This is a genomic window from Mycolicibacterium thermoresistibile, from assembly GCF_900187065.1.
Classification (GTDB): domain Bacteria; phylum Actinomycetota; class Actinomycetes; order Mycobacteriales; family Mycobacteriaceae; genus Mycobacterium; species Mycobacterium thermoresistibile.
Genome location: NZ_LT906483.1, coordinates 3,780,891 through 3,836,234 on the forward strand (window position 1 = coordinate 3,780,891; position 55,344 = coordinate 3,836,234).

Below are 55,344 nucleotides of genomic sequence, written 5' to 3' on the forward strand. Positions count from 1 at the left end.
TCGCGCCCGGACCGGTCGGTGGCGCGGATGATCCGGCCGCGGTCGAGATACAGCCGCAGACCCCAGCGGTCGAGCACCCACCGCCAGGGCTGGCTGTTGTGCAGTGACGGCGCCCGGCAGGCCAGTTGCACCGCCCCACGGATGACGTCGAGCTCCACCAGATGATCGTGCATGGCTGGAACCTACCGGGATTTCGGCGTGGTCAATGCCGCTGAGCGAGCGTCAGCACGCCGAAATCGCTCAGGGCAACGGGGCGCCCGGGCTGAACTCCTCGAGCATCTCGGTGACGAGCGCCGCGATCGGGGAGCGTTCGCTGCGCGACAGGGTGATGTGTGCGAACAACGGGTGACCCTTGAGTTTCTCGATCACCGCGGCGACGCCGTCGTGGCGGCCCACCCGCAGGTTGTCACGCTGGGCGACGTCGTGGGTCAGCACCACCCGGCTGCCGGCGCCCAGTCGCGACAGCACGGTCAGCAGCACATTGCGCTCCAACGACTGCGCCTCGTCGACGATCACGAACGAGTCGTGCAGGGACCTGCCGCGGATGTGCGTCAGCGGCAGCACCTCGAGCATGCCGCGGGACAGCACCTCCTCGAGCACCGCCGGGCTGGCCAGCCCCTCAAGGGTGTCGAACACCGCCTGCGCCCAGGGGCCCATCTTCTCGGCCTCGGTGCCGGGCAGATAACCCAGCTCCTGCCCGCCGACGGCGTACAGCGGCCGAAACACCACCACCTTGCGGTGGGTGCGCCGTTCCAGCACCGCCTCCAGCCCGGCGCACAGCGCCAGCGCGGATTTGCCGGTGCCGGCCTTGCCGCCCAGCGAGACGATGCCGACCGATTCGTCGAGCAGCAGATCGAGTGCGACGCGTTGTTCGGCGGAGCGGCCGCGCAGACCGAACACCTCGCGGTCACCACGGACCAGTTGCACCCGCTTGTCGGGGTTCACCCGGCCCAGGGCGTGCGAGGTGCCGCCCAGCAGCCGGATCCCGGTGTGGCACGGCAGGCCGCGGGCCTCCGCGAGGTCGAGCTCACCGTCGGCGAACAGGGTCGCGATGTCGTCGGGCGCCACATCCAGCTCGGTCATCCCGGTCCAGCCCGAGGTGACGACGTCCTGCGCGTGGTACTCGTCGGCCGACAACCCCACCGCGGCCGCTTTCACCCGGAGCGGGATGTCCTTGCTCACCAGCGTCACCCGCCGGCCCTCGGCGGCCAGATTGGCCGCACACGTGAGGATCCGCGAGTCGTTGCTGTCGCCGCGGAATCCGGGCGGCAGCACCGACGGGTCGCTGTGGTTCAACTCGACGTGCAGCGAACCACCTTGCGTGCCAACGGGAACCGGCCGATCCAGGCGTCCGTGCTCGAGCCGCAGATCGTCGAACATGCGCAGCGCCTGGCGCGCGAACCAGCCCAGCTCGTGATGGTGGCGTTTCGCCTCCAGCTCGCTGATGACCACCAACGGGACCACGACCTCGTGCTCGGCGAACCGCAGGAACGCCCAAGGATCGGACAGCAGCACAGAGGTGTCGAGCACATAGGTCCGAACAGGAGAATCGGTCACGAATCGCTCCTCGAGCACGTGCGGCTCCCGCACGTAGGACTTGATGGACGACACGGCACCAGGACCGGGGCCGGTCCTTTCGTGTTCCCACCGATCGGTACCGCCCGGATAGCAGAGCATGTCGCCAGCCATCAAGTCCCGACGCTACTCCCGTTCGCGCGTTCTCGCCGGGCAGGCGCGCCGCGACCGGTCGTTACGAGGACGTGACGAACTGGCTGAGCCGGGGTTCTGCGGCCAGATCCCAGGCGGTGATCCGGTCCGAGATCACCGTCCGCAGGGCCGCCTCATCGAAGATGCCGGTCTTTGCCACGTTGGCGACCTTGTCCTGATACGGCTCGATGTCGCCGCCGACCACACCGAGCTCGGCAGCCCGCCGGGCGATCGCCTCGACGGTCTCGTCGCGGTGGGTCTGCAGGCAGTGCGCCACCAGGTTGGACCAGAACTGTTCGTGCCGTTCCTCGTCCTTGGCGATCCGGTCGAGCAGGCTCTTGAGCACCGGTTCGGTGATCTGGTCCTGCAGATTGCGGCAGTACACCGCGTGCGCCCGCTCGAAGAACGACATGAACGCCAACCGCTCGATCTGGGTGTAGTGGTCGGCGCGGTACCCCTTCATCACGTGCTCGACGCGCACGGCCTCATTGGCGGCCGGGTCGATCTCCCGGGTCACCACCAGGTAGTTGCGCAACGCGACGGCGTGCAGATGCTCCTCGGCGGTCCACCGGCCGATCCAGCGGCCCCACTTGTTCTCCAGGATGAAGCTGAACACGATCTCGCGGTGGTAGCCGGCGAGGTTGTCCTTGGTGATCAGCAGTATCTCCAACGCATCGGTGATGTGCCGGGGCAGCGTCACCTGCGACGGATCCCAGTCCCGCCCGCCGAGGAAGGCGAAGTTCTCCCCCTGGTCGAATGGCACGTACTCGTGGGCGTACCACAACTCCTCGGTGTCGATGTGGCGACGCAACTCCTGCTGAACGACGGGCTCCAGCTCGAGCGTCAGCGCGTTGGGGACCGGTTTCTGTGCCATGAAAGTAAATGTAACCCGAATTCACACGTTCTTAAAAACCGGGCCGGCGAGTGTCACATCCGGGTGCCGTCCGGGCGCCACCGGGAGTTCGGGCCCCGGCCCGGCCGGGCCGCTTCCGCTACGGCCCGGCCGGGCCGCTTCCGCTACAGGGTCAGCCCCGGATAGAGCGGGTTGGCGGTGAGCAGCTCGTCCGCGGCGGCCTGCACCCGGGCGGCGGTGCCCTCGGCCAGCGTGTACCTGGCCTTGGAGGTGGCGTCCGGCTGGGTGTTCTCGAGCACTTCGACCACCAGTTCGGCGACCCGGTCGAAGTCGGCGGCATCGAAACCCCGGCTGGTCAGCGCGGGGGTGCCGAACCGGATACCGCTGGTGTACCAGGCCCCGTTCGGGTCGGCCGGGATCGCGTTGCGGTTGGTGACGACCCCGGATTCCAGCAGCGCGGCCTCGGCCTGCCGGCCGGTCAGCCCGAAACTGGTCACATCGAGCAGCACGATGTGGTTGTCGGTGCCGCCGGTGACCAGCCGGGCGCCGCGCTTGAGCAGCCCGTCGGCGAACGCCTTGGCGTTGTCGGCGACCCGCTGCGCATAGGCCCGGAACGACGGCTGGCGGGCCTCGGCCAGCGCCACCGCCTTGGCCGCCATCACGTGCGACAGCGGACCGCCCAGCACCATCGGGCAGCCCTTGTCGACGGCGGGCGCGTACTCCTCGGTGGCCAGCACCATGCCGCCGCGCGGCCCGCGCAGCGACTTGTGCGTCGTCGTGGTGGTGACGTGGGCGTGCGGCACCGGATCCTCGTCGCCGGTGAACACCTTGCCGGCGACCAGGCCGGCGAAGTGGGCCATGTCGACCATCAGCGTCGCGCCGACCTCATCGGCGATCTCGCGCATCTTGGCGAAGTTGATCCGCCGCGGATAGGCCGAATAGCCGGCGACGATGATCAGCGGTTTGAACTCGCGGGCGGCCGCGGCGACCGCGTCGTAGTCCAGCAGCCCGGTCTGCGGATCGGTGCCGTAGCTGCGCTGGTGGAACATCTTGCCGGAGATGTTGGGGCGGAACCCGTGGGTGAGGTGCCCGCCGGCGTCCAGCGACATGCCCAGCAGCCGCTGATTGCCCAGCTTGTTGCGCAGCTTCTCCCAGTCCGCCTCGGACAGGTCGTTGATGTGCTTGACCCCGTGTTCGGCCAGGGCCGGCGCTTCCACCCGGGTGGCCAGGATGGCCCAGAACGCCACCAGGTTCGCATCGATGCCGGAGTGCGGCTGCACATAGGCGTAGGGCGCGCCGAACAGTTCGCGGGCGTGCTCGGCGGCGACGCTCTCCACGGTGTCGACGTTCTGGCAGCCGGCGTAGAACCGGTGGCCGACCGTGCCCTCGGCGTACTTGTCCGACAGCCAGGTGCCCATGGTCAGCAACGTCGCCGGCGACGCGTAGTTCTCGCTGGCGATGAGCTTGAGCGACTCCCGCTGATCGGCCAGTTCCTTGCGGGTGGCCTCGGCGATCCGGGGTTCCACCGACTCGATGACCTGCAGCGCGGCGCGGTAGGCGGCGCTCGCGGTGTCGGCGTATTCGGCGCCGGGCGTGGCGGCCGAGGCAGTGGTGGTCGAATCTGAGGTCATGCGACGAGCGTAGTCCGCGCCCGAAACCGCGCTCAGCGCAGGTTGGAGGGAATGAGCGGCTCGTCGAGCAGGCGGCGGAACCGCTCGGTGCGGCTGACTCCGGCCGGCCGGTCATCCAGCCACCGGCGCAGCAGCCGGTAGCCCTCGACATAGGTGCTCGTGTAGGCCCGCCACAGCGGTGAGGACAGAAACCGCAGCATCTGCCGGGCGCGGGCGTCCTCGACCAGCAGCCAGCGCTGCAGGAACGCCACCACCTCGTCGACGTCACGGTGCTCGTCGTGCAGCATCAGCGCCGCGTCCTGCCGCACATCGGCCAGGGCGGCGGTGGCCGCGGACACCGCCTCGGCGCGCTCGCCGTCGAACCGCAGCCCCAGGTCGGCGTAGATCTCGGCGGCCCAGCCGCCCCAGTGTTCGCCGAGCACCGCGTACAGCGCCAGATCGGCCAGCCCCTCGGCCATCAGGCACTGCGGGGTGTTGACCAGGAAGATGGTGTGCTCGAGTCGGCCGAGCTCCGCCACCAGGCCGGCCTCCTTGCGGCAGTGCTCGGTGTGATGGCCCGGGTAGGACTCGTGGGCGACCAGCCGCGGCAGATTCGACATCTGCTGTTTGAGGTCGGCGTTGACGGCGACGGTGGAGCGGTAGTCACCGTGGTAATAGTTGAAACCGGACCACGGTTTGTCCGTGACCACTTCATAGGTGATGGTCTCGCGCTCCGGCAGACCGAACTCGGCGCGCACCCGGTCGCGCAGGGCGCTGGAGAAGGCGTGGATGCAGTCCTCGAGCCGCTCCGGCGGGATCTGCTCGGCGGCCCGGTAGGCCTGCATGCGTTCGGCCAGCGGGCCGGTGCCGCCCAGCGCCTCGTCGAGCCGGCGGTGCGCCTGCCGGTACACCTCGGGATCACCCTTGGTGATGTGGACGTCGAAGTAGGCCTCGACCTCCTCGACGAACCCGACGGGTTCGCCGGCGAATTTGCGGCCGGCGCAGGCCAGCGCCCGCAGGTGGGCGGCCAGATAGTCGGCCCGGGCCTGTTCCAGACCGTCGACCCGGGGCAGTTCGGCCAGCAGCCGTTCGGCCTGGCGGGTCAGACCGGCCGGATCCGGGGCCGGCTCGTCGGCCACCTCGGCGCGCAGCTGCGGATCGCCGGTGAAGGAGTCGACGTAACCGTCCTCCACCCGGTCGAACCGCAGCCCGAGCAGCAGATATTCACGGATGAAGCTGGTCGCGGCGGTGCCGTGGTCGATACCCGAATCCATGTCCACAACCGTAGGTGCAAGACTGAGGTCATGGCGCGGCTGAACGAACCCAGCCCCTATGTGGAGTTCGATCGCACCCAATGGCGTGCACTGCGGAAGTCGACGCCGCTGAAACTCACCGAGGAAGAAGTCGTCAAACTCCGCGGCCTCGGCGAGAAACTGGATTTGCTCGAAGTCGAAGAGGTGTACCTGCCGCTGGCGCGGCTGATCCATCTGCAGGTGGCCGCCCGGCAACGGCTGTTCGCCGCGACCGCGGAGTTCCTCGGCGAGCCGGTGGACAGTCAGGACCGCCCGGTGCCGTTCATCATCGGGGTGGCCGGCAGTGTGGCGGTGGGTAAGTCCACCACCGCCCGTGTGCTGCAGGCGCTGCTGGCCCGTTGGGAGCACCACCCCCGGGTCGACCTGGTGACCACCGACGGCTTCCTGTACCCCAACGCCGAGCTGGCCCGGCGAAACATCATGCACCGCAAGGGCTTTCCGGAGAGTTACGATCGCCGGGCGTTGATGCGGTTCGTCACCGCGGTGAAGTCGGGCGCCGAAGAGGCCTGTGTGCCGGTGTATTCGCACCTGCTGTACGACATCGTGCCGGGTGAGAAGCAGATCATCCGCCGGCCCGACATCCTGATCCTGGAGGGTCTGAACGTGCTGCAGACCGGGCCGGCGTTGATGGTGTCGGATCTGTTCGACTTCTCGGTGTACGTCGACGCACGCATCGACGACATCGAACAGTGGTATATCTCAAGGTTTTTGACGATGCGCTCCACCGCATTCGCCAATCCGGCGTCGCACTTCCACCACTACGCCACCCTCACCGACGAGCAGGCCATCTTCGCCGCTCGCGACATCTGGCATTCGATCAACCGGCCCAACCTGATCGAGAACATCCTGCCCACCCGACCGCGGGCGACCCTGGTGTTGCGCAAGGACTCCGACCACTCCATCAACCGGATCCGGCTGCGCAAGCTGTGACGCCCCGCGGTCGGTCCCGCGAACAGGCGCGGCCCCGCACCGCGGGTGGGTCCCGGGTGCGAGGCCGCGTCTGCTCGGCGGATAAGGGTCGGGGTTCGATCTCGGGGGCTCAACCTCAGGGGGTTCGATCTCGGGGGTTCAGCCGGCGCCACCCGATGTACTGCAGATCGGCGAACACCAGGGTGTAGACGCCGGTGGCCAGTGCCAGCAGCACACCGGTCGTGGTCATCGACCACACATCGGTGAGCACCACCGCCACCGCGGCGACGGTGTAGGAGATGTTGGCGGCGATCACCGCCAGACCCGGCCGGCGCAGCGACGGCAGCGCGGCCAGTCCGAGCACCACCGCCCCGTAGATCACGAAGAACGCCGCGATCGTGTACTCGATCGCCGGGGTGGTGCCGGAGATCTCCGCGATCCAGCCGGCCAGCGGCAGCATCGCCAGCCCGGCCAGGCCGGTCAGCACGCCGTCAGCCCGCATCGCCAGGCGCAGGAAGCTGTCGCGGGTCCCGGTGGCGGACAGCGCGGTTGCGGTCATTGTCTCTTCCTTTCGGTGGTGGGTTGGTTGACAGGGGTTCGAAGGGCGTCAGGCCAGCCGGCGCACCCCGAGGTACTGCAGGTAACCCAGGGCCAGGGTCAGCGCGGTGAACGCCAGCGCGGCGGTGTTGCCGATCGCCGTCAGGTGCAGCCAACCGGCGGCCAGCACGGTCAGCGCGGTGGCGACGAACGCCGTGTTGGCGGCGACCACCCCGATGCCGATGCGGCGCAGCGCGCCGGCGGCGGCCAGCACGTACAGCAAAAAGCCGTAGCCGGCCAGTGCGGCGCCGGCCAGGAACTGGCCGGCCGTGGTCAGGCCGGTGAGCCCGGACAACGGGTCGGCGGCGAACGCGATGAACAGTCCGAGGCCGCCGCACACCGTGGCGTCGGCGCGCATGGCGAACCGCAGCAGGGAGTCGGTGCTGTCGGACAGCGGACGGGTGGTGATGGCGGTCATCACAGCCTCCTCGGCGGTGTGGGTGTCGAACACCACCGATGCTGCGCAGCGACCGCTGCCAGATCGACACGTCTTGCTGCCAGTTGTTGCCAACCGCAGGTCAGCGGCGTGAAATCAGTTCGCGGAGACGGGTTGCGCAACGGCCGTGCGCCCGCGCAGATCGGCGGCGATCAACCGCGCCGCCGCGTTCTGCCAGTTGTGCAGGGACCGTTGCGGCACCTCGGTGACCAACCACTGCCAGGCCTGCCGGGCGACCGGATCGAGCCCGGCCGGGGTGGCGTTCTGCGCGTACGCCCGCACCCCCGCCACATACGGGAAGTACAGCGAGTTGTAGTACCGCCACTCCTCGGTGGTGCCGAAGTCACCGCCCCCGCGTGGTTTCAGCGCCGCGATGCGCTCGGCCAGCAAAGCCTTGAGTTCATTGGCCCGTTCCAGCGGTTGATCGGGCGCGCCGCGCGCGGCCAGCCGTTCGTCGATCTCCGGGAGCGCCGTCAGCGGGCTGGCCATCAGCTTGGACAGATCCTTGTAATGGCCCAGCGCGCGGCGGGTGAGCCGTGCGAACATCTCGTCGTCGAGGCTGTCGAGCGGATGGTCGGACCGTCGCGGCAGCGCCGCCTCGGTCTGGCGCAACGCGGCCCGGTCGGCGCGCAGCGCGGGTTTCCCGGAGAACGCCAGCCGGTCCAGCAGTCCGGCCAGCGGATCGGCCAGCACTTGGATGGTGACCGCGACCGCCAGGCTGGTGAACAACAGTACGGTCAGCGCGGTGCGGCCGGTGCTGCCCGGTTCGGTCACCGCCAACCCGATCAGCGCCTGCCCGCCGAACAGCACCGCGACCACGGCCGTCGCGGTGACCGACCGCAACATGTCGGCCCGCAGCGCCTGCCCCTCGTCGAAGGCGTCCCACAGCGCGACCGCGATCCCGAGCAGCGCCACATCGACCCCGGTGGCGGCCAGCGCCGCCCAACTGGGCACCACGCCGAGCGGGATGATCACGATCGCGTTGCCGAGCGCGAAGAACAGGGTGGCCACCACGAGGAACCCGATCACCGGGCCGGGGTGGGACCGGCGCACCACGGCGGTGAGCATCGCTCCCAGCGAGGACACCGAGATCGCCGTGAACATCAGCCAGTGCCCGGCCCGCAGCGGACCGTCGACGTCTCCGGCCCAGGCGGCCCCGGTGAACGCCAGCGCCGCGACGATCCCGACCGCCACCAGTTCGCGGGTGCGGGTCCGCCAACTCCAGCTGTCACCGGGATGCAGCAGTTCGACCAGCACCGCGAACCACGCGATACCGGGGACGGCGACCAGGTAGATCTCGACCCTGCTGAGCACCTCGGCGGAGGCGGTGGTGGTCAGCCGCACCGCGTCCAGCGCCACCACGGTGGCGAAGCTGGTCAGCCCGGCCGCCGCCAGCACCAGCACCGGTTTGCGGGGATTGCGGGCCACCAGGTACAGCCCGAGCCACCAGCTCAGCGTGAACACCGCCGCGGACAGCGCCGCCATGCACCAAGTGTGGCACGCGTCGCGGCGCCGTCACATGCCGAACCGGCGGTGCCGTCTGGTGTAGTCGCGCAGCGCGCGCAGGAAATCGACCCGCCGGAACGCCGGCCAGTGCGCCTCGGTGAACCACATCTCCGAATAAGCGCTCTGCCACAACAGGAATCCCGACAGCCGCTGCTCCCCGGAGGTGCGGATGACCAGGTCCGGATCCGGTTGGCCGGAGGTGTAGAGGTTCTCCGAGATGGCGTCGATGGTGACCGATTGGATGAGCTGCTCCGGGCTGGCGCCGTTGGCCAGCTCCTTGCTCAGCAGCGCGCGGACGGCGTCGACGATCTCCTGCCGCCCGCCGTAGCCGACGGCGACGTTGACGTGGAACGCCGCCGCGTCCGCCACCGTCTCGGTCCGGTCCACGGCCTCGCGCAGCCGGCGGGCCGGCTCCTCGCCGAGCAGGGCGAGATCCCCGACGGTGCGCACACTCCACTTGTTGGCCGGCGCGCAGATCTCCTCGACCACCTCGGTGATGATCTCGATCAGCGCGGTGAGTTCGTCGGGGTCGCGCTGCAGGTTCTCAGTGGACAGCAGGTAGATCGTCGCCAGCTCGATACCGGTGTCCTGGCACCAGCGCAGCATCTCGGCGATCTTGGCCGCACCCTTGCGGTAGCCGTAGCTGACGTCGTCGTGGCCGGCGTCGCGGGCCCACCGCCGGTTGCCGTCGCACAGCACCGCGATGTGGCGGGGCAGCTGTGACTTGGATCGCGCCAGCTCCTGACGCAGCCGCATCTCATAGAGCCGGTATGCCGGTTCCTTGAGCCGCGGGGGAATGATGTCCACGGGAAATCAGACTACTGTGAGCCCCTGGCAGGTCCGTGTCCGTTGACGGAGGTGAGATGACCACCCGACTCGACAACACATCCGATTTCGAAGATCCGTCGGCTCGGGAGCACGCCGAGGACTTCCCCGAGGCTGTTGTCGATCGGGTCGCCCATGCCATCGGCAAACCCCGGGCCAGGGGGTGGATTCACGTCTACGCGGCCGTCATCTCGGCCATCGCCGGCGCCACGCTGGTGTCGGTGTCCTGGGCGGTGGACTCCACCCGGGCCGGCATCGCCACCCTGATCTACACCATCACGAGCGTGGCGATGTTCACAGTCAGCGGCGTCTACCACCGCTATTCGTGGCGCTCGGAGACCGCCCGCACGTGGATGATGCGGGCCGACCATTCGATGATCTTCATCTTCATCGCCGGCAGCTACACCCCGTTCGGGATGCTGGCGCTTCCCGAGGGCAGCGGCAATGTGCTGCTGGCGATCGTCTGGGGCGGCGCGCTGGCCGGGGTGTTGCTGAAGATGTTCTGGCCGTCCGCACCGCGGTGGGTGGGGGTGCCGCTGTATCTGCTGCTGGGGTGGGTGGCGGCCTGGTTCATCGGGCCGATCGCCAACGGCGCCGGGTTGCCGGCGGTGGTGTTGCTGATCGTCGGCGGCGTGCTGTACAGCGTCGGCGGCGTGCTCTACGCGTTGAAGTGGCCGGACCCGTGGCCCGAGACGTTCGGGTATCACGAGTTCTTCCACGCCTGCACCGCGGTGGCGGCGCTGTGCCACTACATCGCGATGTGGTTCGCCGTCTTCTAGTGATTTCGGCGTGCGCACGGTCGCTGAGCGACCGTCAGCACGCCGAAATCGCTAATTCCAGTAGGCCTTCATCGAGGCGATCCGGCCGTCGGCGTCGAACACCATCACGTCGATCGGTTCGATGGTCATGGTGTTGTCACCGAGGTCCATCTCCAGCCGGAACAGGAACGCGGCCTCGTTGCCGCACACCCGCAGCGTCAGCAGTTCGGTGCGGGCCTTGATGTTCTCGATGTTGCCGTAGAACTTCCGGATCGACTGCCGGCCGACGTGCACGTCGGAGCCGACCGGATCCTCGACCGTCGCGTCGTCGGCGTACAACTCGGTGATCTCGTCCGCGCGGCCCTGCGCGACCAACTCCAGGTAACGGTGGACGGTGTCGGTGATGGCGGCTGTCTTGTCCGGGACTGTCGTCATGGTGCCGCAGGTTACACCGCCGCCCTCGACGGTGCGGCCCGATCCCGCCCGATGCCGCGGGTGATCAGCCGCCGGGTTTGCGACGGGTGTCGTCGTCCGGGCTGCCGGGTTCCGCCGCGGGCGGCCCGCCCTCGGCCGGGGCACCGGGGCGGGTGTCGGCCCCGAAGTCGCCGGTGTCGTCGGCGTCGGCGGAGGTGTCGAACGACTCGGGCACCTTCTTCAGCTGCCGATTCATCGACCACACCAGCGCGAAAGTGGCCAACAGCAACAGGATCACGATGATCAACCCGACCGGGCTGGCCTTGCCGAATTCCGGGCCGGTGTTGCGTGGCGCCTCTTCCTGCGCCAGCAACAGGGTGAACGCCAATGCGTCAGTCAAGCTTGTCAACGTGATCCTCGATTCCGGCGAACAGGTCGGTCTCCGGCAGCCGTACCGGAACCCGTGACCGCGCCAACTCGAACTCCTCGGTGGGCCACAGCCTTTCCTGCCATTCGATGGGCGCGGCGAAGAAGAAGCTGTTCGGGTCGATCTGGGTGGCGTGGGCCCGCAACGCGTCGTCGCGGCGGCCGAAGTACTTGGCGCACTCCACCCGGGTGGTCACCCGCTTCTCGAACACGTCGTTCTCCGGGTCCCACCGCTCCAGCCATTTGGCGAACGGGCCTTCCATCCCGTTCTTCTCGAACTCATCCTGCAGCAGCTTCATTCGCTGCCGGATGAACCCGTGGTTGTAGTACAGCTTGAGCACCGCCCACGGCGGCCCCGCGTCGGGGAACAGCCGGTAGTCGGCCGCGGCCTCGTAGGCGGCCACCGACACCTGATGGCAGCGGATGTGGTCGGGATGCGGATAGCCGCCGTTCTCGTCGTAGGTGGTCATCACGTGCGGCCGGAACTCCCGGATCAGCCGGACCAGCCGTTCGGTGGCCTGCTCGAGCGGCACGGTCGCGAAGCAGCCTTCCGGCAGCGGGGGCGGCGGGTCGCCCTCGGGCAACCCGGAGTCGACGAAACCGAGCCAACGATGTTCGACACCGAGGATCTCGGCGGCCTTCGCCATCTCGTCCCGGCGGACCTCGGCGATCCGGCCGCGCACCTCGGGCAGGTCCATCGCCGGGTTGAGGATGTCGCCGCGCTCGCCCCCGGTCAGGGTCACGACCATGACACGCGCACCCTCGTCGGCGTACTTGGCCGTGGTGGCGGCACCCTTGCTGGACTCATCGTCCGGGTGCGCGTGCACCGCCATCAATCGCAGTTCAGTCATCTCGTCTCAATCCAACTCCGGCACCGCGCCCGATATGCCCCGGGGGTACGCCCAGCCGCTCTGCTGCGGGGCCGGCTGGTCAGGTGCTCGGTTCAGCTCTCGATTCGTCCAGCCCTATAGTTCCAGTCTTGATAGTCCTCTTCGAATCGACGGGCAGCCAAACTGATGATCGAGCGTCCCACCGCGCGCTACGGCCGGCAACCGACGTCGGCGCGACCCCGCCGCTGGGCGGTCATCGGTGTGACGGTGCTCGCGGTGATCGTCGGTCTGGCGGTGGCGGTCATCGGCTACCGCCAGCTGGGCAGCCCCGACGTGGAAGGCGAGCTCAGCGGCTACCGGGTGCTCGACGACCGGACGGTGGAGGTGACCATCGCGGTCACCCGCAAGGATCCGGCCCGACCGGTAGTCTGCATTGTGCGGGCCCGCTCACTGGACGGCAGCGAGACCGGCCGCCGGGAGGTGTTGGTGGAGCCGTCGGTGGAGCCGATCGTGCAGGTGACGACCCTGGTCGAGACCAGCCAGCCGCCGCTGGTGGGCGATATCTACGGTTGCGGGGCCGAGGTGCCGGAATACCTGATCGCACCGGATCGTTAACCGCTAGCTGCGCAGATGTGAACACGGGTCGCCGGCCGGGTGTACCATTGGCTCAATACACGGTTCCGCGCTGGAGCCGTGTATTGCTGCATTTGTGGGGGGCGAACCTTGAGCGTGCAGCGCAGCAATACACGCAGTGAACTCCGGCGAGACCGGCCCTTGTGGGCCCCAGACGACCCGAACCACAGCGCGAGAGACAACGACGACAGGAGCGCGACGACATGACCGACACGCAGACCACCTGGCTGACCCAGGAGGCGTACGACCGGCTGAAGGCGGAGCTCGACCAGCTGATCGCCAATCGGCCGATCATCGCCGCCGAGATCAACGATCGCCGGGAAGAGGGCGACCTGCGGGAGAACGGCGGTTATCACGCCGCGCGGGAGGAGCAGGGACAGCAGGAGGCGCGGATCCGGCAGTTGCAGGAGCTGCTCAACAACGCCAAGGTCGGTGAAGCGCCCACGGTCTCCGGCGTCGCCCTGCCCGGGTCGGTGGTCACGGTCTACTACGACGACGACGAGAGCGACACCGAGACGTTCCTGATCGGCACCCGGCAGGAGGGCATCACCGACGGGGAGGTCGAGGTGTACTCGCCGAACTCCCCGCTGGGTGCGGCGCTGCTCGACGCGAAGGTGGGCGAATCGCGCACTTACACCGTGCCGAGCGGCGCGACCGTGAAGGTGACGCTGGTCAGCGCCGAGCCGTACCAGGGCTGACGCCCCCGGCCCGCGGGCCGCTGTCGCGCATGAACTGATTGAGCCGGTTTACAGTTCGAGCATGGCGAAAATCGCCGAGGAGCTGTTTCTGCTGCTGCTCGACAATGGATCGGCTCAGCCGGCGCTGGACCGGCCTCGTCGTACCCGGGTGCTGACGGCGGCGGCGCTGCTGGATCTGGCGTATGCCTGCCGGATCCGGCCCGCCGTCCCCGGTGAGCCGGTGGAAGCCGGGAGGTTGCTGGCGTTGAGCGAGCCGGCACCGAACGCCGCGCCGCTGGACCCGGTGACCGAACCGGTGTTGCGGGCGTTGCGGAGACAGCCGCTGCGCCCGGCCACCGTGTTGACCAAACTGGGCAAGCGCACCGAGCGCAACCTGCGGACCCATCTGGAGCAGACCGGGGAGATCCGGCGGATCCGGGTGCCGGGCAGACGGTTTCGCCGCGAATACGCGTGGCCGCTGACGAACCGGGACCGGGTCGGCCGGGCCCGCTCCGATGTGCTGGCGGCGCTGTTCGAGGGGCAGGTGCCCGCACCGTCCACCGCGGCGATCATCACCCTGCTGCACGCGGTGGACGGGCTGGGCGCACTGCTGAGCCTCAACGACCGCGGCTGGCGGTGGGTGCACGCCCGGGCCACCGAAATCGCCACCGGCGCATGGGTGGACGAGGCGCCGTCGGCGCTGCCGGAGATGAACCTGGTGGTCACCACCGCCAGTGTGCGCCCCGCGCTGATGTAGCCGGTGCCCCGGCGTCCGGGATCCGGCCGGGCGATCAGATGTCGGCCAGCGCCTGGTCCAGATCGGCCAGCAGGTCCGCGGAATCCTCGATACCCACCGACAACCGCACCAGATCGTCGGGAACCTCCAGTTGCGAACCCGCCGTGGAGGCGTGGGTCATCGCGCCCGGATGCTCGATCAGTGATTCCACTCCGCCCAGCGACTCGGCAAGGATGAAAAGCTCGGTGCGGGCGCAGAACTTGCGTGCCGCCTCGGCCCCGCCGCGCATCCGGACCGACACCATCCCGCCGAAACCGCTCATCTGCCGGGCGGCGATGTCGTGGCCCGGATGTTCGGCCAGACCCGGGTAGAGCACGGTTTCGATCGCCGGGTGCCCGTCGAGGAATTCGGCGACCAGGGCGGCGTTGGCGCAGTGTTTCTGCATGCGCAGGTCCAGCGTCTTGAGCCCGCGCATGGTCAGATACGCGTCGAACGGCCCGGGCACCGCCCCGGCACCGTTCTGCAGGAAACCGAATGCGGCGTCGAGCTCCTCGTCGTTGGTGAGCAGCGCACCGCCGACCACGTCGGAGTGCCCGCCGATGTACTTGGTGGTCGAATGCAGCACGATGTCGGCGCCCAGCAGCAGCGGCTGCTGCAGTGCCGGTGAGGCAAAGGTGTTGTCCACCAGCACCTTCACGCCCGAGGTGCCGGCGATCTGCGCGATCGCGGCGATGTCGGCGATCGACAGCAGCGGGTTGGTCGGGGTCTCCACCACGATCAGCCGGGTGCGGGAGGTGATGGCGACCCGCAGCGCGTCGAGGTCGGACAGATCCACCGGGGTGTAGTGGATACCCCAGTTGGTGAGCACCTTGTCGATGAGCCGGAAGGTGCCGCCGTAGGCGTCGTTGGGGATGACGATGTGATCGCCGGGACGCAGCACCGCACGCAGCGCACAGTCGGTGGCGGCCATGCCGGAGCTGAAGGCCCGACCGTATCCGGCCTCCTCCACAGCGGCCAGCGACGCCTCCAGCGCCGATCGGGTCGGGTTGCCGGTGCGGCCGTACTCGAAGCCGCCGCGCAGTCCGCCCACCCCGTCCTGGGCGAACGTCGAACTGGCATAGATGGGGGCGTTGACCGCCCCGGTGGCCGGATCGGGTCGGTATCCGGCATGGATGGCTTTCGTGGCCAGACCTTGCCACCTGCGGTGTTCACTCATAGCACCGACGAGCCTATCCGGTGTAGACATGCACCATGACTGCGCGCGTGGATGACCTGCTCGACCTGGACGCCCTACTGACCCCCGAGGACATCGAACTGCGCGACACCGTGCGCCGATTCGGCGAACAGCGGCTGCGCCCGCATGTCGCCGACTGGTTCGAGTCGGGTCAGATCCCGGTCCGCGAGCTCGCCGCCGACCTGGGCAAGCTCGGGCTGCTCGGCATGCACCTGCAGGGTTACGGCTGCAGCGGCTCCACCGCCACCGCCTACGGGCTGGTGTGTCAGGAGCTGGAGGCCGTCGACAGCGGGCTGCGCAGCCTGGTGTCGGTGCAGGGCAGCCTGGCGATGTTCGCGATCTACCGGCACGGCAGCGAGGAGCAGCGCCGGCACTGGCTGCCGCCGATGGCCACCGGTGAGGTGATCGGCTGCTTCGGCCTGACCGAACCGGACTTCGGTTCCAATCCGGCCGGCATGCGCACCACCGCTCGGCGGGACGGGTCGGACTGGATCCTCAACGGGTCGAAGATGTGGATCACCAACGGCTCGGTGGCCGACGTGGCGATCGTGTGGGCCCGCAGCGCCGACGACGGCATCCTCGGGTTCGTCGTGCCCACCGACACGCCCGGCTTCACCGCCCGCGAGATGACCCGCAAACTGTCGCTGCGGGCGTCGGTCACCTCCGAGTTGCACCTCGACGACGTGCGGTTGCCCGCCGACGCCCGGCTCCCCGGCGCGCGCGGGTTGTCCGGACCGTTGGCGTGTCTGTCCGAGGCACGGTTCGGCATCGTGTTCGGCAGCGTCGGCGCCGCCCGCGACTGTCTGGAGACCACGCTGGACTACGTCGCCACCCGCGAGGTGTTCGACAAGCCGCTGGCCGGTTATCAGATCACCCAGACCAAGCTCGCGGACATGGCCGTCGAGCTGGGCAAGGCACAGCTGCTGGCGTTGCACCTGGGCCGGCTGAAGGACGGCGGGACGATCCGGCCGGAACAGATCAGCGTCGGCAAGCTCAACAACGTCCGGGAGGCGCTGCGGATCGCCCGCGAATGCCGGACCCTGCTGGGCGCCAACGGGGTGACGCTGGAGTACCCGGTGCTGCGGCACGCCAACAACCTGGAATCGGTGCTGACCTACGAGGGCACGTCCGAGGTGCACCAGCTGGTCATCGGTCAGACCATGACCGGGCTGAGCGCGTTCCGGTGAGCCCGGCGGCTACACCGCCTGCGGCGCCACCGGGGCGCCGGTCAGCCGCCGGAAGGTGCACACCACCAGCAGTCCGGCCAGCGGGCCGGTGATCAGCAGACCCACACCGCACAACAGCGAACCCAGGAAAATCAGCACACCCGACGCCAGCCACACCAGGATGGCCGGGCCGAAGTTCTTCTTCACCACGTCGACGCTGGCCAGGATGCCGTCGATCGGGGACAGATTCCGGTCGACGACCGCCACCGTGGTGAACATCGCGAACAGCGACACGATCAGGCCGGGAACGACGCACAGCGCAGTGCCGATGTAGCTGAGCACCCCGACGATCACCGTCGCGATCACCACCGAACCGACGTTGCGGGGCCGGAAGAACGACGCGAGCTCGATTTGCTGACCGTCGGCGATGGCCAGCAGACCGTTGAGGAAGGCCGAGGTGATCACGCCGGACACGAACAGCAGCAGGATCACGCCGACCACCATCGTCAGCGTGCCGCCGACACCGAACATGTCGAAGAACGAGTCGGGGTCCACGGTGGTGGCGCCGCCGGGGGTGAACGCCGTCAGCACGAGGCTGAACAGGAAGCTGAGCGCGAAGATGATGGCGACGTACGCCAGGGCGGCCAGCATCAGCGGCGCCGCGTGGCGGGTGAACGCGCTCCACGCCCAGTTGAACGCGTCGCCGAAGCGGTACGACGCGCCGAACCCACCCGGCGGCGGGAAGCCGGCCGGCGGGTAGCCCCCGGTGGGCGGGGGCGGGTAGCCGCCCTGCGGTGGGGGCGGGTAGTTCCCGGCCGGTGGCGGTGGATAGCTACCAGGCGGCGGAGGCGGATAGCTTCCCGGCGGGGGCGGCGGGTAGCCGCCTGCGGGCGGGGGCGGATAGCCACCCTGCGGCGGGGGCGGATAGCCGCCCGCCGGCTGTCCGGGCTGGCCGCCCTGCGGCGGTGGCGGATAACCGCCCGGAGGTGGCGGCGGAGTATTCGCTGGCGGCTGATCGCTCATTTCGCCTCCCAGGTCGCATCGCCGGACTGAGCGCACTCACACTACCGGAGTGGACGGCCGCGGATCGGCTGCCGACACCACCGGCGAGTCGCCCCGAGACCGCCTCGGATCAGTGCGCTGCGGTGCTCTCCGAGAGGAAGCCCAGCAGATCGTGGCGGGTCAGCACACCGGCCGGCTTGCCCTCCTCCACCACCATCACCGCATCGCATTCGCGCAGCATCTTGGCGGCGGCCTGGACCGGCTCGCCCGCGCCGATCAACGGCAGCGGCGCGCCCATGTGCTCGGCGACCGCGTCGGTGAGCTTGGCGCGGCCCTCGTACACCGCCGACAGCAGCTCCCGCTCGGTCACGCTGCCGGCGACCTCGCCGGCCATCACCGGCGGTTCGGCACCGACGACGGGCATCTGCGACACCCCGTACTCGCGCAGGATGTTGATCGCGTCGCGGATCGTCTCCGAGGGGTGGGTGTGCACCAGGTCGGGCAGCTCCCCGGACTTGCCGCGCAACACGTCCCCGACGGTGGGTTGGTGAACCTTGCCGTCGAGCGGGGTCCGCAGGAAGCCGTAGGACGACATCCACTCGTCGTTGAAGATCTTGGACAGATAACCCCGGCCGCCGTCGGGCAGCAGCACCACGACCACCGCGTCCGGCCCGGCCTCCAGGGCCACCTTGTTGGCCGCGACCACCGCCATCCCGCACGACCCGCCGACCAGCAACCCCTCCTCGCGGGCCAGCCGCCGGGTCATCTCGAACGAGTCCGCATCGGACACCGCGATGATCTCGTCGGGCACCGACGGGTCGTAGACCGACGGCCAGAAGTCCTCGCCGACGCCCTCGACCAGATACGGCCGGCCGGTGCCGCCGGAGTACACCGAACCCTCCGGATCGGCGCCGACGACCCGCACGGGACCTTCTGGGCGACGTCCGGACACCTCCTTGAGGTAGCGGCCGGCGCCGGTGATGGTGCCGCCGGTGCCCACGCCGGCGACGAAGTGCGTGACCTTGCCGTCGGTGTCGTTCCAGATCTCCGGCCCGGTGGTCTCGTAGTGGCTCTGCGGACCCATCTGGTTGGAGTACTGGTCCGGCTTCCACGCGCCGTCGATCTCGCGGGTGAGCCGATCCGACACGCTGTAGTAGCTGTCCGGATGCTCCGGCGGCACCGCCGTCGGGCACACCACGACCTCCGCGCCGTACGCCCGCAGCACGTTCTGCTTGTCCTCGCTGACCTTGTCCGGGCAGACGAAGATGCACTTGTATCCACGCTGCTGGGCCACGATCGCCAGCCCCACCCCGGTGTTGCCGGACGTCGGCTCGACGATGGTGCCGCCCGGCTTGAGCAGGCCGCGCTTCTCGGCGTCCTCGATCATCTTGACCGCGATGCGGTCCTTGGAGCTGCCGCCCGGGTTCAGGTACTCGATCTTGGCCAGCACCATGCCGGCGCCCTCCGGGACCACAGAATTCAGCTGGACCAGGGGCGTATTGCCGATGAGCTCACTGACGTGCCGGGCGTATCGCATGCCTCCATGGTCCCAGACATCGACCGGGGGGCGAACAGCGCTACCAGGTGGCCTCGCGGATGTACTCGCCGATCTGCCGCAACGACCGTTTGGCCTCCGGCACGAACGGCGCCGCGATCTGGAAGACATGCATCTGACCAGGCCACACCCGGATCTCCACCGGGACCCCGGCGGCGGCCAGCCGGCGCGCCGCCTTGCGGGCGTCACTGATCAGCGCCTCGGAGCCGGACACGTGGATCAGGGTGCGCGGCAGCCCCGGCTCGATGTTGTCCAGCGGCTCGTACACCTCCTCCGGGCGCCCGTTGGTGGTGCGCCGCTCCGCGGCCTCCTCGACGAGCTCGATCAACGCCGAGAACGCCCGCGGCGGGAACATCGCGTCGGTGCGGATGTTCGGATGCTGTGCCCGCGACTCGTTGTCGATCTCGAACAGCGGCGACAACGCGACCAAGGCGGCCGGCTCCTCCCCCTCGTCGAGCAGCCGTTGCGCCAGGCTCAGCGCCAGATAGCCGCCGGCGGAGTCCCCGGCCAGCACGATCTGATCCGGCTCGTAGCCCTTGGCCCGCAGCCACTGATACCCGTCGTAGCAGTCGTCGATGGCAGTGCCGACGGAATGTTTGGGGATCATCCGGTAGTTGACCACCAGCACCGGGCTGTCGGCGAACTCCGACAACGCGGTGACGAGCCGCCCGTGCGTATGCGCACCGCAGGTCAGAAACGCCCCGCCGTGCAGGTAGAGCACCACGCTGCGGCGCCCGTCGGCGGGCAGCACCCCGGGGGCGCGGACCAGCTGGGCGGTGCAGTGCGGCAGCCGGATGGTGGCGCGCACCGTACCCGGCACCGGGCGGACGGCGCGGGCGGCGAAGTCGAGCAGGCCCCACGGCCACGGCAGACGCGGAGCGAAGCTCCCGATCGCCAGGGTGGGCCGGACCGTCAGGTACGCGGCGAGGGCGGTGAGCCGGCCGGCCAGGCTGGGCCCGTCCTCGACGTACTCGGACGGTGTCCCATCGCTGACCGGGAATGTGCGCGAATAGTGACCGCGGGCCGCCCGCGTCGCGAGCGGCGAGGTCCGCGGAACTTTGCTTGGTGCAGTCATCCCACCACTCCCTACGCCGTTGTAGTGACCGTGGCCAACTCGAACCTCGGTATCAAGCTTGACATCCAGTAACCAGTTCAACGCCTGGGTGTCCCGATTTGATACCCGAGTTGATACCGCACCGTGATTGCTGAACCGGACTGCCACGCGGAATAACCAGAAATTCGAGGACTAAACTTGGTCTCGTGGGCATTCGATCACCACGACGGTCGACTCTTGCCCTGGCGACCGCGGCGACAATGGTTTCAACGGGCACTGCCTACCTCGGCGCGCGACACCTGCTGACCGGCCAGGCCGATCAGGCCCGTCGGACGATCCCGAGGGCGGCGGACATTCCTCCCCGCGCCGACGGGGTGTACTCCCCCGACGGCGGCCCGGTGCAGCCGTGGAACCGTGACGTGCCCTTTGACCTGCACCTGATGGTGTTCGGCGACTCCACCGCGACCGGCTACGGCTGCCGGGAGGCCGACGAGGTGCCCGGGGTGCTGCTCGCCCGCGCGCTGGCCTCGGCGTCCGGCAAGCGGGTGCGGCTGAGTACCAAGGCCATCGTCGGCGCGACGTCGAAGGGGCTGCAGGGCCAGATCGATGCGATGTTCGTGGCGGATCAGCCGCCGGACGCGGCGGTGATCATGATCGGCGCCAACGACGTGACCCGGCTCAACGGCATCCGGCCGTCCGCGCAGCGGTTGGGCGCCGGGGTGCGCCGACTGCGGGAGGCCGGCGCGGTCGTCGTCGTCGGCACCTGCCCGGACTTCGGCGTGGTCACCGCCATTCCGCAGCCGCTGCGCTCGGTGGCCCGCAGCAAGGGGCTGCGGCTGGCCCGGGCGCAGGCCGCCGCCGTGCGGGCCGCGGGTGGGGTGCCGGTGCCGCTCGCGGACCTGGTGACCCCGAACTTCATGCAGGAACCGGAACGGTTCTTCTCCGACGACATGTATCACCCGTCGGCGGCCGGATATGCGCTGGCGGCCAACCAGCTGCTGCCGGCGCTGCGGCGCGAGCTGGGCATCGACGATCCGGACGAGCCGTTGCCGTGGGAGCGCAAGGACAACCGCCCGCTACTGGCCCGCGTCGGCCATCTGAGCCGGCTGTGGCGGCGCTCCACCGGTGTCCCGGCCCCGGTGCTGGCCCGGGTTCCCGCGCCGGTGCTGGAGAAGGTGTCCGCGCCGGTGCTGGGTGGTCTGCGCGCGCTCGGCCCGCGGAGGGCCGACGCGCGGGCGGCCGGCGCCGCAGGCTAGGTTGAACCCATGCCAGAAGCCGTCATCGTCTCGACTGCCCGTTCGCCGATCGGCCGCGCCAACAAGGGTTCGCTGGTCGACATGCGACCCGACGATCTGGCCGCCCAGATGGTGCGGGCGGCGTTGGACAAGGTGCCGCAGCTCGATCCGCGTGACATCGACGACCTGATCATGGGCTGCGGTCAGCCCGCGGGCGAGGCCGGCAACAACATCGCCCGAGTGGTGGCCGTGCAGCTGGGTTACGACTTCCTGCCCGGCACCACGGTCAACCGGTACTGCTCGTCGTCGCTGCAGACCAGCCGGATGGCGTTCCACGCGATCAAGGCGGGCGAGGGCCACGCCTTCATCTCGGCGGGAGTGGAGACCGTGTCGCGGTTCGGCAAGGGCACCGCCGACGGCTGGCCGGACACCAAGAACCCGAAGTTCGCCGAGGCGATGAAGCGCACCGAGCAGGCCGCGGCGGGCGGCGAGGAGTGGCACGATCCTCGCGAGGACGGCAACCTGCCCGACATCTACATCGCGATGGGGCAGACCGCGGAGAACGTCGCGCTGTACACCGGCATCAGCCGCGAGGACCAGGACCACTGGGGTGTGCGGTCGCAGAACCGGGCCGAGGAGGCCATCAAGAACGGCTTCTTCGAACGGGAGATCACCCCGGTCACGTTGCCGGACGGCACGGTGGTCAGCACCGATGACGGACCGCGGCCCGGCACCACCTACGAGAAGGTCAGCCAGCTCAAGCCGGTGTTCCGGCCCAACGGCACCGTCACCGCCGGCAACGCGTGCCCGCTCAACGACGGGGCCGCCGCGCTGGTGATCATGTCCGACGTGAAGGCCCGCGAGTTGGGGTTGACGCCGCTGGCGCGAATCGTCTCGACCGGGGTGAGCGGCCTGTCGCCCGAGATCATGGGTCTCGGCCCGATCGAAGCGACCAAGAAGGCGCTCGCCAACGCCGGCATGACGATCAACGACGTCGACCTCTACGAGATCAACGAGGCGTTCGCGGTACAGGTGCTGGGCTCGGCGCGCGAACTCGGCATGGATCTGGACCGGCTGAACGTCTCGGGCGGCGCCATCGCCCTCGGTCACCCGTTCGGGATGACCGGTGCCCGCATCACCGCGACGCTGATCAACAACCTGCAGACCCACGACAAGCAGTTCGGGTTGGAGACCATGTGCGTCGGTGGTGGCCAGGGCATGGCGATGATCATCGAGCGGTTGTCCTGACCTGACCCGCTTCGTGCGCTGGTTGCCCCGGCGCTGCCCTACTGACGTTCAGCTGGTGAACTTGAGCGTGTAGTCGGTGTATTGGGTGTGCGGTCGCCGTCTTGAGTGTGCGGTCCGTGCTTCGATAGTGCACCGGTGGCCGGTTTTCCGCCGATTCCCCACAGCGGCCGCACGATGAACGCCCACATCGCACACTCACCACGGCACACGCACAACGATCGCCATGGACGCACGCAGCACACGACAGCGGGCACACGAAAAGAGGCGCCCACCGCTCGGCCGACCGTCTCGGGTGGCCGCCTCGGCCGACCGTCCTGGGTGGCCGCCTCGGCCGACCGTCTCGGGTGGCCGTCTCGGCCGACCGTCTCGACCATGCACGCGGCCGTCTCGACCGTGCACCCCGGCCGTCTCGAGCGTATAGTGGCTGTCTCGAGCGTGTAGTGGCCACCTCGAGCGTGCGCCGGCCGTCCCGAGCGTGCGCTCAGTGCTTCGAAAGTGCACCAGCGGCCGGTTTTCCGCCAATTCCCCACAGCCGCCGCACGATGAACGCACACATCGCACACTCACCACGGCACACGCACAACGACCGCCATGGACGCACGCTGACCTCGCACGCTGACCACGCAAACAGCACACGAAAAAGGCGCCCACCGCTCGGTGGACGCCTCTCTTCGTGAGCTGACTGCCAGAACTGACTGCTAATCGCTGTTGAAGTAGCTGAGCAGACGCAGGATCTCGATGTACAGCCACACCAGGGTGACCGTGAGGCCCAGCGCCACGCCCCAGGCCGCCTTCTCCGGAGCGCCGGCCCGGATCATCTGATCGGCGGCGTCGAAGTCGATGAGGAAGCTGAACGCCGCGATCCCGATGCACAGCAGCGAGAACCCGATGGCGAGCATGCCGCCGCTGCGCAGGCCGAGGCCGTCGCCGCCGCCGATCCAGGCCGCCAGGAGGTTGACGATCATCAGCGCCAGCACGCCGAACAGGCCGGCGACGATCATCCGGGTGAACTTCGGGGTGACGCGGATGGCGCCGGTCTTGTAGACGACCAGCATGCCGAAGAAGACACCGAGGGTGCCGACGATCGCCTGCGCGACCATCGAATAGCCACCGTTGGAGATGACGTTGGCGAACAGGAATGTGATCGCACCCAGGAACAGGCCCTCGAGCCCGGCATAGGTCAACACGATGGCCGGGTTGTCCTGTTTGCGGCCGAAGGTGGCCACCAGGACGAGCACCAGCCCGCCGATGGCGCCGATCATGGCCAGCGGCATCGCCAGACCCAGGTTCACCGAGGCGATGAAGTAGGAGATGACGCCGACGGCAGTCAGCACGGCGAGGGTGACGCCGGTCTTGGTCACGACGTCATCGATGGTCATCGGGCGGGCGACGCCAGCCTGGGTCTGCTCGGCGTACTGAGGCGCGTAGGGCTCTGCGTGCACTTGTTGGGCACCGAGGCCGGCGGCTCCGGTACCGAATGTCGCGTATCCGCCCTGCGTCTTCGGCAGGGATCGGAATACCGGGTTGCTGGTTTCGCGCACCGTCGGGGATCCTCTCCTTGTGGTTCGAAGCTACGAACACACCATCAACGAACTTGCGCGTCGGACGGTTCCCCGCCGACGCAATTCACCTGAAACCTTACCCGTCGTGCATTCGCCCGGCGCGACGTTCTACATTGCTTAACCGTGACCGCCAAAAACGAGGATGTCCTAGTAAATGTTGAGGGCGGTGTCGGGCTGCTGACCCTCAACCGGCCGAAAGCCATCAACTCGCTCACCCACGGCATGGTGACGACGATGGCCGAGCGCCTGGCCGCGTGGGAGAACGACGACTCGGTGCGCGCCGTGCTGCTCACCGGGGCCGGGGAACGCGGGTTGTGCGCCGGCGGTGACGTGGTGGCGATCTACCACAGCGCCAAGGCCGACGGCGCCGAGGCCCGCCGGTTCTGGTTCGACGAGTACCGGCTCAACGCGCACATCGGCCGCTACCCGAAGCCGTACGTCTCGATCATGGACGGCATCGTGATGGGCGGCGGCGTCGGAGTGGGCGCGCACGGCAATGTCCGGGTCGTCACCGACACCACCAAGATGGCGATGCCCGAGGTCGGTATCGGCTTCATTCCCGACGTCGGCGGCACCTACCTGCTGTCCCGGGCGCCCGGCAAGCTCGGCCTGCACGCGGCGCTGACCGGTGCGCCGTTCTCCGGGGCGGACGCGATCGTGATGGGCTTCGCCGACCACTATGTGCCGCACGACAAGATCGACGAGTTCACCCGCGCGGTGATCGCCGACGGTGTGGACGCCGCGCTCGCCGCGCACGCCCAGGAGCCGCCGGCCAGCCCGCTGGCCGAGCAGCGGTCCTGGATCGACGAGTGCTACACGGGTGACACCGTCGCCGACATCATCGCGGCGCTGCGTGCGCACGACGCCCCGGCGGCCGGGGAGGCGGCGGATCTGATCGCCACCCGCTCCCCGATCGCGCTGTCGGTGACGCTGGAGTCGGTGCGACGGGCCGCGAAGCTCCAGAGCCTCGAAGACACGTTGCGCCAGGAGTACCGGGTCTCGTGTGCGTCGCTGAAGTCGCACGACCTGGTCGAGGGCATCCGGGCGCAGCTCGTCGACAAGGACCGCAACCCCAAGTGGCGGCCGGCCACCCTGGCCGAGGTCACCGAAGCCGACGTCGAGGCCTATTTCGCCCCGGTCGACCCCGAGCTGACTTTCGAAGGAGAAACACAATGAGCGCCAAGAACTACGAGACGATCCTGGTGACCCGGGAGGACCGGGTCGGCATCATCACCCTGAACCGGCCCAAGGCGCTCAACGCGCTCAACAGCCAGGTGATGACCGAAGTCACCGATGCGGCAGCCGAATTCGACAGCGATCCGGGCATCGGCGCGATCATCGTGACCGGTAACGAGAAGGCGTTCGCGGCCGGCGCGGACATCAAGGAGATGGCCGACCTGGAGTTCGCCGACGTGTTCGCCGCGGATTTCTTCGCGCCGTGGTCGAAGTTCGCCGCCACCCGCACCCCGACCATCGCCGCGGTGGCCGGGTATGCGCTCGGCGGCGGCTGCGAACTGGCGATGATGTGCGATCTGCTCATCGCCGCCGACACCGCGAAGTTCGGCCAGCCCGAGATCAAGCTGGGCGTGCTGCCGGGCATGGGCGGCTCGCAGCGGCTGACCCGGGCGATCGGCAAGGCCAAGGCGATGGATCTGATCCTGACCGGCCGCACCATCGACGCCGAGGAGGCCGAGCGCAGCGGGCTGGTGTCACGGGTGGTGCCGGCGGACAAACTGCTCGACGAGGCCAAGGAGACCGCCGCGACGATCGCCGCCATGTCGTTGAGCGCGGCGCGGATGGCCAAGGAAGCCGTCAACCGGGCGTTCGAGACCTCGCTGGCCGAGGGTTTGCTCTTCGAACGCCGGGTGTTCCACTCCGCGTTCGCCACCGCCGATCAGTCCGAGGGCATGGCCGCGTTCACCGAGAAGCGTCCCCCGAAGTTCACTCACCGCTAGAGTGCGGACGTGACCGCGACCCCGGACAAGACCGCCGAGCATGCCTCCGAAGAGGTTGCGCCGCAGGAACACAAGTCTGAACCGGGCGCGTGGTGGACCCGCCACTACACGTTCTTCGGGACCGCGGTCGGGTTGGTGTTCCTCTGGTTCTCGCTGACCCCGTCACTGCTGCCGCGCGGTCCGCTGTTCCAGGGGATCGTCAGCGGCGCAGCCGGCGCGGCCGGTTACGGCATCGGCGTGTTCGGGGTGTGGCTGGTGCGCTTCATGGCGTCCAGGGATTCCAGCCCGCGCGCGCCGCGGTGGGCCTGGATCGCGCTGATCGTGGTCGGGACCGTCGTCCAACTGCTGATGATCAACTACTTCCGGATCTGGCAGGACGAGGTCCGCGACTTCATGGGCGTGCCGCGGCTGACGTTCTGGGACCATCCGCTGGCCGGTGCGCTGTCCATTGCCTTCCTGTTCACCCTGGTCGAGATCGGCAAGCTGATCGGGCGGGCGGTGCGGTTCCTCAACGGTCAGCTGAGACGCTTTGCGCCGCCCCGGGTCTCGGCGGTCGTCTCGGTGCTGTTGGTGGTGGCGCTGATCATCGCGATCCTCAACGGGATCGTGGTGCGCTGGGCGATGAGCACGATCAACAGCACGTTCGCGGCGGTCAACGAGGAGGATGACCCGGCGTTCCCGGCGCCCACCACCCCGCTGCGTTCGGGTGGCCCCGGATCGTTGGTCAGCTGGGAGTCGCTGGGGCATCAGGGCCGTATCTTCGTGGCGGCCGGCCCCACCGTCGAGCAGCTGTCCGAGTTCAACGGCGCCCCGGCGGTGGAGCCGATCCGCGCCTATGCGGGCCTGAACTCCGCCAACGGGATCCGCGAGACCGCGGCGTTGGCGGCCCGCGAGCTGCAGCGCACCGGCGGGCTGAACCGGCAGGTGGTGGCCGTGGCCACCACCACCGGCACCGGCTGGATCAACGAGGCCGAGGCGTCGGCGCTGGAGTACATGTTCAACGGCGACACCGCGATCGTGTCGATGCAGTACTCGTATCTGCCCAGCTGGCTGTCGTTCCTGGTGGACAAGGAGAACGCCCGCCAGGCCGGTCAGGCGCTGTTCGAGGCGGTCGACGCGCTGATCCGGGAGATGCCCGAGGCCGAGCGGCCGCGGCTGGTGGTCTTCGGGGAGAGTCTCGGCTCGTTCGGCGGCGAGGCGCCGTTCCTGGCGTTGAACAACCTGGTCGCCCGGACCGATGGTGCGCTGTTCTCCGGGCCGACGTTCAACAACGAGATCTGGGCCGAGCTGACCCGCACCCGGGATCCCGGTTCGCCGATGTGGCTGCCGATCTACGACCGGGGCGCGAACGTCCGATTCGTCTCCCGCCCCGACGATCTGAACCGCCCGGACGCCCCGTGGGGCGAGCCGCGGGTGGTGTACCTGCAGCACGCCTCCGACCCGATCGCCTGGTGGAGTCCGGATCTGCTGTTCGCCGAACCGGATTGGCTCAAGGAGCCCCGCGGCTACGACGTGTCGGGCCGCACCCAGTGGATTCCGGTGGTGACGTTCCTGCAGGTGGCGGCCGATATGGCGGTGGCGACCCAGGTTCCCGACGGGCACGGCCACCGCTACGTCCACACCGTGGCCGACGCCTGGGCCGCGGTGCTGCAACCACCGGGCTGGACCCACGAGAAAACCGAACGGCTGCGGCCGCTGCTGCACGCCGACGCCAAACCGAACGAGGTCAGCCCGACGAAGTGAGTTGCGCAAGCACACCTTCGGCGGCCAGCGCCTGATATCCGCCGACGACGTCGGTGGCGCGGTGCAGACCCAGGCCCTGCAGCGCCGCGGCGGCCAGGCTGGAGGTGTAGCCCTGCGAGCACAGCACCACCCATTCCACGTCGTCGTCGACGGCCTGCGGCAACCGCGCGTCGCTGGTCGGATCGCACCGCCACTCCAGCACATTCCGTTCGACCACCAGGGCGCCGGGCACCTCGCCTTCGCGGTCGCGTTGCGCCTGTGGCCGGATGTCGACGAGGACCGCGCCGCGCCGCAGCGCCGCCGGGACCGCCGCGGCCGGTAACCGGGTGAGCCGGTCGCGGGCGGCGGCCAGCATGATGTCGATGCGACTGCTCATCCCTCCGGCCCGTCGGTCAGCTCGGTGCGTTTGCGGCGCAGAATGTTTCGTTCAGTGACCTCGTAGTACGACATCGCGGCCAGCGGCGGCGAGTAGGCGTGCACGCTGAGCGTGGGCCCGGTGGTGGTGGCCGGCGCCCACACCACGTCGTGCACCCAGCCCAGCGGGAAACCCGCCTGATCGCCGGCATCGAGCCGGCGGCGGCGCAAGGTGCCGCCATCCCAACGGGTTTCGGCGAGAGACCCGGACAGCACGGTCAACGCACCCAGCGATCCGCCGTGGTCGTGCAGTTCGGTGGCCCGCTCGGGCACCCAGCTGATCAGCCAGACGTCGAGCTCGTCGTCGCTGACCAGGCGGGTGTACCAGCGTTCGTGACGGGGCAGGCCCGCCGCCGGCAGCAGGTGGTCGTAACGGCCGCTGAGCACGTCGTCGGCGAGGCGGTCGGTGGTGTGCAACAGGTCGGGCAGGCGCAGCCGGGTGGGCGCCACGCCGGACAGGACCCCGGTACGGGTGGAAACCATGGACGAACTCCAGAAGTGACGAACGATCGCGGATCAGGCACGAGTCGGGGTCCGAGGAAGCCCCGTCAGACCCGACAACACCACCGAAGTGCGAACCGCTGCGTCACGGCGGCCAGTGTTGCATAGATTTGAGGCCATGCGCAGCCTCGCGATCCGTGCCACTGTCACCACCGCGGCCGTCGCGGCCGCGCTCTCGGGGTGCTCGTCGGAGCCCGGCGACACGACCGAACCGTCGCCCGCGGCACCGGGGACGACCACCACCAGCCCGCAACCGGGCGCGATCGAGGTGTCCCCCGGCGGGGTCACCACGGCGATGGCGGTGCCCGCCGAATCCACCGAGGACGAGTACTTCCGCGCCTGCATCACCGCACGTCAATGGATGGAGGAGCAGGACGGCGAGCTCGCCGATCAGGTCGAACCGTATCTGGCGATGCTGCAGCGCAGCGATGAGGCCGGACCGTCCACCTTCGACACCCCGTGGTCGCAGTTGCCGCCCGGACGGCAGGCCGCGGTGATCGTCGCCGTCCGGGCCGCCGCCGACGAACTGTGCGGCTGAGCGGTGTTCGAATCACGCTGAGCGGAACCGGCCCGACCGTCGTCGCAGCACGGCCGCACCGGCGAACACCGCCAGGAACGGGACCATGCTCAGGGTCAGCGCCACCAGTTGGTCCGGGTCGTCGAGTGCGACAGCGTCCCAGCTGGGCCCCAGATACTGCGCGGTGACCTGAAACGCCCAGTGGAATCCGATGGTGCTCCACAGGCTCCCGGTGATCGCCCGCACCACGCCCAGCGCGCAGGAGAACACGAGGAACAACACGATGCGTTCGGCCGAGAGCGCCGCACCGATGGCCACCCCCCACAGCGTGAACAGCACCGCCTGCCCGATGACGGCCTCGCCGACCGGCCGCCGTTCGGCGAGGTTGGCGTAGAAGTAGCCCCGGAAGATCAACTCCTCGGGCAGCGCCTCGTACAGCAGCACCAGCACCGTGAGCGCCGCCAGCCCGGCCAGCACGTTCCCGATCGGCTCCTGCACCCGCAGCTGCGCACCGCCGGCGGCGACGACGCCGACCGTCGCCACGGCCGCGGGAACCGCCCACCACCCGATGCCGAGCAGCAGCGGGCGCCAGCCTTCGCGCAGCGGGGTCAGGCCCAGCCCCGACCATCCGCGGCGGTCCAGCCTGCGGCGGGCCACCACGACCAGCGGCACCGTCAGCACGGTCGCACCCAGCGCGCGGACGACGTGCGCGGTGCGGCTGTGGTCCTCGCCCAGCACGGCGGCCACACCGTGATCCAGCAGCAGCCAGATGGCGACCACCCCGCCGAAGACCCCGCCGAGGATCAGGGCGGTCCGCACATCCGACGACGCTCTGGCATTGCCGTTCTCCCCGGCGACGGACATGACGGTCAGGTTATCCGCCGCGCCTGGCGCAGACTGGTGGGGTGACTTCCGACGGCTCAGCACGCACCCGGGTGGCGTTGGCGCTCGGTAGCGGTGGCGCCCGGGGTTACGCCCACATCGGGGTGATCGAGGAACTGCGGGCGCGGGGTCACGAGGTCGTCGGTGTCTCCGGTTCGTCGATGGGGGCGCTGGTGGGCGGGGTGATGGCCGCGGGGAAGCTGGACGACTACGCCGCCTGGGCCCGTACCCTGACCCAGCGTTCGGTGCTGCGGTTGCTCGACCCGTCGCTCACCGCGCCGGGCGTGCTGCGCGCCGAGAAGATCCTCGACGCGGTCCGGGAGATTCTCGGCGAGGCCACCATCGAAACGCTGCCGATCCCCTTCACCGCGGTGGCCACCGATCTGATCGCCGGCAAGTCGGTGTGGTTGCAGCGCGGACCGGTGGACGGCGCGATCCGGGCGTCGATCGCGATCCCCGGTGTGATCGCACCGCATGTGCTCGACGGCCGGTTGCTGGCCGACGGCGGCATCCTGGATCCGGTGCCGATGGCGCCGATCGCGGCGGTGAACGCCGATGTGACGATCGCGGTGAGCCTGGCGGGCAGCGAGGCCGGCGGCGCCGAGCCGGCCGACCGGGGTGCGGGGGCCCGCCCGACGGCCGAATGGGTGAACCGCTTGACCGCGGCGCTGCTGGACTCCGCCGCCGCGCGCACGGTGCGCGACCGGTTCGGTTCCGGTGCGGCCCCGGCGGATCCCGATCCGGTGGATCAAGACCGGGAGCTCGAAGAGGCGGCGGAGAACTCGAGGTCGATCACCGTGCCGCGGCTGGGCAGCTTCGAGGTGATGAACCGGACCATCGACATCGCGCAGGCCGCGTTGGCCCGGCACACCCTGGCCGCCTATCCACCCGATGTCGTGATCGAGATTCCCCGATCCGTGTGCCGCAGCCTGGATTTCCACCGCGCCGCCGAGGTCATCGATGCCGGACGGGAACTCGCCGCCGCGGCTCTCGACGACGCCGGGCTGACGTGATGTGCGTTCAGCCGGTCCGCCGGCCGAGGAACTCGGCGAGCCGGGCGGCCTCCCGCCGGCCCTGGGCACGGCCGGCGCGGGCGGCCGGGGCGCGGCAGGCCGGGTCGAGCGGGTCGGCGCCGAACGCCGCGACCGACGCGTCGTCGGCGAAGACTCCGACAGCGGCCCCGCCGAATTCGTCGATTTCGCGGGCCGGTCCGGGCCCGAACGGGCTGGGTGTGTCGCGGCGGGACGGCACCAGTGCGACGACGGTGTCGCAGTCGGCGGCCAGCGCCATGTTGACGGTGCTGGCGACGCCGCCGTCCATGTAGCGGCGTTCGCCGATGGTCACCGGCGGCCACACGCCGGGCACCGCGCAGCTGGCCGCGACCGCATCGACCAGCGGCACACCGGAATCGCGGTCGAAGCACACCAGTTCACCGGTGCCGACGTCGACCGCGGAGAGGCGCAGGTCCCGGTCGGGCCAGTCGTGTGCGGGCAGCCGGGCGGCGATCACGGCGCGGCGTTCCGCCTCGCCGACCGTCCCGGTGGACAGTGCGACCGCGCCGATGCGCCGCAGCTTCTCCACGGTGCTGCCGGGTCGCCGCACCGCCTCGAGGAACTCCGCGGTCAGGTCATCGATCGCGACCCGCGGTTTGATCTCGGCGGTGTTCGGGTCGAGTTGCCGCTCGAAAAGCCGGGTGAGCGGGGCACCGCTGCCCAGTTGCGCGGCGACCGCCGATCCGGCCGAGGTTCCCACCAGCACATCGGAGGTGAGCAGCAGGTCGGCGGTGTGCGGCGATTCGTCGGCGATGCCCAGCAGGACACCGGTCTCCCAGGCGATGCCTGCCAGTCCCCCGCCGGCGAGGACCAGCGCACGTCTGTTGGCCACGCCGCCGTCACTCCCCCGCCCCGGTCAGCAGTTCGTCGGAGAGCACCTCCAACGCCCGGCGAGCGTATCCGCGCCAGAGCCGGGCGAACACCGGCAGCACGGGCGTGGCGAGTACCGAGCGGGGGTGCAGCGCCCACCGCCAGGTCACCTCGGTTCCGGTTCCGACCGGCTCGAACCGGAACCGCCCGTCGATGTGGTGCACCAACGGCGACAGCGGCCCGGTGATCCGGGACAGGTGATATTCGAACGACCGCGGCGGGTCGACGCGGGTGAGTTCCTCGTGCATGGTCCCGCCGCCGGTGAGTGCGACGGTGCGGGTGTCGCCCGCCGCGCCCCAGCCGCCGGTCTCGTTGTGGGTGGCCGCCACCGGTGGGATCGGCCCGTACCGGTGGCGGAACAGGGTGGGCAGCGGCAGCGACATCGTGCCGTGATAGGCCGTCTCCACGTCGACGGGGATGGCGCGGGACTGCTCGAGGTTCAACGGCTCGGGTGGGCGCATCTGTCCGATGGTAGGCCGGTCAGGTCAGTCGCGGTGCGGCGCGACCGCTGATCAGCGGCATGTCGAGGTAGGTGAGCAGCCCCGGGTCGGCCGCGCACACCGCCGGGACGGAGTTGACGCAGTGGGCGGCGGTGGCGACGATCCCGGCCTCCGGGCCGTGATCGCCGGGTTCGGACTGAAAACCGTTGATCGTCACGGTGAAATCCGGGTTGCCACGCACCTCGATCTCGTACCGTTGCCCGGCCGGCCCGAAATCCCAGGGCGGATCCAGGTCCTCCTCCCCCATCAGCCAGTTCACGGTGACCCGGACCACCACCTCGTCGCCGGCGAGCGCCTCCCAGTGGAACCGGCGGCCGGCGACCTGACCGGGTTCGATGACGCCGATCGGGGATTCGATGGGCGCGGTGGCCACCGCGATCTCCTGCCGGGAGCGCACCTGCGGGTCGGCGGCGAAGCCGATCTTGTCGACGCACATGCGCACCGCCTGGATGAAACCGCCGTCGAGCAGTTTCTGCATCGGGCCGCTCAGTGCCTTCTCCGGGGTGTCGCCGAACCCCATCACATGGCGCACCACGTCCGGGGCGTCGTAGGTGCGCAGATCGGAGAACTCCTCGGCCCGAACGAAAGTCACACCGGTGGCGAGTGCGGAGAACATCAGCGGCAGCTTCTCACTGATCCCGCCGGGCGCGATTCCGGTGCCGTGCAGGGTGGCGCCGCCTTCCAGCGCGGCGGCCCGCAGCGGTGCGGCCTGCTTCTCGGTGGGATAGAACCAGCCGAGCGGGGTGACGACGTTCTTGCCCGACCGCAGCAGCGCCGCCACCTCATCGGGGTCGGGCAGCAGCGGCGCGTAGATCACCGCGTCGGCGTCGAGCGCCAGGATGTCGTCGATGCTGTTGGTGGCGGTGATCCCGAGCGGTTCGGCGCCGATGATCTCGCCGACGTCGCGGCCGGCCTTGTCCGGCGAATGCACCCAGCAGCCGACGAGTTCCAGCTCGGGGTGTTCGAGCACGCCCTTGATGGCGGCGATGCCGACTCCGCCCGTCGCCCACTGCACCACCCGGAAGGTCATATGTCAGATCTACACCAGGTGCGGTTCGCCCGAGTGGATTCCCGGCGGATCAGCCGCCGAGATGGGTGACCTGATAAGCGCCGTCGGCGTAGCGGGCCCGGATCGTCTTCTTGTCGTACTTGCCGACGCTGGTCCGCGGGATCTCCTCGACGAAGGTCCAGCGTTCCGGCAGCCACCACCGGACCACTTTGTCGGACAGGAATTCTCGAAGCTCCTCGGGGGTGGCCTGCTGACCTTCGTGCAGCACGACCGCGGCCAGCGGGCGTTCCTGCCACCGGTCGTCGGGCACGCCGACGACGGCGGCCTCCCGCACCTTGGGATGGCCGATCAGGTGGTTCTCCAACTCCACCGACGAGATCCATTCGCCGCCGGACTTGATGACGTCCTTGGCGCGGTCGGTCAACGTGATGTAGCTCTGTGCGTCCATCCGGCCCACATCGCCGGTGCGCAGCCATCCGTTCTCGAACTTCGACGGGTCCGCGTCGTGGTAGTAGCTGCCGGTGATCCACGGCCCGCGGACCTCCAGTTCGCCCACCGCCTCGTTGTCGCGGGGCAGCACGTTGCCCTCGTCGTCGACGATGCGGGCCTCCACCCCGCAGATCGGCCGGCCCTGGCTGCCCCGCACCTCCCAGTGCCGGTCCGCGGGGGTGTTCGGCGCCGGCCAGGCCAGCGTGCAGACCGGCGACGTCTCGGTCATGCCCCACAGTTGGCGGATCTGCACACCGAACTTCTCCTCGAACGACTGCATCAGCGACACCGGCACCGCCGACCCGCCGCAGCCGACCAGGCGCAGCGACGAGATGTCGTGGTCCGGTTCGCTGTCGAGGTGGTGCAGCACGTCGTTCCAGATCGTCGGCACCGCACCGGCAACCGTGGGCCGCTGGGTCTCGATCAGGTTCACCAGCGACTTGGCGTCCAGGTAGCGGTCCGGCATCACCAGATCCGCACCCGCCATCAGCGCGGCGTACGGCAGCCCCCACGCGTTGGCGTGGAACATCGGCACGATCGGCAGCACCCGGTCCTCGAAACCCAGGCCGAGGCCGTTTCCACTGCACACCGCGGTGGAATGCAGATAGCTCGACCGGTGGCTGTACACCACGCCTTTCGGGTGGCCGGTGGTGCCGCTGGTGTAGCACATCGCCGCGGCCGAGTTCTCGTCCAGTTCGGGCCAGTCGAACTCGTCGGATTCGGCGGCGAGGATCTCCTCATAGCGCAGCACCTGTTTGCCGGGAACCTGCAGCGGGCTGAGATCGCCTGCGCCGACGACGATCACGGTGTGCACGGTCTCCATCGTCGGCAGGACCGGCGCCAGGAGCGGCACCAGCGAGGCGTCGACGATCACCACCCGGTCCTGCGCCTCGTAGGCGATGAACTGCAGTTGTTCGGGGAACAGCCGGATGTTGAGGGTGTGCAGCACCGCGCCCATCGACGGCACCGCCACGTACGTCGCGAGGTGTTCCTGGTTGTTCCACTGGAAAGTGGCCACCCGTTCGTCCCCGGTGATGCCGAGCCGGCGCAGCGCGTTGGCCAGCCGGGCCGCCTCCCGGCCGAGGTCGGCGTAGGTGGCGTGGCGGTAACCGCCGTCTCCGGTGGCGGTGGTGACGGTGCGGTCGCCGTGCACCTCGATCGCGTAGCGCATGATCGCCGCCACTGTCAACGGGATGGGTTGCATCGTGCTCTGCATCGAGTCTGTCGCCTCCGCTGGTCGCTCCTTTGGCCGCGATGCTACGCCGCCGACCTTGCGATTTCGGCGTGCTTGCGACCGCTGAGCGACCGCGCGCACGCCGAAATCGCAATAATGGAAGCATGCGCGTCAAGGTGGTGGCCGCGGTCGCGGTCGCGGGAGCGGTGATCGGAAGCGGCGCCACCGTCGCCGGGCCGGCCGGGACGGCTTCGGCCGAGACGCCGCGGCAGGTGATCGACCGGCTACAGGCGCAGGGCTACACGGTCACGATCGACAAGATCGGCACCGGCCCGATCGACGACTGCGTGGTGACCGGGGTGCGCAACCCGAAGAAGGTGACCCAATGGATGCCCTATACCGGGCCGGGGGTCCGCGACGAGACGGTGCTGATCCCGGTCGTGGTCAGCCGGTCCATCTCGGTATCGCTGGACTGCTCGAACTGAGTTCGGCTGCGGTTCAGGCGACTTCGGCCGGAATGCGATGCGCCGGAATCGGATCGGTGTCCAGGAACGCCTCCGGCCACAGCGGCTGTGCTCCGGCCACGGCGAACATCGTGATTCGACCGGTGTGATCGGCGATGAACAACCGCCCGCCGTCCGGGCTGAGCGCCACACCGGACGGCGCGGCACCCGGATCGATGGCGTGCACGACCTGATTGGTGACGGTGCACAGCACGGCGACGGAGTCGTAGTCGACGATGTAGGCCCGGCTGCCGTCCGCGGCGAGCACCAGCTGCGTGGGCGCGCCACCGATGTCGACCCGTTCGACGATCCGTCCGTGCGCCAGGTCCACCTTCGCCACCGAGCCGCCGCGGTGGCGGTCGGAGGTCAGAACGTAGGCGATCAGATCGGGGCCCACGGCGACATCGCGGATCGGCGCGCCGATGCCGACCGCACCCTCGACCCGGGCGGTCTCGACGTTGATGTTCACCAGGTAGCTGCTGCACGCGTCCGACACCGCGGCGTGGAGCCGGCGTCCGTTGTCGACGACGTGCAGGGCGTCGATGTTGATGGCGGGACCCCAGCCGGCGTCGACGGTGTCGACCTCACCGGTGATGGTGTCGATCACGGCGATGTCGACGCGTTCGCTGTCGGTGCGGCCGACGAAGACCCGCTTACCGTCCGGGCTGGCCACCAGGGCGGTGATGGTGGCCCGCTGGGGATGAGTCGCGACGACCGTGCCGCTGCCCAGTTCGACGACCTCGACGGCGTCCTCATTGCGCAGGGAGATCGTGCTGACGTAGGCGTGGTCGCGGGTCACCGCGACGTGGAACGGGTCACCGCCGAGCGGCACCGCCGCCTGGACGTTCAACCGGGCGGGGTCGAGCAGCGACACCGCATCCCGGCCGCAGTGGGCGGCGACCAGTGCGTGGCCGTCGGCGTTGATCGCGAGATCGGCGACCGGCCCGTCCACCGCGACGGCGCCCGTCACGGTGAACTCCTGCTGATCAGCCGGGAGCTGCCCCGATCGGGGAACGGTCGCGTTCTGTTGAAAGGCCGGCAGATGAATATTTGCCATGTGGTCAGGCACCTCCGCCGGCACGGGTTGATACCGGCAATAGATTTCAGAGTCCCACGCCGTCTGACGGCGCCGATGACGGTCAGTCTAGCGACGGAAACCGACGGCTCCGACCAGCCGCAGAAGGATTCCGGCGACCGCGAGGCAAAGTCTCTCAGAGCATATTTAGGAAGCTAGTTCGTGACTTGCGCGTCACATTGCGAAGACATCCGTAAACACGTGGTTAACCAGCGGAAAGCGGCATTTGACAGGGAGCGGCGTCAAGCGCTGCGGGCTACCTCACACACTGATCTCTTAAGGTGTGAGCCAAAAGTGAGGCAAACATCACACTTTGCCGTGTCAGCAAACTTTTGCAGGTCGGGCCGGGATCTCGCGGGCCGCGACTGCACCGGAGTTGTGGGCGTTCACCTGCGCCGATCGGTCGCCCCCGCGGTGTTCGCCAGCCGCCGGGACGCTCCTATTCCGGCCGGGTCACCGACATCCGGGTGTCGACCTCGGCCTCCTCGAGGAGCATCTCGATGGCCCCGGCCAGGTGGGCCGCCGCGTATCCGCTGTCGCGGTGCTGTTCCCGCTTGAACCGATCCAGTTCCCGGCGCACGTCGTCGATCGTCTCGTCACTCACGTAGGCCATCAGCACCTCCACATTGATCGAATACCGCAGGTCGCAACCGTCGTCGGAAAGCCCGGCAGCCGGCAGGATGCCACCGCTTCAACAGGAGCGGACCAGCTCCCGGGTGTCGTCGTGAGCGGCTCGGCCGTGAGGGGCACCCTCTCGAACGCCCCCGCTTCGGACGCTGCCGTCGAGACACCGCGCGGCACGGAGATCGTCACCCGTCGCTCGCACACCGCTCTCGGCCGTTGAGTAGATCGCACCGATACCCACGGTACTGATTCGGCCCCCGTCCGGGACGCCTCCCTGCGGCGGCCGGACCGGACCCTTGATGCGGAAGTCCCGTATCGTCGCGGTCGAACGGCCGAGGATGATTGCGACGCCTGACGGCGCGCTGACGTGCTGCATAGTGACCGTCTCCACAAGTTTTGAATCGCACGGGCATCCGGTGGCGAGCGTCCCCCGACTCGTGGCCACCAAATCGGGCGACAGTGTGACCATAGTCACAACGCACGAGGCTTTCAATGAGTACGGGAGGAGTACCCGAGGGAAACGACTCCTGAACGACTCCTGAACGCCTCCTGAATGCCAACGCCTCCCGGCGCCCGTCACGGATGGCCGGCGGGGTGGGCGCCGGCGATCGGCGGAGCGGCCGGAGCCGGGGTCTGCGGAGCGGCCGTCGTGACGCCGAGGACCCGCAGCAACTGCGGCTTCATTTCCTGTAGTTGCGAGCCCCAGTAGGCCCAGCTGTGGGTGCCGTTGGCGGGAAAGTTGAAGATCGCGTTGCGGCCGCCGGCGGCCACATACTTCTGCTGGAACTCCTTGTTGGAGGACAGCGTGATGTTCTCCAGATACTGTGCGCTGAAATTGTTTCCGAAGTCGGTTCCGCTGTCGAGATCGGACATCGCACCACTGCCGCAGTAGATCCACAGCGCCGTGTTGTTGGCCGCGAGCCGGGCCACGTTGACGGTCGGATCGTTACGGCGCCAAGCGATGTCGCTGGTGGGCCCCCACATGTCGCGGGCGTTGTAGCCACCGGCGTCCTGCATGGCGACACCGATCAGCGTCGGCCACAACCCTTGCGACGGGCTGAGATAGCCGGACAGCGAGCTGGCGAAGATGAACTGCTGCGGATACCAGGTGGCCAGGTTCAGGGCGGCGCCGCCCGACATCGAAAGGCCCACGACGGCGTTGCCGTTCGGGTCCTGACCGCGGTTCTCCGCCAGCCACGCGGGCAGCTCCTTGGTGAGGAAGGTCTCCCACTTGTAGGTCACCGTGCCCGACCGGCTCCGGGCGGGTTGATACCAGTCGGTGTAGAAGCTGGACTCACCGCCGACCGGCATCACCACCGAGATCCCGGAGTCGTGGAACCATTCGAACGCCGCGGTGTTGATGTCCCAGCCGTTGGCGTCCTCCTGGGCGCGCAGCCCGTCCAGCAGATACACCGAATGTGGCCCACCGCCTTGGAATTGGACGATGATGTCGCGCCCCATCGACGGTGACGGGACAGCCAGCCGCTCGACGGGAAGACCGTCGCGGGAATACGCCGCCGCCACCGGCGCCCGGTTCACGACCGCGACGGTGACGGGCAGCACCAGCAGCAACACGCCGATCGCACGCATCAGGTCAGAGACCGCCCTGCCGGCCACGCGGTTCGCCACCGTATTCACCCCTCGCTACCCGTACGTCGTGACGTCCGGACGCTAACAACGCCGCACCGCACGGCGCCGGGACGGCACGGCGGCTTGACCGCCTTGTTACCAAGTGGTTCTGAATGTGTAGCCGTTTGCCGTCGGCCCGGACGGACCGCTGCTCGCAACGCCCGGACACCGGCGGCGAGACCCACCGCGTAGAGTGCCAGCACGGTGGGAAAGGAGCAGTGTGGAGCCGATTCCGGTCATCGCCCTCACCGGTTATCTCGGGGCAGGAAAAACCAGCTTGCTCAACCATGTTCTGCGCACACCGGGAGCGCGGATCGGCGTGGTGATCAACGATTTCGGCGACATCAACGTGGATGCGTCGATGGTCACCGGTCAGATCGACGAGCCGGCCTCGATCGCCGGCGGTTGCATCTGCTGCCTGCCCGACGACGGTGAACTCGATGTGGCGCTGGCCAAGCTCGCCGACCCCCGACTGCGGCTGGACGCGATCATCATCGAGGCCAGTGGGGTGGCCGAGCCGGCGTCGATCGCGCGGATGATCGGATTCAGCGGTGTCGACGGGATCCGGGACGGCGGTGTGGTCGACGTGATCGATGCGGCCAACCATTTCGACACCGTCGACCGCGGCGATCAGCCACCCGCCCGCTACGGCGCCGCGACACTGGTCGTGGTCAACAAGCTCGACCAGATTCCCGAGCAGGAACGGCCCGCTCTGCTGCGACGCGTGGAAGACCGGGTGCGGGAACGTAATCCGCGCGCTCACATCGTCGGCACCACCGGCGGCCGGATCGACCCCGCCCTGCTCTACGACGTCGCCTCGGCCCAGGACGAAACCGGGCAGCTGTCGTTCCGGGATCTGTTCATCGAACCTTCCGACCACGGAGCCCACGGGGATCACGATCATGTCCACGCCGACTCGGTCACGGTGACCAGCACCGGCACCGTCGACCCGGTCCGGCTGGTCGAGTTGCTGGAGGATCCGCCGGCCCGGGTGTACCGGCTGAAGGGCACCGTGGCGGTGCGCCAACGGTCCAATCCGCGCCACTATCTGATCAACGCGGTGGGCTCGGCGGTGCACGTCACGACCAGGCGGTCGCGGGTCTCGGAGAATTCGCTGGTGGCCATCGGGATGGGCCTGGACATCGACGCGGTGCGGACCCGGCTGAGCACCGCATTGCAGCCGTTCGACGGCCCGACGTCGGCGGCGGCGCTGCGCCGGCTGCAGCGTTACCAGGCCGGCGTCGGCTGACGTGCGGCGGGCGTAACACCCAACCGGTGCCGCGGCGATATCCACGTAGGGCCCGGCTGTGCGCGCATCGGTCGGCCGACGATCACCGGACACCGGCCCCGCATCCGCCCTACAGTGAAAATCGCGCGGCGGGGGTGGGTGCGCCGCCGCGGTCGAAAGAGGTCATGGTGAACGTCACGCTCGGGGTCTTCGTCGAATCCGGCACGGCTCGGATTGTGCTGGTCGACGCCGACCCCCCGAACCCCGTCGTCGATCAGACCGACCTCGATCTGGCCGCCGCCGACAGCACACCCGACACCTTGGTGACCACGGTGCTGGCGACCGCCGGGGCGCTGACCGAGTCGGGTCACCGGCTCGTCGGCATCAGCCTGTGTGGTCCGGCCGCTGACCGGATCGGCCCGGTACACGACGCGCTGACCGGGTCCGGGCTGCGTCCCGTGACGGTGGTCGACGAATCCGACGCGGTGACCGCGGTGGTGCGCACGCTGGCCGGCGATGAGACGGTGGCGACCCTGGTCAACGACGGCGCCACGGTCGCGCTGTCGATGACGGAGGCGGGCGGCGTCACCACACCGGTCGCGACCGAACCCATCGACGGTGACCCACAGGCCGCCTACCGGACGCTGGTCGAGCGCTTCGCCGCCGATCCGGGCGCGGCCAGCGGTCTGATCGTGATGGGCTCGCTGGGTGACGGCGGTCTGCCGGCCGATCTGGTCGAGACCTCGCCCGTGCCGCTGCGGTTCCCGGACGACCCGGAGTTCATGTTGGCCCGCGGTGCGACGCTGGCATCGCTGTCGCAGGACGCGACCATGGCCGCCCCGGTCGTCGCGGACGAGCTGCCGACCACGGTGACGCCGCTGGAGACCGCCGACACGATGCAGAGTCAACAACTGGCGTACTCCGAAGTGCCCGATGAGGATTCGGATCTGCTCGGCTTCACCGACCCGGTGGATACGCCAGGTGCGGACGGTCCGGCGGGCGGCTTCGACCCGGAAGCCGAGGATGCCGAGGATGCCGATGCCGAGGATGCGGTCCGGCGGCGCCAGTGGTTGATCGGCAGCTCGGTGGGCGCGCTGGCCGCGGTCGGATTCGCCACCCTGGCCGTCAGCGTCGCGATCACCATCGAACCGACCAGCAGCCAGCAGGCCGTGCGCCTGCAGGAGGGCCCGGTGCCCGGCAAGGCGTTTCCGGTGGCGCCCGGACAGGGCGTCGAGCCGGACGGCCCGAATTGGACGATGATCGAGCATCTGCCGCCGCCGGGGGCTCCTGCCGAGGTCCGGACCTTCGAGACGCGGGCGTTGAGTTCCTCCCGCGACGTCAGCAAGGCTGCGGCGCCGGCGATCGTCAACGTCTACCGCGACGGCACCGTCGCCGTGCAGAACGCCGCCGCGCCCCTGCTTCCGGTCGGGCCCGCGCCGGCGCTCCCGGGCACGGTGCCGGTCACGGTGCCGGGCCCGGTGTTCGCCGAGTGGCCCGAGTACGTCACCCGGCTGATCCCGGACTTCTCCAGGATCCGGCCGGTGGACCTGCTGTACTTCCTGGCCAATCTGCGTGAGCTGCTCCCGCCGCTCGAGGCGACGACGCCGGACCCCGATGACGGCTTCGACATCGGCGACATCGGGGTGCTGGCGGTGGTGCCGCGGGACCAGGGTGTGTTGTTCAGCGCCGACGCCGATGCGGCCGGACCCGAGATGATCCCGGCCCGGCTGTTCGACCCGCAGACGCCCGCCGCCGACAAGACGCAGCTCCTTCCGCCCGGTACCACCGTGCTCGACGTGCCGACCGACGGCGACGGTGACGATCCCACCGCGGCGCTGACCGGGGAGCCGACAACCGGCGACACCGACGAATCCCGGTCGCAGCGGCCCGGCATGGACACCGAACCGGCCGGCACTCCTGAGGATTCAGACTCGGATGCGGATGCCGGAGACGGCTCCGTCGTGGACGAGACGGGTGTCGACGAGACGGGTCCGGCCCCGGATTCAGGGCCGGATTCGGGACCGGGATCAGAGCCGACCGAGGTGACGCACCCGACCCCGCCGGCGGAGCCGACCGTCGCGCCTGACGAGCCGACGTCGCGTCCGTCGACCTCTGCTCCGGCGCCTGCTCCGGATCCGGACACCCCCACGCAGGCGCCGGCGGTGCAGGCTCCCCCAGCCTCTCAAGAACCGGCCACCCGGGCACCGGCGACCCAGGCGCCGGCCACTCAAGCACCGGCCACGCAGGCACCGGGCACTCAGGAGCCGATCACCCAGGCGCCGGCCACTGAAGAACCGGCCACCCAGGCGCCGGTCACGCAGGGACCGGCCACCCAGGCGCCCCGGACGGTGGCGCCGCAGACCCAGGCGCCCGAGACAGTGGCACCGCAGGTCGAGGCGCCGGTCACGACCATGCCGCAGTATCCGGTCGGGGGTGGTTCGTTCGGTGGCGGGGCCGACGGTGACTGACCCGGTGGCGCGACGCGCGGATCCGGTGCGTGGCGGTCGCGCCGGTGTGGCCGCCGCGCTGTTGGTGCTGGGGCTGTTGCTGCCCTGGAACCTCTATGTCGGTCTGGGCATCCCCGGGACGCCGGTTTGGGCGTTCGCCGTGGTCGCGGCCGCCACCGTGGTGTCGCTGGCGGGGTTGGCCGTCGGCCGGCGGTCCGGGCCGGAACGGCTGCAGCTTCTGTTGGGCGTACCGTATTTCGTTGTGGTGGTGGGCTTCTTGGTGTTCACCACCATCCAGGCGGTCCGGTACGGCGGTACCGCGTCGGTGCCACCCGGGGTGGGGCCCGGTGCATGGCTGGGCACCGCGGGTGCGCTGCTGGCGGCCGGACCCGGCATCGGGACCGGTCGCCGCGCCGAGCGCACGGTGTCGATCATCGCGATCGTCTCGCTGGTGCTGGGGCTGGCCGCGGCGGTGTTCAACCTGCACTGGCGCACCCGGTTCGTGCTGCCGGCGATCGGTGAACCCGACGTGGGCACCGCGCATCTGGCCACCGCACTCGCCGCACTGCTGTACGCGGTGGTGGCGGTGATTCCGCTGGTGATCGGTTACCGGTGGCTGCGGTCCACCCGCTTGGCGGCGCGGGTGGCGACGCTGCTGCTCGCCGTGTCGGCGCTGGTGGCCGGAATGATCGTATGGGTGCTGCCGGTGGGCCGTGAGGTGGACGCGTTTCACGGCATCGCCCAGAACACCGGGATCTCCGGCGTCGGCTACGAGGGCTATCTGTCCTGGGTGGCAGTCGCCGCGATCGTCGCGGTGCCGACCGTGTCGGCGCTGCGTGACGACCGTGCGGTGTGGCGCAGGGCCGTTCGCCGTTGTCTGCTGCTGATCGGCGCATGGTGTGCCGGCACCGCGGTGTTACGGCTCGCCGACGTGGCGTTGTCCGCGGTGCTGGACCTGCCGGCCCCGCCGTACAACGGCACCGCGTTGATGGCGTTCGATCTGCTCGCCGCGGTACTGGCCTGGTGGTTGTTCCTCAACGCGGGCCGGTTCGCGCCCGGCCGGATGCTGACGACGTTGTTCGCGGTGCTGTTCGCCGCCGTGGTCAGCCGGGTCATCGTCGGGATTGCCCTGGTGCCGCGATCCGAGCCGCTGGATCCGGCGACGATCAACGCCGTGTTCGGCAACACCTTGGTGCAACAGATCACCAGCACCTTCGATGTGACGCTGGTTGTTCTGGCGTTGGCGCTGTCGGTGATCGCGATCATGACAGCACGTCCGGCACGGCCTACGGCCTCGAAGCCGGCGGGGCCGGCGGGGCCGGCGGAACGGAGGGCAGCGGCACCTCGGAAATCCGCGTCCGCCTGGCCCACGATCGTGATTCCCACGCGCAGCGGACCGGCGCGCATCGTCCGGCCGGGGCACGACGACGACTGACCTCGGCTGCTCGATCTAGTGCTTCTTGAAGGCGTCCTTGACCTTTTCTCCGGCGCCTTTCAGGTCGGACTTGGTCTGATCACCCCGGCCCTCGTTCTCGATGGTCCGGTCGCCGGTGAGCCGACCGAACGCGGCCTTCGCCTTGCCGAGGAGGCCTTGCGCCTGATTCCTGGCTTTGTCTGAACCGCTCATGACGCTCTCTCCTTTTTCGGGCCGCCCTGGGGCTTTCCTCTCCGGCTACGGCGCACGGATCGGCGGACGCCGTCGTGCGGAAGGTGCGCGGAAGGTGGGAGTACCTCGAAAAGCGCCCCGCGAAACGTCATCCGGTCCGCTCCGGACCGTCGAAAACGGGCGGGCCGCTACCCTGGAGAACGGTAGTTCTCGACGAGGGGTGCGGCATGGCGGAGACCGATGACAAGAACCGCGTGCTGGCCACCGCGACGACGTTGTTCAACGAGCGCGGTGTGCAGGCGGTGGGGATGGACGCGATCCGCGACGCTGCGGGTATCTCGTTGAAGCGGCTCTACTCCTGTTTCCGCTCCAAGGCCGATCTCGTGGCGGCGGTACTCGAGCAGCGCGACGCCGATGTGCGGCGTGCGATGACCGAGTATGTCCAGAGCCGCGCCGCAGACCCGCGGGACCGGATCCTCGCGGTGTTCGACTTCCTGGCCCACTGGTTCGCCGAATCCGATTTCCGCGGATGCATGTTCATCAACACCATCGGCGAACTGGGGGGCACGTCCACCGATGTCCGGCGCATTGCCCGACTCCACAAGACGGCGGTGCGCGACTACCTCGCCGATCTCGTCGCAGCGGCGGAGCTGCCGTCCGAGCTCGCCGAGCAACTGGCCATCCTGGCCGACGGCGCGATCGTCGCGGCGACCATCTGGGGTGACGGCACGGACGCGGCCGCCGCGGCACGGCGCGCCGCGGCGACGCTCATCTCCGCTTCCTGACGGTTGCGTCTAGAACGCTCGTTCTCTACACTTCGGCCATCCGGAGAACGATCGTTCTACGTCCGGGCCACTCGCCCCCTCGTCGACACGAAAGGCAGCAGGATGACCGACACACGCCCGCCGTTCCCGCCGTTCACCCTCGAGACGGCGATACAGAAGGTGCAGGCGGCCGAGGACGCCTGGAACTCCCGGGACCCGCACCTGGTGAGCCTGGCCTATACACCGGATTCCGAGTGGCGCAACCGCGAGCAGCACATCGTCGGGCGCACGCAGATCGTCGATTTCCTCACCGCCAAGTGGCAACGCGAACTCGATTACGTGCTGCGCAAGAGCCTGTGGGGGTTCCGGGAGAACCGGATTGCCGTGCGGTTCCAGTACGAGAGCCATGACGCCAGCGGTCAGTGGTACCGCAGTTACGGCAACGAGTTGTGGGAGTTCACCCCCGAGGGCCTGATGTCGCGGCGGGAGGCCAGCATCAACGACGTGCCCATCACCGAATCCGAGCGGCGATTTTTTGGCCCACGACCGAAAAGCGAGCACGGCCAGGATATTCCGCTCTGGTGACCCGGTTGCCGCCCGCCGTCGCCGGACTGCCGCCGGGCTGCCGCCGGGCTGCGCGCTGCCTCCCCGAACTCCCACGCTGTGACACCGATCACAGTAGGATGGCCGGTGTCATTCCCGGGAGGTGCGACGCCGCCGGCCTCAGCCCAGCCCCACCCGAGACGAGCACGGAGGTACTCCACATGGCACGCAGGAATTCGGCCTCACTCGATGCGGGTGGTCTCAACTGGGACAGCCTCCCGTTGAAGTTGTTCACGAAGGGCAATGCGAAGTTCTGGAATCCCGCCGACATCGACTTCTCCCGCGACCGGGAGGACTGGGAGTCGCTGACTCAACTCGAACGAGATTGGGCGACAAGGCTTTGCGCCCAGTTCATCGCGGGCGAGGAGGCGGTCACCCAGGACATCCAGCCGTTCATGGCGGCGATGCGGGCCGAGGGACGCCTGGGCGACGAGATGTACCTGACCCAGTTCGCGTTCGAGGAGGCCAAGCACACCCAGGTGTTCCGGATGTGGCTCGACGCGGTCGGGATGACCGACGACCTGCACCACTACCTCGATGAGCTGCCGGCCTACCGGCAGATGTTCTACGACGAGTTGCCGAGTTCACTGGAGGTCCTGGCCACCGATCCGTCTCCGGCCGCGCAGGTCCGCGCGTCGGTGACCTACAACCACGTCATCGAAGGCATGATGGCGTTGACGGGATACTATGCCTGGCAACGCATTTGCGTAGACCGCGGCATCCTTCCCGGCATGCAGGAGCTGGTGCGGCGCATCGGTGACGATGAGCGGCGCCACATGGCGTGGGGCACGTTCACCTGTCGCCGCCACGTCGCCGCGGACGACGCGAACTGGAACGTGTTCGAAGAGCGGATGAATGAACTCATCCCGTTGGTGTTGAAGAACACCGAAGACGGGTTCGCCGTCTACGACGAGGTCCCGTTCGGGTTGACGATGGACGAGTTCCAGCAGTACGCGACCGACAAGGGGATGCGGCGATTCGGCACGATCAGCAGCGCCCGCGGCCGCCCGCTCAGCGAGATCGACGTGGACTACTCGCCGCTGACGCTGGAGGACACCTTCGCCGACGAGGACGAGAAGGCCATGGCAGCCTCGGCGTGAGTGCCTCGGCGCCGGGGCGTCACACGGTCTGCAGCCGCAGCGCCGCCGCGGTCGCCGGGCCGACGATGCCGTCCACCTTCAGACCGCGGGTCTTGCGCTGAAACCGCCGGACCGCCTCCTCGGTGCGCGGCCCGAAGATGCCGTCGACGGCCAGATCCCCGGCGATGTCGGGGTGGTCGGACCGGAGCCGGCGCTGCACCTCGGCGACCAGTGGGCCTTGCGAACCGCGGAACAACAGGATGTGGGCGTACTGACCGACCGGCACCGGAGGTCTCGGGGTCCGAACCCGGCTGTCGAGGTCGCCGATGCGGGTCTGGATGTCGGCGCGCAACAGATCCATGTCGATCGCGCCGGGATCCCATTTGCCCTGGGCACGGCCGGCGTACTCCTTGTGGCCGATGGTACGGTCGGCCGGCTGTCCCAGCCGCCGGTTGATCGCGGCGCAACTGGCCACCAGCGCGTCGTACTGGGCGTCGGGCCAGTTCGTGCGGTGCGGCGCGGTGGGGCTGGTTCCACTGTTGGCGCATTCGATTCCGATCATGTGCCAGTTGGCCATATTCGTCGGCAGCCACGGGTATTGGCCGACGCCGGCATGCCAGGCGACGCCGGCCGCCACCACCGTCACCGTCCCGTCCCGGGCGATGTGCAGTTGGGACAGCGGACCGGGCAGATCGGGCCGGCCGTGGGCGATGGAGGCAGCCGTCGCATGATCGGAGCCGGTGTGGTGCACCATGACGCCGCGGATATCGCGGAAGTCGCCGTGCCCCCGGTTGCGCCAGCCCGGGAACTCGACCGCGTCGAGACCCTCGGCTACCAGCACGTCGGCGAGCCATACCGGGTCTCCGGTCCAGGTCCTGACCGCGGGCACGAACGGAATCCTCTCGAATCGGTTTGCGTGGCTTCCGGTCAGACGTCGTTGGTGGTGGGTAGCCGCGGGCCCCAGAAGTTGAGGTGGTTCGCCGAGTGCCGCAGCGCCGTCCAACCCGGGATGATGTCCCACACACCATACTTGTCGTGCGGGAAGTCACGCAGAAACGTGCCGAGGTCGAATCCGGTCTTGACCGCGCGGTAGATGCTGACCGGTCCGAGTTCACCGGTTTCCAGCCACCCCACGAGGTTTTCGGCGATCTGGCTGATCATGGTGAAAGGGTCGACCAGGGACAGCGGCGTGACGAGGTCGTAGCCCTGCTTCAGGTAGGTGCCGCGGATGTCGGCGTTGCCGTAGATGTCGCCGGGCAGGCAGTAGTCGAACCAGTCGATGGTGCCGGTGATGGTCTGATTGTCACCCGAAATGCCCTCGTAGGCCAACTGATTGCCGAGGTGGAAGGTGCGGCCGCGGCACCGGTGCGGTGACGCGATGCTGTGCACCCACAGGCAGTCCCGTTGCCGGGAGGTCAGTGATCCGGAGACCAGTTCGCGTCCGACCAGGGAGACCACCGCGGCGCCCTGGCTGTAGCCGAGCAGGCCGAAGGTGCCCCGGTGTGCAGCGATCAGGCGTTTCAGTTCGGCGATGCCCATGTCCCGCGAGACCAGATAGGACGGGTTTCCGAGGGCTTCCAGCAGGCTCTGGCCGCCGCCCGGGACGGGGCCGAAACTGGCCGGATAGTTGACGTAGACGACGTCGAACACCCGTCGGTCGAGCAGATCGGTGACACCTTTGAGCATGCCGATCTCGGCGGTGGGGGTCATGGCGCCCGGCATGCGGTCGGCGGCGGCCACCGCCTCCCAGGTGCCCGGCACACAGAACAGGGTGTGTCTGGCCATGGGCCCGAGTATCCGCCCCGGGGCAGCGCTCGCGAGGGTGCGTTTTCGCTTCTACAGCAGATCGTTACGTGCGCGGGCCGCCGTTTCCGCGTATTCGGCGATGCGAATGCTCAGATCGCGCGGGAGCAGCGAGGCCTTTCCGGAACCGCCCGCTGTGTCTACCACGGATTTCTAGTCACACGAGTCACAATAGTCACATGAATGTTGGTGCTGATGGCTGCCGGGCGGACGACGAGGCCCGCTCCGAGCCGACTCCCGCGCCCGAGCCGGCCGGGCCGGTGGAACCGCCGCGACAGCCCAGGCACAGAGCGGCGCTGGGGCAGGTGTCGACGGTGGCCGCGAAACTGGGCGCGCTCGCGCGGCAGGCCTGCGACCGGGTCGCCGCGGCCTCGCCGATGACGATCCTGGTGCTGCTGCTCGGCGTGCTCACCGCGCTGAGCATGGTCGCCGCGTTGTCGTCGGAGAGCTCACTCGGTGTGACGAGCACGGTGCTGTTCGTGCCCGCGCTGTCGGCCGCGCTCGGGGCGCTGGCCATGCGTCACGTGCTGATCCGGGCCGACGGCCCGACGGCGCGCGAGGACGCCCGGGACGACACGACGGAGATGCGTCAGCTCCAGCGGACGCTCGATTACGTCGACGCCAAACTCGACGCCGCGCTCACCCAGTTCGGCACCGACCGGCACAACCATGCCGTCGTAGCGATGTTCCAGGCCAAAGCGGCCACCGAGCTGTACCGGGAGTCGACCGGTTCGCTTCAGCATGACGCACCCGAAACGCGTTATGCCCTCGCCGATTTCCTGACACCGGCGGCGCTGCAGGCCGCGGGCCGCCTGGAGCGTCCGGCGGGTCTGTCCCTGATCTAGCGGGGCCCGGAACTCACGACCGACCCCAACGTGTGAGTGACTCCCGGCGTTGATCCGGGCGGCTGTGCGCGGAACAGGTGCCGGCTGCTACCTTTGCCAGCATGAGGAAATTGCCGGTGTTGACAATTTTGTTCGCAGCGAGCATGGTCCTTAGCCCGGTCGCGAACGCCGTTGCCGGGGATACAGCCCGGATCGGACCGGGTGCGCCGCTCGAGCTGAGCCGCGACTGTCACCCGAGTTACGAGGGTGTCTGCGTTCCGGTTGCCAGCGACGTCGATTGCGCCGGCGGCAACGGCAACGGTCCGGAGTATGTGTCCGGCCCCGTGTACGTGGTCGGCGAGGGTGTCTACGAGCTCGACCGCGACGGTGACGGCGTCGCGTGCGAGCCGAAGGGATAGTCGCCGCCCCCTCAGGCCGCGAAGTGCGACTTGAAGATCTGACCGTGCACGCCGACGGTGCGGTCGACCACCTGGGAGATCGCGAAGTGCGATGCTGCCGACAGGTACGCGTAGGCGGTGGCGCGGTCCATGCCCCGGTCGTTCTCCAGGAAGTCCAATGCGTTGGCGACTGCTCGGCGCATCGCGACGTCGAGGTCGGTGCCCTGCCCTCCGACGGAACCGTCGGGGTCTGACAGGCCGATCGGCACCCAGGCATCGCCGGTTTCGGCGAACGGGTAGTGGTAGGCGACGGACGGGGCGTCGCCGGATCCCGGTTTGCACACTGTCAGCCGGTAGGTGCCGCGCAGGGATCCCTCCATCGCGGTGAGCGCGACTTCGCCGTCGCCCATCGCCATGTGCGGGTCGCCGACGTAGAACAGGGCACCCTCGGCGAACACCGGGAGGTAGAGCGTCGAGCCCTCGCCCAGCAGTCGGATGTCGATGTTCCCACCGGCGATCGTCGGCGGGACCGAGTTCGCCGTGGGCGCCGTCGGGTCACGGTCCTGGGCGAAGGCCACGCCCATGATGCCCATGAACGGTGCGAGCGGAAAGCGCACGCGCGCATCGCCGTACGACATGACGCCGTGGCCGTCCTCGACGGCGGTGAAGGTGGAGAGGTTGCCGTACCGGGTCGGGTCCGGGTTCGACCGCCCGTCGGTGACGGCGGGTGGCATCACCTCGTCGAGGGTGATGCCCGCGGGCGGGGTGCCGTCGGCGGTGAGCGCGAGCGCACCCTTGCCGTGCCGGCTGGACACCACACCGTAGGGCACGCGAGGTGTCGCCTCCAGCGTCTCGATCTTGAGGACATCGCCGGGTTCGGCCCCTTCGATGAAGATCGGACCGGTCACCACGTGCGGGCCGTCCTTGTCGAAATCGCGTGGTGTGCGGTCGTATTCGGCGGCAACGGCGATGACGTCCTCCAGCACGTCGTTCTCGTCGACACCCTCGGCCCCGAAGTACTCGACGGGGTTGCGGCCCTGGTCTTCGAGGATGCCTTCGTGCGAGACGGTGTCGATGGTGACCGTCTGGCCGGAGCGCATCTGCATGACCGGGGTGGCGTGCACCGTCGGTACGTAACCCCACAAGACCTGGTCGGGCACCGACTGCAGGTAGTGGTCGCCGGTGATCTCGCCCTGGCCCGGCTGCAGGATCTCGAAGTCCGTCGACGCGCCGGTGGCCCGGACAGTGCTCCTGCTCGAACAGGCGCCGAGGGTGGTGGCGATGCCTGCGCCGGCGCTCAACGCGGCGACGGCACGAACGAAGTCACGACGACCGATTCCCTTGCTGATCGTTTCGGCGGCAGAGCGTGCAAACATTTCATCCACCGGCCGCAAGCTACCGACGTTCTGTTGCATCCGTGTTGCCGTGGGGTTTACGACGTTTACGGCTCACCCGTCGGCGTTCGCGGGTGGCCTGCGGCCATGACGGTGCCCCCAGTGGGACTCGAACCCACACTGGACGGATTTTAAGTCCGCTGCCTCTGCCAATTGGGCTATGGGGGCGTGGCAGTACGAGAGCCTAGCGGGGCGCTGACACACGTCACGACACCCACCTGCGACCGAGCCGGCCGCGCGTCGAGTGGGCGGTCAGCACGTCGAGTGTGCCAACCCGGTATCGATAGTGCACCAGCGGCGGTCAATGTGAGCTAGCTGCGGGAAAACGGCCGAATTCCGACAGTGGACGCACGTTGACCTCGGTGAGCGCACACCCGCCGCGGCCCAAGCACACTCGCCACGATCCACGCACGCTCGCCACTGCCAGTGCACACCCACCACCGCCCACGAGCAGTCAACACCCGACGAGCCAGGGCTATGCCGTCTCCTCGGCCAGCGCCACCAGCCGCGCCCGCACCAGGTCCGGCCGCTCGTCGACGATGAAGTGCGAACAGTCGACGGTCTCGAGCGTGTAGTCGTCGGCCAGGGCGGTCTCCGGCGCGGCCAAAGACGGGTGGATCGCCAGGTCGCGGGTTCCGAACAGCGCCCGGATCGGCACCGTAGCTCGTCGCTTCTCGGGATTCCTTGCCGCGGCGGGCATTTCCCGCACCAGGAACGTCCGGTAGGTGTCGCGGCCGGCCCGCGCGCACACCGGGTCACGGAACCTGTCGGCGTACACCTTCGCCGTCTCGGCATCCAGTGCCGAGCCTTTTCCGAACACCACCCGTTCCAGCACCCGGGTGCGCTGCTGCAGCGGAACCCCGAAGGCAGCCATCGGCGGCTGGTAGGAGAACCGCCAGATGTGCTTCAACACAGTGCCGGTCGACACCCACGGGTGGGCGATGTTGAGCGGTATGTACCCGTCGAACCGCTCCGGCGCCCGCAGGATCATCAGGAACCCGATGTAGCCGCCCCAGTCGTGGCCGATCAGCAGCGTCCGGCCCAGGCCGAGCTCGTCCATCAGCGCCAGCAGATCACTGGCGACGTCCTCCTTGGCCCACCGGTGCGGCGCCGGCCCGGACCAGCCGTAGCCGGGCAGATCCGGGGCGATGATGCGCAGCCCCGCAGGCGGATCGGCGAGCAGGTCCCGGTAAGCCCAATGGTGCTGCGGCCAACCGTGCAACGCCAGCACCGGCCGTCCGTCGGCCGGACCGGACTCGGTCACGTGGAAGCGCACCCCGCGGGCCTCGACGAAGGAACGGCGCACACCCGCAATCGGCGGTGGTTGGACAGTCATAACAGGTCACTATAGGAACGGGCGCCGCGAGCAGGGCCCGGCGCGCTACCGTTCCTGCATGGGTGGATACCGCGAGCTGTACCAGAACAGCATCACCGACCCGGCGGCCTTCTGGGCCGACGCCGCCAAGGCCGTCACCTGGACCCGCGAACCGCAGCGGATCCTCGACGACTCCAACCCGCCGTTCTACCGCTGGTTCCCCGACGGGGAGCTCAACACCTGCGCCAACGCGCTGGACCGCCACGTCGCCGACGGGCGCGGGGATCAGCCGGCGCTGATCTACGACTCCCCCGTCACCGGCACCAAGCGCACCTACAGCTACGCCGAACTGCTCGACCAGACCGCCCGGTTCGCCGGTGCGCTGCGCGGCCTCGGCGTCGACAAGGGTGACCGGGTCATCATCTACATGCCGATGGTCCCCGAGGCCGTGGTGGCGATGCTGGCCTGCGCCCGGCTCGGCGCGATCCACTCGGTGGTGTTCGGCGGGTTCGCCGCCCACGAACTGGCCGCCCGCATCGAGGACGCCCAACCCACGGTCGTCGTCACCGCATCCTGCGGGATCGAACCGTCGCGGGTGGTGCCGTACAAACCCATGCTCGACGCCGCCCTGCAGACCATCGCGAACCCGCCCACCCGCTGCGTCATCCTGCAGCGCGACCAGTGCCGCTGCGACCTCACCCCGGGCCGCGACGTGGACTGGGCCGAGCTGATGGCCGACGCGCAACCGGTCGACCCGGTGCCCGTCGCCGCCACCGATCCGCTCTACGTGCTCTACACCTCGGGCACCACCGGCACCCCCAAAGGCGTGGTCCGCGACAACGGCGGGCATGCGGTCGCGCTGCTGTGGAGCATGCGCAACATCTACGACATCAACCCCGGCGAGGTGTTCTGGGCGGCCTCCGACGTCGGCTGGGTGGTCGGCCACTCCTACATCGTGTACGCACCGCTGCTGCTCGGCGCCACCACCGTGCTCTACGAGGGCAAACCGGTCGGCACCCCCGATCCGGGCGCGTTCTGGCGGGTGGCCGCCGAGTACGGCGTCAAGGCGCTGTTCACCGCGCCGACGGCGATCCGCGCCATCCGCAAACAAGACCCCGACGGCGCCCACATCGGCCGCTACGACCTGTCCGGGCTGCGTTATCTGTTCCAGGCCGGAGAACGGCTCGACCCCGATACCTACGAATGGGCGTCGGCCAAGCTGGGCATCCCCGTCGTCGACCACTGGTGGCAGACCGAGACCGGCTGGGCGATCGCCGCCAATCCGATGGGCGTCGAACCGTTCCCGATCAAACCGGGCTCCCCCACCCTGCCGATGCCCGGCTACGACGTGCGCATCCTCGACGCCGAGGGCGCACCGTGCGGCCCCGGCACCGAGGGGGCGATCTGCATCAAGCTGCCGATGCCGCCGGGCACCCTGCAGACGCTGTGGAACAACGACGCCCGCTATCAGGCCGGCTACCTCGTCGAATATCCCGGCTACTACCTCACCGGCGACGGCGGACACATCGACGACGACGGCTACCTGTTCGTGATGGGCCGCATCGACGATGTGATCAACGTTGCTGGACACCGGCTTTCGACCGGGGCGATCGAGGCGGTGCTGGCCGCGCACCCGGCCGTGGCCGAGGCCGCGGTGATCGGCGTCGACGACGAGATCCGCGGTCAGGTGCCCCGCGGTTTCGTCGTACTCAAGGACGGCGCCTCCGCCGACGGACTTGCCGACGAACTCATCACCGCGGTGCGCGACGACATCGGTGCGGTGGCCAACTTCAAACTCGTCGACGTGGTGCCGGCACTGCCGAAAACCCGCTCCGGCAAGGTGCTTCGCAAGACCATGCGGGCCATCGCCGCGGGCCGGGACGAACCGCTGCCGTCGACGATCGAAGACCCCACGGTGATCGACGCGCTCAAACCCATCCTGCGCAAGTAGCCCCACGGCACGCCGATCGGCCTATGTTGATAGCCGAATTCGTTGCCGAGTCAAGGAGTGATCGGATGCGGAACTCACCGCTGCGGACCGGAACCTGCGCCTGCCGGTGCAACGTCTGCGACAAGGGGCACCACTGCAAGAACATCGGCAGCGGCTGCCGCGTCAAGTAGCGGTCCTGGGGGGCTCGCCCGGGCAGGTGATCCGGCCGGCGCGCGGCGCCCCGAAACAGCTCCGACTCGCGTCCCGCTGACGCTCGGGTTAACCGACGGACCTGCCGGGTACATCTTCTGCTACCTACCGACCCGTCGGCGAGCACGAATCAGGAGGCGGGGCGATGACCGAGACCGGCACCACCCGACGAACCACCCCGAAGTACATGGCGGTGCAGGGTGCCGCCCTGCTGATGGGCGCGCTGTTGCTGCTCATCGGCGCGGCGGGCTTCATCCCCGGCCTCACCACCGGCTACGACGGGCTGTCCTGGTGGGGCCACGAGTCGACGGCCCGGCTGTTCGACATGTTCACCGTCTCCGCGCTGCACAACATCGTGCACCTGGCGGCCGGGGCGGGCGGGCTGCTGCTGGCCCGCAGCTACGCCGCCGCCCGCGCCTATCTGCTCGGCGGCGGCGCGGTGTTCCTCGCCCTGTGGGGCTACGGACTGGCCGTCGACAAGGCCGGGCCGGGCAACGTGATCCCGCTCGACAATGCCGGC

Annotated in this window: 56 protein-coding genes and 1 tRNA gene (2 of these 57 running past the window's edge); 24 read left to right on the plus strand and 33 right to left on the minus strand. The window is 69.1% G+C overall.

The features are described 5' to 3' along the window. The 5 genes from CKW28_RS17720 to CKW28_RS17740 form a co-directional block, all read right to left on the minus strand. Positions 1–173: the 5' portion of an Acg family FMN-binding oxidoreductase gene (locus CKW28_RS17720; protein ID WP_003924014.1), read on the minus strand. The gene continues 889 nt to the left of window position 1, outside the view; 173 of the gene's 1,062 nt are visible here — the first part of the coding sequence; its start codon is at positions 171–173; its stop codon lies beyond the left edge, outside the window. Positions 174–240: 67 nt separating this feature from the next. Then, complete coding sequence (gene phoH2 / locus CKW28_RS17725) at positions 241–1,557, minus strand: RNA 5'-3' helicase PhoH2 (protein ID WP_040546122.1); 1,317 nt, start codon at positions 1,555–1,557, stop codon at positions 241–243. A 193-nt stretch (positions 1,558–1,750) separates the two neighbouring features. After that, positions 1,751–2,581: an acyl-ACP desaturase gene (locus tag CKW28_RS17730; protein ID WP_003924016.1), complete on the minus strand. Its 831-nt coding sequence runs from the start codon at positions 2,579–2,581 to the stop codon at positions 1,751–1,753. A gap of 143 nt (positions 2,582–2,724) precedes the next feature. Beyond that, positions 2,725–4,191 carry a glycine hydroxymethyltransferase gene (locus tag CKW28_RS17735; protein WP_003924017.1) on the minus strand — a complete coding sequence of 489 codons (1,467 nt, stop codon included), beginning with the start codon at positions 4,189–4,191 and terminating at the stop codon, positions 2,725–2,727. Positions 4,192–4,223: 32 nt separating this feature from the next. Beyond that, on the minus strand, positions 4,224–5,444 hold the full coding sequence (locus CKW28_RS17740) for a hypothetical protein (RefSeq protein ID WP_040546124.1): 1,221 nt from the start codon (positions 5,442–5,444) through the stop codon (positions 4,224–4,226). Between the two features lie 30 nt (positions 5,445–5,474). Between CKW28_RS17740 and coaA the strand changes: the two genes are divergently transcribed. Next, positions 5,475–6,413: a type I pantothenate kinase gene (coaA, locus tag CKW28_RS17745; protein WP_003924019.1), complete on the plus strand. Its 939-nt coding sequence runs from the start codon at positions 5,475–5,477 to the stop codon at positions 6,411–6,413. Positions 6,414–6,528: 115 nt separating this feature from the next. On the opposite strand, the gene CKW28_RS17750 is transcribed toward coaA, so the two are convergent. The 4 genes from CKW28_RS17750 to CKW28_RS17765 form a co-directional block, all read right to left on the minus strand. Continuing rightward, entirely contained in the window at positions 6,529–6,951 is a 423-nt protein-coding gene (locus CKW28_RS17750; RefSeq protein WP_003924020.1) for a hypothetical protein, read from the minus strand. Positions 6,952–6,999: 48 nt separating this feature from the next. Beyond that, positions 7,000–7,407, minus strand: a complete 408-nt coding sequence (locus CKW28_RS17755; RefSeq protein ID WP_040546125.1) for a hypothetical protein — start codon at positions 7,405–7,407, stop codon at positions 7,000–7,002. Between the two features lie 114 nt (positions 7,408–7,521). Then, positions 7,522–8,910: a hypothetical protein gene (locus CKW28_RS17760; protein ID WP_003924022.1), complete on the minus strand. Its 1,389-nt coding sequence runs from the start codon at positions 8,908–8,910 to the stop codon at positions 7,522–7,524. Between the two features lie 30 nt (positions 8,911–8,940). Continuing rightward, positions 8,941–9,738, minus strand: coding sequence for a (2Z,6E)-farnesyl diphosphate synthase (locus CKW28_RS17765; protein WP_003924023.1), 798 nt, complete (start codon positions 9,736–9,738; stop codon positions 8,941–8,943). A 56-nt stretch (positions 9,739–9,794) separates the two neighbouring features. Between CKW28_RS17765 and trhA the strand changes: the two genes are divergently transcribed. Next, entirely contained in the window at positions 9,795–10,535 is a 741-nt protein-coding gene (gene trhA / locus CKW28_RS17770) for a PAQR family membrane homeostasis protein TrhA (protein ID WP_003924024.1), read from the plus strand. 51 nt (positions 10,536–10,586) lie between these two features. Here the strand turns inward: trhA and CKW28_RS17775 are convergent, their stop codons facing one another. From CKW28_RS17775 to mca, 3 genes are all read right to left on the minus strand, one after another. Further along, entirely contained in the window at positions 10,587–10,949 is a 363-nt protein-coding gene (locus tag CKW28_RS17775) for a nuclear transport factor 2 family protein (protein ID WP_003924025.1), read from the minus strand. A gap of 64 nt (positions 10,950–11,013) precedes the next feature. Then, positions 11,014–11,328, minus strand: coding sequence for a hypothetical protein (locus CKW28_RS17780; protein ID WP_435405800.1), 315 nt, complete (start codon positions 11,326–11,328; stop codon positions 11,014–11,016). Further along, entirely contained in the window at positions 11,321–12,205 is an 885-nt protein-coding gene (gene mca, locus CKW28_RS17785; RefSeq protein WP_040546100.1) for a mycothiol conjugate amidase Mca, read from the minus strand. The genes CKW28_RS17780 and mca overlap by 8 nt, the downstream gene beginning before the upstream one ends. A gap of 165 nt (positions 12,206–12,370) precedes the next feature. Here mca and CKW28_RS17790 point away from each other — a divergent pair, with 165 nt between their 5' ends. From CKW28_RS17790 to CKW28_RS17800, 3 genes are all read left to right on the plus strand, one after another. Next, positions 12,371–12,799 (plus strand): DUF4307 domain-containing protein, encoded by a 429-nt coding sequence (locus tag CKW28_RS17790; RefSeq protein ID WP_003924028.1) that lies wholly within the window; start codon positions 12,371–12,373, stop codon positions 12,797–12,799. Positions 12,800–13,020: 221 nt separating this feature from the next. Further along, positions 13,021–13,515 carry a transcription elongation factor GreA gene (gene greA, locus CKW28_RS17795; protein WP_003924029.1) on the plus strand — a complete coding sequence of 165 codons (495 nt, stop codon included), beginning with the start codon at positions 13,021–13,023 and terminating at the stop codon, positions 13,513–13,515. Between the two features lie 61 nt (positions 13,516–13,576). Beyond that, positions 13,577–14,251, plus strand: a complete 675-nt coding sequence (locus tag CKW28_RS17800; RefSeq protein ID WP_003924030.1) for a GOLPH3/VPS74 family protein — start codon at positions 13,577–13,579, stop codon at positions 14,249–14,251. 34 nt (positions 14,252–14,285) lie between these two features. Here the strand turns inward: CKW28_RS17800 and CKW28_RS17805 are convergent, their stop codons facing one another. Next, positions 14,286–15,446 carry a cystathionine gamma-synthase gene (locus CKW28_RS17805; protein ID WP_003924031.1) on the minus strand — a complete coding sequence of 387 codons (1,161 nt, stop codon included), beginning with the start codon at positions 15,444–15,446 and terminating at the stop codon, positions 14,286–14,288. Between the two features lie 35 nt (positions 15,447–15,481). On the opposite strand from CKW28_RS17805, the gene CKW28_RS17810 reads away from it, so the two are divergent. Then, positions 15,482–16,651, plus strand: a complete 1,170-nt coding sequence (locus CKW28_RS17810; protein ID WP_050811879.1) for an acyl-CoA dehydrogenase family protein — start codon at positions 15,482–15,484, stop codon at positions 16,649–16,651. 9 nt (positions 16,652–16,660) lie between these two features. On the opposite strand, the gene CKW28_RS17815 is transcribed toward CKW28_RS17810, so the two are convergent. The 3 genes from CKW28_RS17815 to CKW28_RS17825 form a co-directional block, all read right to left on the minus strand. Continuing rightward, a complete protein-coding gene (locus CKW28_RS17815) occupies positions 16,661–17,653 on the minus strand; it encodes a DUF2189 domain-containing protein (protein ID WP_040546102.1) in 993 nt (330 codons plus the stop codon). A 109-nt stretch (positions 17,654–17,762) separates the two neighbouring features. Continuing rightward, positions 17,763–19,169 carry a cystathionine beta-synthase gene (locus CKW28_RS17820; protein ID WP_003924035.1) on the minus strand — a complete coding sequence of 469 codons (1,407 nt, stop codon included), beginning with the start codon at positions 19,167–19,169 and terminating at the stop codon, positions 17,763–17,765. A 40-nt stretch (positions 19,170–19,209) separates the two neighbouring features. After that, positions 19,210–20,262: an alpha/beta hydrolase gene (locus CKW28_RS17825; RefSeq protein ID WP_003924036.1), complete on the minus strand. Its 1,053-nt coding sequence runs from the start codon at positions 20,260–20,262 to the stop codon at positions 19,210–19,212. Positions 20,263–20,447: 185 nt separating this feature from the next. Here CKW28_RS17825 and CKW28_RS17830 point away from each other — a divergent pair, with 185 nt between their 5' ends. Further along, complete coding sequence (locus tag CKW28_RS17830) at positions 20,448–21,497, plus strand: SGNH/GDSL hydrolase family protein (RefSeq protein ID WP_081475420.1); 1,050 nt, start codon at positions 20,448–20,450, stop codon at positions 21,495–21,497. 9 nt (positions 21,498–21,506) lie between these two features. Beyond that, positions 21,507–22,724, plus strand: coding sequence for an acetyl-CoA C-acetyltransferase (locus CKW28_RS17835; protein ID WP_003924038.1), 1,218 nt, complete (start codon positions 21,507–21,509; stop codon positions 22,722–22,724). Between the two features lie 698 nt (positions 22,725–23,422). Here the strand turns inward: CKW28_RS17835 and CKW28_RS17840 are convergent. Beyond that, positions 23,423–24,265: a Bax inhibitor-1/YccA family protein gene (locus tag CKW28_RS17840; RefSeq protein WP_003924039.1), complete on the minus strand. Its 843-nt coding sequence runs from the start codon at positions 24,263–24,265 to the stop codon at positions 23,423–23,425. A gap of 144 nt (positions 24,266–24,409) precedes the next feature. On the opposite strand from CKW28_RS17840, the gene CKW28_RS17845 reads away from it, so the two are divergent. The 3 genes from CKW28_RS17845 to CKW28_RS17855 are packed head-to-tail and all read left to right on the plus strand — an operon-like array spanning position 24,410 to position 27,984. Continuing rightward, the gene (locus CKW28_RS17845; RefSeq protein ID WP_003924040.1) at positions 24,410–25,462 is read left to right on the plus strand and encodes an enoyl-CoA hydratase/isomerase family protein; all 1,053 of its coding nucleotides are present in this window, start codon (positions 24,410–24,412) and stop codon (positions 25,460–25,462) included. Next, complete coding sequence (locus CKW28_RS17850; RefSeq protein WP_003924041.1) at positions 25,459–26,241, plus strand: enoyl-CoA hydratase; 783 nt, start codon at positions 25,459–25,461, stop codon at positions 26,239–26,241. Before CKW28_RS17845 ends, CKW28_RS17850 begins: the two co-directional genes overlap by 4 nt. A 9-nt stretch (positions 26,242–26,250) precedes the next feature. Beyond that, a complete protein-coding gene (locus tag CKW28_RS17855) occupies positions 26,251–27,984 on the plus strand; it encodes an alpha/beta hydrolase (protein WP_003924042.1) in 1,734 nt (577 codons plus the stop codon). On the opposite strand, the gene CKW28_RS17860 is transcribed toward CKW28_RS17855, so the two are convergent. Together CKW28_RS17860 and CKW28_RS17865 are read right to left on the minus strand one after the other, a co-directional pair. After that, entirely contained in the window at positions 27,968–28,360 is a 393-nt protein-coding gene (locus tag CKW28_RS17860; RefSeq protein WP_003924043.1) for a rhodanese-like domain-containing protein, read from the minus strand. The two genes, CKW28_RS17855 and CKW28_RS17860, sit on opposite strands and share 17 nt — an antisense overlap. Continuing rightward, positions 28,357–28,881: a cysteine dioxygenase gene (locus CKW28_RS17865; protein WP_003924044.1), complete on the minus strand. Its 525-nt coding sequence runs from the start codon at positions 28,879–28,881 to the stop codon at positions 28,357–28,359. The genes CKW28_RS17860 and CKW28_RS17865 overlap by 4 nt, the downstream gene beginning before the upstream one ends. 136 nt (positions 28,882–29,017) lie before the next feature. Between CKW28_RS17865 and CKW28_RS17870 the strand changes: the two genes are divergently transcribed. After that, positions 29,018–29,437 carry a lipoprotein LpqV gene (locus CKW28_RS17870; protein ID WP_003924045.1) on the plus strand — a complete coding sequence of 140 codons (420 nt, stop codon included), beginning with the start codon at positions 29,018–29,020 and terminating at the stop codon, positions 29,435–29,437. A gap of 12 nt (positions 29,438–29,449) precedes the next feature. Here CKW28_RS17870 and CKW28_RS17875 read toward each other — a convergent pair whose 3' ends face one another. Further along, complete coding sequence (locus tag CKW28_RS17875) at positions 29,450–30,280, minus strand: CPBP family intramembrane glutamic endopeptidase (protein ID WP_003924046.1); 831 nt, start codon at positions 30,278–30,280, stop codon at positions 29,450–29,452. A 41-nt stretch (positions 30,281–30,321) separates the two neighbouring features. On the opposite strand from CKW28_RS17875, the gene CKW28_RS17880 reads away from it, so the two are divergent. Then, positions 30,322–31,311 (plus strand): patatin-like phospholipase family protein, encoded by a 990-nt coding sequence (locus CKW28_RS17880; RefSeq protein WP_040546105.1) that lies wholly within the window; start codon positions 30,322–30,324, stop codon positions 31,309–31,311. A gap of 7 nt (positions 31,312–31,318) precedes the next feature. Here CKW28_RS17880 and CKW28_RS17885 read toward each other — a convergent pair whose 3' ends face one another. Genes CKW28_RS17885 through CKW28_RS17900 form a run of 4 tightly spaced genes read right to left on the minus strand, consistent with a single transcriptional unit; the run spans position 31,319 to position 35,434 of the window. Continuing rightward, positions 31,319–32,182 carry a patatin-like phospholipase family protein gene (locus CKW28_RS17885; protein ID WP_003924048.1) on the minus strand — a complete coding sequence of 288 codons (864 nt, stop codon included), beginning with the start codon at positions 32,180–32,182 and terminating at the stop codon, positions 31,319–31,321. Between the two features lie 7 nt (positions 32,183–32,189). Beyond that, positions 32,190–32,681, minus strand: coding sequence for an SRPBCC family protein (locus tag CKW28_RS17890; protein ID WP_003924049.1), 492 nt, complete (start codon positions 32,679–32,681; stop codon positions 32,190–32,192). Positions 32,682–32,700: 19 nt separating this feature from the next. Further along, positions 32,701–33,750, minus strand: a complete 1,050-nt coding sequence (locus tag CKW28_RS17895) for an NAD(P)H-dependent amine dehydrogenase family protein (protein WP_003924050.1) — start codon at positions 33,748–33,750, stop codon at positions 32,701–32,703. Between the two features lie 49 nt (positions 33,751–33,799). Beyond that, positions 33,800–35,434 (minus strand): fatty acid--CoA ligase, encoded by a 1,635-nt coding sequence (locus tag CKW28_RS17900; protein ID WP_003924051.1) that lies wholly within the window; start codon positions 35,432–35,434, stop codon positions 33,800–33,802. 122 nt (positions 35,435–35,556) lie between these two features. On the opposite strand from CKW28_RS17900, the gene CKW28_RS17905 reads away from it, so the two are divergent. Beyond that, positions 35,557–35,877 carry a hypothetical protein gene (locus tag CKW28_RS17905; RefSeq protein ID WP_003924052.1) on the plus strand — a complete coding sequence of 107 codons (321 nt, stop codon included), beginning with the start codon at positions 35,557–35,559 and terminating at the stop codon, positions 35,875–35,877. A 13-nt stretch (positions 35,878–35,890) separates the two neighbouring features. On the opposite strand, the gene CKW28_RS17910 is transcribed toward CKW28_RS17905, so the two are convergent. From CKW28_RS17910 to CKW28_RS17920, 3 genes are all read right to left on the minus strand, one after another. Then, positions 35,891–36,952 (minus strand): MmpL3/TtfA transport complex stabilizer, encoded by a 1,062-nt coding sequence (locus CKW28_RS17910; RefSeq protein ID WP_050811880.1) that lies wholly within the window; start codon positions 36,950–36,952, stop codon positions 35,891–35,893. A 457-nt stretch (positions 36,953–37,409) separates the two neighbouring features. Then, positions 37,410–37,583, minus strand: coding sequence for a hypothetical protein (locus CKW28_RS17915; RefSeq protein ID WP_162292324.1), 174 nt, complete (start codon positions 37,581–37,583; stop codon positions 37,410–37,412). Between the two features lie 587 nt (positions 37,584–38,170). Beyond that, a complete protein-coding gene (locus CKW28_RS17920) occupies positions 38,171–39,184 on the minus strand; it encodes an esterase family protein (protein ID WP_162292353.1) in 1,014 nt (337 codons plus the stop codon). A gap of 259 nt (positions 39,185–39,443) precedes the next feature. Here CKW28_RS17920 and CKW28_RS17925 point away from each other — a divergent pair, with 259 nt between their 5' ends. From CKW28_RS17925 to CKW28_RS17935, 3 genes are all read left to right on the plus strand, one after another. After that, a complete protein-coding gene (locus tag CKW28_RS17925; RefSeq protein WP_003924056.1) occupies positions 39,444–40,472 on the plus strand; it encodes a CobW family GTP-binding protein in 1,029 nt (342 codons plus the stop codon). Positions 40,473–40,639: 167 nt separating this feature from the next. After that, positions 40,640–42,919 (plus strand): DUF7159 family protein, encoded by a 2,280-nt coding sequence (locus tag CKW28_RS17930; RefSeq protein WP_131807459.1) that lies wholly within the window; start codon positions 40,640–40,642, stop codon positions 42,917–42,919. Continuing rightward, the gene (locus CKW28_RS17935; RefSeq protein ID WP_157997574.1) at positions 42,912–44,333 is read left to right on the plus strand and encodes a DUF7937 domain-containing protein; all 1,422 of its coding nucleotides are present in this window, start codon (positions 42,912–42,914) and stop codon (positions 44,331–44,333) included. Before CKW28_RS17930 ends, CKW28_RS17935 begins: the two co-directional genes overlap by 8 nt. 15 nt (positions 44,334–44,348) lie before the next feature. Here CKW28_RS17935 and CKW28_RS17940 read toward each other — a convergent pair whose 3' ends face one another. Next, positions 44,349–44,525, minus strand: coding sequence for a CsbD family protein (locus CKW28_RS17940; protein WP_003924059.1), 177 nt, complete (start codon positions 44,523–44,525; stop codon positions 44,349–44,351). A 206-nt stretch (positions 44,526–44,731) separates the two neighbouring features. Between CKW28_RS17940 and CKW28_RS17945 the strand changes: the two genes are divergently transcribed. The 3 genes from CKW28_RS17945 to CKW28_RS17955 all read left to right on the plus strand — a co-directional run bounded on the left by CKW28_RS17945 (position 44,732) and on the right by CKW28_RS17955 (position 46,971). Next, a complete protein-coding gene (locus CKW28_RS17945) occupies positions 44,732–45,289 on the plus strand; it encodes a TetR/AcrR family transcriptional regulator (RefSeq protein WP_003924060.1) in 558 nt (185 codons plus the stop codon). Between the two features lie 102 nt (positions 45,290–45,391). Then, positions 45,392–45,853, plus strand: coding sequence for a nuclear transport factor 2 family protein (locus CKW28_RS17950; protein ID WP_003924061.1), 462 nt, complete (start codon positions 45,392–45,394; stop codon positions 45,851–45,853). Positions 45,854–45,951: 98 nt separating this feature from the next. Beyond that, positions 45,952–46,971 carry a R2-like ligand-binding oxidase gene (locus CKW28_RS17955; RefSeq protein ID WP_264016356.1) on the plus strand — a complete coding sequence of 340 codons (1,020 nt, stop codon included), beginning with the start codon at positions 45,952–45,954 and terminating at the stop codon, positions 46,969–46,971. Positions 46,972–46,990: 19 nt separating this feature from the next. Here the strand turns inward: CKW28_RS17955 and CKW28_RS17960 are convergent, their stop codons facing one another. Together CKW28_RS17960 and CKW28_RS17965 are read right to left on the minus strand one after the other, a co-directional pair. Then, positions 46,991–47,839 carry a peptidoglycan recognition protein family protein gene (locus CKW28_RS17960; RefSeq protein ID WP_003924063.1) on the minus strand — a complete coding sequence of 283 codons (849 nt, stop codon included), beginning with the start codon at positions 47,837–47,839 and terminating at the stop codon, positions 46,991–46,993. Between the two features lie 38 nt (positions 47,840–47,877). Then, positions 47,878–48,735: an alpha/beta hydrolase family protein gene (locus CKW28_RS17965; protein WP_003924064.1), complete on the minus strand. Its 858-nt coding sequence runs from the start codon at positions 48,733–48,735 to the stop codon at positions 47,878–47,880. A gap of 197 nt (positions 48,736–48,932) precedes the next feature. Here CKW28_RS17965 and CKW28_RS17970 point away from each other — a divergent pair, with 197 nt between their 5' ends. After that, positions 48,933–49,598 (plus strand): hypothetical protein, encoded by a 666-nt coding sequence (locus tag CKW28_RS17970; protein ID WP_131588007.1) that lies wholly within the window; start codon positions 48,933–48,935, stop codon positions 49,596–49,598. A gap of 101 nt (positions 49,599–49,699) precedes the next feature. Beyond that, positions 49,700–49,996: an excalibur calcium-binding domain-containing protein gene (locus CKW28_RS17975; protein WP_040546137.1), complete on the plus strand. Its 297-nt coding sequence runs from the start codon at positions 49,700–49,702 to the stop codon at positions 49,994–49,996. Positions 49,997–50,007: 11 nt separating this feature from the next. Here CKW28_RS17975 and CKW28_RS17980 read toward each other — a convergent pair whose 3' ends face one another. The 3 genes from CKW28_RS17980 to CKW28_RS17990 all read right to left on the minus strand — a co-directional run bounded on the left by CKW28_RS17980 (position 50,008) and on the right by CKW28_RS17990 (position 52,705). After that, on the minus strand, positions 50,008–51,351 hold the full coding sequence (locus CKW28_RS17980) for an acetamidase/formamidase family protein (protein ID WP_003924067.1): 1,344 nt from the start codon (positions 51,349–51,351) through the stop codon (positions 50,008–50,010). 112 nt (positions 51,352–51,463) lie between these two features. Further along, positions 51,464–51,537, minus strand: a tRNA-Leu gene (locus CKW28_RS17985). Positions 51,538–51,844: 307 nt separating this feature from the next. Next, positions 51,845–52,705 carry an alpha/beta fold hydrolase gene (locus tag CKW28_RS17990; protein ID WP_040546109.1) on the minus strand — a complete coding sequence of 287 codons (861 nt, stop codon included), beginning with the start codon at positions 52,703–52,705 and terminating at the stop codon, positions 51,845–51,847. A 58-nt stretch (positions 52,706–52,763) separates the two neighbouring features. On the opposite strand from CKW28_RS17990, the gene CKW28_RS17995 reads away from it, so the two are divergent. Both CKW28_RS17995 and CKW28_RS18005 read left to right on the plus strand, forming a co-directional pair. After that, on the plus strand, positions 52,764–54,635 hold the full coding sequence (locus CKW28_RS17995; RefSeq protein WP_003924069.1) for a propionyl-CoA synthetase: 1,872 nt from the start codon (positions 52,764–52,766) through the stop codon (positions 54,633–54,635). 334 nt (positions 54,636–54,969) lie between these two features. Next, on the plus strand, positions 54,970–55,344 hold the 5' portion of the coding sequence (locus CKW28_RS18005) for a DUF4383 domain-containing protein (protein ID WP_003924071.1). It continues 108 nt past the right edge of the window; only the first 375 of its 483 coding nucleotides appear in the window; it begins with the start codon at positions 54,970–54,972; its stop codon lies off the right edge, out of view.

Coding starts and splice junctions, on each gene's coding strand:
- CKW28_RS17730 (WP_003924016.1), bottom strand. CDS start 2,581: ATGGCACAGAAACCGGTCCCCAACGCGCTGACGCTCGAGCTGGAGCCC.
- CKW28_RS17735 (WP_003924017.1), bottom strand. CDS start 4,191: ATGACCTCAGATTCGACCACCACTGCCTCGGCCGCCACGCCCGGCGCC.
- CKW28_RS17740 (WP_040546124.1), bottom strand. CDS start 5,444: ATGGATTCGGGTATCGACCACGGCACCGCCGCGACCAGCTTCATCCGT.
- coaA (WP_003924019.1), top strand. CDS start 5,475: ATGGCGCGGCTGAACGAACCCAGCCCCTATGTGGAGTTCGATCGCACC.
- CKW28_RS17750 (WP_003924020.1), bottom strand. CDS start 6,951: ATGACCGCAACCGCGCTGTCCGCCACCGGGACCCGCGACAGCTTCCTG.
- CKW28_RS17755 (WP_040546125.1), bottom strand. CDS start 7,407: ATGACCGCCATCACCACCCGTCCGCTGTCCGACAGCACCGACTCCCTG.
- CKW28_RS17760 (WP_003924022.1), bottom strand. CDS start 8,910: ATGGCGGCGCTGTCCGCGGCGGTGTTCACGCTGAGCTGGTGGCTCGGG.
- trhA (WP_003924024.1), top strand. CDS start 9,795: ATGACCACCCGACTCGACAACACATCCGATTTCGAAGATCCGTCGGCT.
- CKW28_RS17775 (WP_003924025.1), bottom strand. CDS start 10,949: ATGACGACAGTCCCGGACAAGACAGCCGCCATCACCGACACCGTCCAC.
- mca (WP_040546100.1), bottom strand. CDS start 12,205: ATGACTGAACTGCGATTGATGGCGGTGCACGCGCACCCGGACGATGAG.
- CKW28_RS17790 (WP_003924028.1), top strand. CDS start 12,371: ATGATCGAGCGTCCCACCGCGCGCTACGGCCGGCAACCGACGTCGGCG.
- greA (WP_003924029.1), top strand. CDS start 13,021: ATGACCGACACGCAGACCACCTGGCTGACCCAGGAGGCGTACGACCGG.
- CKW28_RS17800 (WP_003924030.1), top strand. CDS start 13,577: ATGGCGAAAATCGCCGAGGAGCTGTTTCTGCTGCTGCTCGACAATGGA.
- CKW28_RS17805 (WP_003924031.1), bottom strand. CDS start 15,446: ATGAGTGAACACCGCAGGTGGCAAGGTCTGGCCACGAAAGCCATCCAT.
- CKW28_RS17810 (WP_050811879.1), top strand. CDS start 15,482: ATGACTGCGCGCGTGGATGACCTGCTCGACCTGGACGCCCTACTGACC.
- CKW28_RS17815 (WP_040546102.1), bottom strand. CDS start 17,653: ATGAGCGATCAGCCGCCAGCGAATACTCCGCCGCCACCTCCGGGCGGT.
- CKW28_RS17820 (WP_003924035.1), bottom strand. CDS start 19,169: ATGCGATACGCCCGGCACGTCAGTGAGCTCATCGGCAATACGCCCCTG.
- CKW28_RS17825 (WP_003924036.1), bottom strand. CDS start 20,262: ATGACTGCACCAAGCAAAGTTCCGCGGACCTCGCCGCTCGCGACGCGG.
- CKW28_RS17835 (WP_003924038.1), top strand. CDS start 21,507: ATGCCAGAAGCCGTCATCGTCTCGACTGCCCGTTCGCCGATCGGCCGC.
- CKW28_RS17850 (WP_003924041.1), top strand. CDS start 25,459: ATGAGCGCCAAGAACTACGAGACGATCCTGGTGACCCGGGAGGACCGG.
- CKW28_RS17860 (WP_003924043.1), bottom strand. CDS start 28,360: ATGAGCAGTCGCATCGACATCATGCTGGCCGCCGCCCGCGACCGGCTC.
- CKW28_RS17865 (WP_003924044.1), bottom strand. CDS start 28,881: ATGGTTTCCACCCGTACCGGGGTCCTGTCCGGCGTGGCGCCCACCCGG.
- CKW28_RS17870 (WP_003924045.1), top strand. CDS start 29,018: ATGCGCAGCCTCGCGATCCGTGCCACTGTCACCACCGCGGCCGTCGCG.
- CKW28_RS17875 (WP_003924046.1), bottom strand. CDS start 30,280: ATGTCCGTCGCCGGGGAGAACGGCAATGCCAGAGCGTCGTCGGATGTG.
- CKW28_RS17890 (WP_003924049.1), bottom strand. CDS start 32,681: ATGCGCCCACCCGAGCCGTTGAACCTCGAGCAGTCCCGCGCCATCCCC.
- CKW28_RS17895 (WP_003924050.1), bottom strand. CDS start 33,750: ATGACCTTCCGGGTGGTGCAGTGGGCGACGGGCGGAGTCGGCATCGCC.
- CKW28_RS17900 (WP_003924051.1), bottom strand. CDS start 35,434: ATGCAGAGCACGATGCAACCCATCCCGTTGACAGTGGCGGCGATCATG.
- CKW28_RS17905 (WP_003924052.1), top strand. CDS start 35,557: ATGCGCGTCAAGGTGGTGGCCGCGGTCGCGGTCGCGGGAGCGGTGATC.
- CKW28_RS17910 (WP_050811880.1), bottom strand. CDS start 36,952: ATGGCAAATATTCATCTGCCGGCCTTTCAACAGAACGCGACCGTTCCC.
- CKW28_RS17915 (WP_162292324.1), bottom strand. CDS start 37,583: ATGGCCTACGTGAGTGACGAGACGATCGACGACGTGCGCCGGGAACTG.
- CKW28_RS17920 (WP_162292353.1), bottom strand. CDS start 39,184: ATGCGTGCGATCGGCGTGTTGCTGCTGGTGCTGCCCGTCACCGTCGCG.
- CKW28_RS17940 (WP_003924059.1), bottom strand. CDS start 44,525: ATGAGCGGTTCAGACAAAGCCAGGAATCAGGCGCAAGGCCTCCTCGGC.
- CKW28_RS17945 (WP_003924060.1), top strand. CDS start 44,732: ATGGCGGAGACCGATGACAAGAACCGCGTGCTGGCCACCGCGACGACG.
- CKW28_RS17950 (WP_003924061.1), top strand. CDS start 45,392: ATGACCGACACACGCCCGCCGTTCCCGCCGTTCACCCTCGAGACGGCG.
- CKW28_RS17955 (WP_264016356.1), top strand. CDS start 45,952: ATGGCCGGTGTCATTCCCGGGAGGTGCGACGCCGCCGGCCTCAGCCCA.
- CKW28_RS17965 (WP_003924064.1), bottom strand. CDS start 48,735: ATGGCCAGACACACCCTGTTCTGTGTGCCGGGCACCTGGGAGGCGGTG.
- CKW28_RS17970 (WP_131588007.1), top strand. CDS start 48,933: ATGAATGTTGGTGCTGATGGCTGCCGGGCGGACGACGAGGCCCGCTCC.
- CKW28_RS17975 (WP_040546137.1), top strand. CDS start 49,700: ATGAGGAAATTGCCGGTGTTGACAATTTTGTTCGCAGCGAGCATGGTC.
- CKW28_RS17980 (WP_003924067.1), bottom strand. CDS start 51,351: ATGTTTGCACGCTCTGCCGCCGAAACGATCAGCAAGGGAATCGGTCGT.
- CKW28_RS17990 (WP_040546109.1), bottom strand. CDS start 52,705: ATGACTGTCCAACCACCGCCGATTGCGGGTGTGCGCCGTTCCTTCGTC.
- CKW28_RS17995 (WP_003924069.1), top strand. CDS start 52,764: ATGGGTGGATACCGCGAGCTGTACCAGAACAGCATCACCGACCCGGCG.